The sequence below is a fragment of the Mycolicibacter arupensis genome, assembly GCF_002086515.1.
GTDB lineage: Bacteria > Actinomycetota > Actinomycetes > Mycobacteriales > Mycobacteriaceae > Mycobacterium > Mycobacterium arupense.
Window position 1 is genome coordinate 1 of record NZ_MVHH01000036.1, and the last position, 40,709, is coordinate 40,709.

Here is a 40,709-nt window from a genome sequence, read left to right on the forward strand (position 1 = left end):
CCATCGGAGGCCAACCACCGGTCACCCGACTGACCAACCTCCCTGGACATCACAGCTAGCGACGGCTTCGGGAACGTTCTCCCGCCAGTTTTCGTTATGTAAACTAATTACTTGATAGGCTAAGCAAATCGCCTTGTCCATCCTCCCCAAGGAGCACCCATGGCACGCACCGACAACGACACCTGGGACCTGGCCACCAGCGTGGGAGCCACGGCCACCATGGTCGCCGCCGCCCGAGCGATCGCCACCAGGGCCGACAATCCACTGATCGACGACAGCTTCGCCGAACCGCTGGTGCGGGCCGTCGGCGTCGACTTCCTGACCAAGTGGGCCACGGGCGAACTGGCCAGCACCGACCTCGATGACCCTGAATCCCACTGGAAGCTCGGGCAGATGCCCGACGCCATGGCCGCACGCACCCGATTCTTTGACGCGTTCTTCGCCGAGGCCACCGCCGCCGGAATCCGACAGGCCGTGATCCTGGCCTCGGGTCTGGATGCGCGCGCCTACCGGCTGAGCTGGCCCGCCGGCATGACGGTCTTCGAAATCGACCAGCCGGCGGTACTGGCCTTCAAGACCGCGACGCTGGCCGAGTTGGGGGCAGAGCCGACCGCCGATCGCCGCGAGGTGGCCGTCGACCTGCGCGACGACTGGCCGGCGGCGTTGACCCAGGCGGGTTTCGACAGCACCGCGCCCACCGCATGGATCGCCGAAGGTCTGCTCGGTTACCTTCCACCGGAAGCGCAGGACCGGCTGCTGGACAACATCACCGCGCTCAGCGCCGACGGCAGCCGACTGGCCACCGAGGCGATCCCCAACATCTCGGCGGCGCAGCACGAGCAGGCGCGAGAGATGATGCGCGGGGCCACCGAGAAGTGGCGCGAGCACGGCTTCGACCTGGAGTTCTCCGACCTGGGCTACGAGGGCGCCCGCAACGAGGTCGCGGCCTACCTCGACTCGTTGGACTGGGTCTCCACCAGCAGGACCATGACCGAACTCCTGACGGAGTACGGCCGTCCGACTCCCCCGGCCAGCGCCGACGCGGTGTCGATGGCTGATACCACCTACCACGCATCGATCAAACGGAGCTAGCCGCCGCCGATCAGGCGGAGACGCGCTCGCGCGCCTTGGCCTTCTCTTCGTAGTAGGTGGCCCGCTCGTCGACCATCTTCATGAAGCCGATGACCTGCTCCCGGGCTTCCTCGCCTGCCGCGCCGAAGTCGTTGCGCTCGCTGATCTTCCAGAACCGCAACACCGGCTGGACGACGTCGTCGTGGTGGATGCGCAGGTCGTAGATCCCGGCCTTGGCGATCAGCAGGGCGTTCTCCTGGAAGCCGGGCATACCCATGCCGGGCATCGCGAAGCCGAGCACCTCGTCACGGATCGCACACATGGCCTCGTCCGGGGCGATGTCCAGGGCCGCCTGCATCAGGTTGCGGTAGAACACCATGTGCAGGTTCTCGTCGAGCGCGACGCGCGCCAGCAATTGGTCGGCGATCGGGCAGCCCGACGCCTTACCGGTGTTGCGGTGCGACACCCGGGTGGCCAGCTCCTGGAACGACACGTAGGCCAGCACCTGCAGTGCCGACTTGCCGCCGGCGTCGTAGCCGGCGACGGTGTGCTGCATCCGCATGTTCTCGAGGTTCACCGGGTCGATACCGCGGGTCACGATGAGGTAGTCACGCAGTGCGATGCTGTGGCGGCCCTCCTCGGCGGTCCACTGACCCACCCAGGTACCCCACGCGCCGTCCCGGCTGAAGGTGGTGGCGATCTCGCGGTGATACGACGGCAGGTTGTCCTCGGTCAGCAGGTTGACCAGCAGGGCGGCCTTGGCGACCGGGTCCAGCGGCGAGTCTTCCGGAACCCAGTCCTCGCCGCCGAGGAACGCGAAGTCACGCCCCCTGCTCCACGGCACGTAGTCGTGCGGCAACCACGGCTTGGCGGCCTTGAGATGGCGATTGAGGTTCTGCTCGACTATCGGCTCCAGCTCGTGAAGCAGCGCCGTCTGCACGTTCACCATAGTTTTTCTCCCCCTCCCGGAATCGACAAGCGGGCTGTCGATTGGCCCCCCAGCCGAACCTACGGTGCCGTAGGTTTGCTCCACGGTAAGCACGCACCCCACCGCGTGTCAACCGTTAACTTAGCTGTGAAGGACCATGGAGAAGGCTGCATCCAGGGTCGTGAGGACGGCGGAATTACCGCCGTAGACGCAATCTCAGCTGCGTTCGGCGGCCACCCGCGCCCGTTCTCGCATGGATGCGACCACTCCCCCATCGGCCAGCAGGTCGGTTCCGGTGAGGTAGCCACACTTGTCGCCGGCGCAGAAGGCGAACAGCTCCGCCATCTCCTCGGCGGTGCCCCACCGCGGGATCCGCGCATCGGGCATCATCATGCCGACCCCGGACTTTTCCTCGCGCCGGCCCATCTCGGTGTCGATGTTGCCCGGCGACACCGAGACGATCCGCAGCCCCCGACCGCCGAACCGTTCGGCCTGCGACGCGCAGTACCACTTCACGAAGGCCTTGCTGACGGTGTAGGAGAAGCCCGAACGCGCCTGCTCGGGCGCGTTGTTGCAGTAGGCCGTCATCGCCGACACGAAGGCATCGCCGTCGCGCAGTGCCAGCGGGAACTGGCCCGTCGGGTAGAGCTTGTCGGGCAGCAACTGGGCGGCCATGGAGGCCACGTTGACGATCACCGCCCCTTCCGGCGGGGCGAGGTCATAGAACGCCTCGTTGACCACGACGGTGCCCCACGCGTTGACCCGCATGACGAACTCGGCGTCGCCCATGCTCGGGCTCACCCCGGCGGTGTGGATCACCGACGCCAGCGGTCCCACGCTCGCGGCGGTGTCGAACAGCTCACCGACGGCGTCGCGATCGGTGACGTCGCAGTGGACGATGGTCGCGGTGACGCCGAGTTCGGTGAGCGCCGCGTGCGCCTCATCGAGCCGGTCCTGGCGAACATCGGCCAGCACCACCGCGTGATCGCGGCCGAGAATCTTGGCCGTCGCCAGACCCATACCGCCCGCACCGCCGGTGATCACTGATACTGAAGCCATAACTGGACGGTAGACGGCTGCGCCCCAGTGCCGGTCGATTGGGTGATGCGGAGAGTCGAAATGACCGATCTGTCAGGCAAAGTGGCCTTGGTGACCGGCGCCTCGTCGGGGCTGGGCGCGGCGACAGCACAGCTGTTCGCCCGGCGCGGGGCATCGGTGTTCGGCCTGGCACGCGACGCCGAGCGGCTGGCCACGGTGTTCGCCGACGTACCCGGCGGGCAGTACGCACCCACCGACATCAGCACTGCGGCGGCCTGCGCAGCGGCGGTCGACCAGTGCGTTGCCCAGTTCGGCCGACTCGATGTTCTGGTCAATGTCGCCGGAGCACACCAGATGCGCCACACGTCCGCGGTCACCGACGACGAGTGGGCGCATGACCTCGCGGTCAACCTCAACGGGCCGTTCTTCCTGTGCCGCGCGGCGCTGCCGCATCTGCTGGAGACCGGCGGCAACATCGTCAACGTCGCCTCGATCGCCGGGGTCGAGGGTCAGGCGTACTCGGCGGGCTACTGCGCGGCCAAGCACGGCTTGGTCGGGCTCACCCGCGCGTTGGCCGTGGAGTTCACCGCCGAGAAGCTGCGGGTGAACGCCGTGTGCCCGGGCGGGATGCTGACCCCGCAGGTGACCAACTTCCAGCTTCCCGAGGGCGCTGACGTGAACCTGATCATGCGGGTGGCCTCGCCGCGGGGCTTGAGCGCCCCGAGTGACGTCGCCGAGGTGATCGCCTTTTTGGCCAGCGATGCCGCCGCCGCCGTACACGGGGCGGTGTACATGACCGATAACGGCAAGACGGCCGGGTAGACGGCCACTAGCCTGCCCACCATGGAACCGACTCCCGGCCCCGCGGCGCAACGTCCCGTCCTGCCGGCGGGTTACGGGTTGCCGGATTCGGCAGTGGGCCTATTGAGCTGGTCCGACGTCGAACAGCGACTGACCGCCTCACAGCACTACTGGTTGAGCACGGTGCGCCCGGACGGCACGCCGCACTCCGTGCCGCGGTGGGGGGTGTGGCTGGAAGGCCGGTTCTACTACGACGGCGCACCCACCACGCGTCACGCGCGCAACGCGCAGCACAACCCGGCCTGCACCCTGACACTCGAAAGCGGCACGCAGGTAGTCATTGTCGAGGGAATCTCGGTGGCCACCTCCGCCGACCCCGACGGCCTCGGAGCCCGGTTGGCGATCGCCTTTACGAAGTATCACCCGCAGTACGCTCCCGGCGCCGACTCCTGGGCGGGACCCGATGGCGGTGGGCTGCGCATGATCATTCCCCGCCGGGCGCTGGCCTGGTTCGCGTTCCCCACCGACTGCACCCGCTTCGTGTTCTCCGATGGGGCGCCGCTGGAATCTGACCCGAACTGATCAGCGCAGCGCCAGCCCGGTCAGCGCCCGGGCGATGACCAGCCGCTGAATCTCACTGGTGCCTTCGAAGATGGTGAAGATCTTGGCGTCGCGGTGCATCCGCTCGACCGGGTAGTCACGGGTGTAGCCGTTACCGCCCAGAATCTGGATGGCCTCGTCGGTGACGTAGACCGCGGTCTCGCTGGCGAACAGCTTGGCCATCGAGCCCTCGGCGTTGTCGAAGGCCTTGTTGTTGCGGGCCATCCAGCCGGCCCGCCAGACCATCAGCCGAGCAGCATCGATGCGGCTCTTCATGTCGGCCAGCTTGAAGGAGACCGCCTGAAACTCACCGATCTTGCGGCCGAACTGCTCGCGCTGGCAGGCGTATTCGAGGGCGTACTCGTAGGCGGCGCGGGCCACTCCGACGGCCATAGCGCCGACTGACGGCCGGGTGCGCTCGAAGGTCTTCATGGCGGCCTGGCCGCCGGCCGACGCGCCGGACTTGACCCGGGCGACGCGAGCCTCGAACTTCTCCCGCCCCCCGAGGATCATGTCCTCGGGCAGCCGGACGTTGTCGAGCACGATCTCGGCGGTGTGCGACGCCCGGATGCCGTGCTTCTTGAACTTCTGGCCCTGAGCCAGCCCGGTGGTGCCGGGCGGGATGATGAACGTGGCCTGCCCACGTGAGCCCAATTCGGGATAGACCGAGGCGACCACGATGTGCACGTTGGCGATGCCGCCGTTGGTGGCCCAGGTCTTGGTGCCGTTGAGCACCCATTCGCGGGCCGCTTCGTCATAGCGGGCGCGCGTCCGGATCGCGCCGACATCGGAACCGGCGTCGGGTTCTGAGGAGCAGAAGGCCGCGACTTTGGGGTCATCGGCGGTGCCGAACATCTCGGGCAGCCACAGACCCAGCTGCTCGGGGGTTCCGTTGCCCGCCAACGCCGCTGCGGCAAGTCCGGTTCCCAGGATCGACAGGGCGATCCCGGCGTCGCCCCAGAAGAGTTCCTCGAAGACCGCCAGCATGCCGATTCCGCTGGGTTCGGCCGCCTGGGTGGCGAACAACTCCGGCGAGTACAGGCCGATCTTGGCCGCCTCCTGGATGACCGGCCACGGCGTCTCTTCGCGCTCATCCCATTCGGCGGCGGCGGGGCGCACGACCTCGGCGGCGAACTGGTGCACCCAGTCACGCACCTCGATCACGTCATCGCTGAGCTCTACCGAGAACGACATGGCAACTCCTGAAAAGGATTGGGCGGTCACCCGGGACACTGTCGGGCTCGATTGTGACACCCGGAGCTGGGCGCGGTTGCGCTGCGTCGGCTTACCCCAGGATCGATCAGGCCCACACCGCCTGTGCCACGACATGGCCGGCGTAGAACGCCCCCAGCCCGCAGGTCAGGGTGAGGACCAGATTGGCCAGCGCGTACAGCCGCGCACCGACACTGGCCAACTGCAGCGTTTCGTAGGAGAAAGTCGAGTAAGTGGTCAGCGCCCCGCACAGGCCGGTGCCGATCAACAGGTGCAGCCGCTGATCGCCGACGCTCGCCGCCCCGGCGAGCACCCCCAGCAGCAGGCTGCCCACCACGTTGGCAGTCAGGGTGCCCCACGGGAATGCGGTGTCGTGGCGGGCTTGGACGAAGCGATCGGTCAGATAGCGCAGCGGGGCTCCCACCGCTGCGCCGGCGATGACCAGCAGCCAGGTCACTGGTCGGCGGGGGTGCGTCCGATGTGCCGGACCACCTCGACTTCGTCCACCAGGATCAGCCCCTCGGTGACCAGCTCGTCGAGCTCGGGCAGAAATGCCCGGACGCGCTCAGGGGCATCGACGATGACCACCGAGACCGGCAGGTCCTCCGACATCGACAGCAGGCGGGTGGTGTGGATGGCCGAGGACGCTCCGAAGCCCTCGATACCGCGGAACACCGACGCGCCGGCCAGGCCGGCCCGCCGCGCTCGGTGCACGATCTCGCTGAACACCGGCTTGTGGTGCCAGGTGTCGCTCTCGCCGAGAAATACCGTCAGGCGCAGGGCGCGTCCGGTGAGCTGGTTCATGCGATCCTCCTGATGATCAGACGACGGGCGAGGGACGCGGCGGTCCAGGTCGCGATCAGCGCCGCGACCGGTGTGCTGAGCAGATAGAGCAGCGCCCGGGCGAGCTGGCCGGCGGCGATCAGGGTGTCGACGTCGCCGGCGAAGGTGGAGAACGTGGTGTAGCCGCCGAGCACACCGGTGCCCAACAGGGGGCGCAACAGCCGATGCCCGACCCACACTTCGGTGATCGCCACCATGAGCACCCCCATCAGTGCACAGCCGGTGACGTTGGTGATCAAAGTGGCCCAAGGGAATCCGTCGGCCGGGGTGGGCAGGGCCAACGCGACGGCGTAGCGCGCGCAGGCGCCGATGGCGCCGCCGACCGCGACGGCCGCGACTACTGGCGCCTGATCACGCACCGCCGAGCCCCGCTCAACCGCCGTGCGCGGCGGCCTCACGGGTGATCTGGTCGAACTGCGCCGCCATGGCCTCGGCCAGCGCGGTGGCCGCCGACAGCGGCCGCACCATCACCACGAAGTCGTCGATCTTGCCGTCGTCGTCGGTATGCAGGAAGTCGCATCCAGTGATCCGCTTGCCGTCGACCGACGCCTCGAAGATCAGGGCGTGGTCGCGTCCCGACGCGTCGGTGATCTCGCGGACGTAGTGGAAGTCGGAGAAAACGCGCATCACCGCGCGCAGGATCGCCGCGGTGATCGGCTTGCCCGGGTAGGGCTTGAACGCCACCGGGGAGGTGAACACGACATCGTCGGACAGCAGCTCCTCGATGGCCGCGGCATCGCGGGCCTCCACAGCTTGCCGGAATGGGTGCACCGGAACACCTCCACTGGTCAACATGTTGCAAAGTCCTACGGTAGACCCAGGGACTGTCCGATGCTGCGGGTTCCTTGCCGCGGCGGGATCCACCGAGGCCTATCACCGGAATCGTCGGTCGATGACCTCACGCGGAAGCTGGTGCGGAGTCGGGTAGGTGACCAGGACCCGAATACCATCTGGATCGCCACCGTCGACGAAACTGATATCACCCAAGGTGTTCGAGTACACACTCGGATCGTGGACGCGCATGCGTTGTTCAATCTGCTTCAGCTCCGCCTCGCTGCCGACAGACCAGATGATCTGCTCGACACCGACGCCGGTGATGCCACCAGCCCTGGACGCCTCGTGCGTGCGCAGATAGATCTCGAAGCCGTCCGGCGTCAGGAGAAGTGCCGCATCCCTCTCACGAATGGCGACATCGCACTGGAACACCTCACAGTAGAACTTCACCGAGCGGTCCAGATGCGATACCCGCATCAAACACGAGGCAACCCTCGCCGTACTCATCGGTGTCCTCTCCGGGATCAGTTCATCCCGCTAAGAAATCGGCGGGATTGATCGGTTGCCGGGGGTCGGACGACGCCAGGGTCGTCATGTTCCCCCTTCCGATTCCCAGCGATCAAGAGCGGTGGCCGCCAGATTGCGTCGTTCCCGTTCGCGTGGGCTGGCCGTCAGCAGATCACTCACCGAGACAGCGCCTTTCGACTGCGCCGCGGACATCATGGCGTCATGTGCATCGCTCGGGCCGGTGCGCGTGGGAACCACCATCAAAGTGAGACGGTCACCATCGAGCCCGAGAATTTCAATCGTGTCGATCGGCTGGATCCGGTATCCATCCAACCGTACCGGCCGCCCGTCGATGACGAGTTTCTTTGGCGCACTATCCCATTCGCTCAGGTTGTACAAGACCCGGCTTATGCGACCCAATCGAACGGACAGCACAGCCAGCAGGTCGGGAAGCTCCACGACCAGATCCTCGGTATGTGGCCACCATGCCCCGTCGACGTATCCGCTCGGGGACGCTTTGCGCTTCAACCGTAACCGGGGCGTGTGCAGCGGTGACGCGGAGTTGTCAGGGCTTCTACGTGTTGTCTGCTGTCGCGTCATGACGACGCTCCCATCTCAGCCCTAGCGGCCAAATTTCCCGGCGATGACAGGACTTGAAAACACCGCCTGTACGAAGGACCGCCGCTGCCAACAACCCTACGCCGGTTCGGCCCCAGCGCCCGAAAGCACTGCGCAGCACCTTGGCCAATGGGGGCCGCGGGCGTCCACCGGCCGGCCCGAAAAGGAGTAGTGTTGCGGGTGTTGAGCCCCTCAGCCGGTGCAGAAGCGAGTTCGGCTGTACGCCGCCGAATTCGATGAACTTTCATTCGGGCCGCACACTCCGACGTCTAAGCCGCACATTCCGACGTCTGTGCGACGCTCACAACCCCTAACCAGAAATCGGGAAGCACCATGATCACCCTCGGGATCATTCTCATTGTCCTTGGGCTCCTTTTGCCGGCTTTGGTCCCCACCTTTGCCTACGCCCATCTCTGCGTAGTCATTGGCGTCATCCTTCTGGTCGTCGGGCTGCTCTTGGCCCTGATGGGACGGCTGGGCCACGCGGTCGGCGGGCGCAGTCACTACTACTGATCCGCCCTATACCCACGAGGTATTCAGCGACTGTCCGCTCGACCGGCCGCAGGCCAACGAAAGGGAAACATGTGGCGATCGATGAGATTTCGGCCTTCGCTCACCTGACAGACGCCGACATCGACTCGTTGGCCGATGACCTGGACGCCATCCGGCTGCACATCGAAGGTTGCCTTGGCGAGCGCGATGCGCGCTACATCCGCCGTGCCATCGCCGCCCAACGCACCCTCGAAATGGTCGGCCGGCTTATGTTGGCCGCTGATTCGAGGCGGCTGGCCTGGTGGGCGGGAACGCTGACCGTCGCTGCTGCCAAGATCATCGAGAACATGGAAATCGGGCACAACGTCATGCACGGCCAGTGGAATTGGATGAATGACCCCGAGATCCACTCCTCGACGTGGGAGTGGGACATGGCCGGAGTGTCGAAGCACTGGCAGTTCGACCACAACCTTCGCCACCACAAGTACACGAACATCGTCGGTATGGACGACGACGTCGGCTACAGCACTTTGCGGGTCACTCGCGACCAGCCTTGGCATCCGAGCAACATCGGGAACCCGCTGTACAACGTCATCCTGGCGCTCGGGTTCGAGTGGGGAATCGGCTTGCAACCCATCGAATTCGGAAACATCGCCAAGGGCGGCGCAGAGCGCAGGAACGCTCTCGGCAAGGCGGGCCGGTTCGCGGTGAAGGCCGGCAAGCAGGTGTTCAAAGACTACGCGGCGTTCCCCGCACTCACCGCACTGTCACCGAGGGCTACCTACCTATCGACTGTGAAGGCCAATCTGTTGGCCAACGTGATCCGGAATGTCTGGGCAAACGCAGTGATCTTCTGCGGGCATTTTCCCGATGGCGCTGAGAAATTCAGCAAGTCCGACATGCTGGGCGAATCCCGGGGTCAGTGGTATCTGCGTCAGCTGCTGGGCAGCGCCAACTTCGACGCCGGTCCGGCGATGCGGTTTATGAGCGGCCACCTATGCCACCAAATCGAACATCACCTCTACCCCGACCTGCCGAGCAATCGGTTACACCAGATCTCGGCGCGGGTGCGCCAGATCTGCGAACACTACGACCTGCCCTACACCACGGGTTCGTTCCTGACTCAGTACGGCAAGACGTGGCGCACCATCGCCAAGCTGTCGCTGCCGGATCGCTACCTGCGCGATCTCGCCGACGACGCCCCCGAGACGCGCAGCGAGCGAATGTTCGCCGTACTGGCCACCGACTTCGTCGACATCGACCCGGCGACCGGGCGCCACCGCGGGCTCAAGACAGCGATCGCGGCGGTGCACCGCCGTCGACGTGCCTCCGCGAGTAAGACGAGACATGGATTACTCCGACACGCGGCACTAGCATGTCAACGTGCGTTCCCCGCGATTCGGCAGATGACGGGGTAGTCGTGACCGACAAGCCCGCCCCTGGTAACGAGCTGGATTCGACTGCAGAAGGCGTCGACACGGACGTCGATGACCTGCGATCCGGTCTGGCCGATCTCGCTAATCTGGTAGCCGATTCGCTCGGACTTGAGGAGCTCCTGGCCCGAGTGGCCACCTACGCGGTGCAGGCCATTCCCGCCGCGGACGGCGCAGGGCTGACGTTGCTGCGTAGTGACAACCGGGTCGAGGTTCTGGCCGCCAGCGCCCCCTTCGTGCAGCAGATCGATGAGATCCAATACGTCGAGGTCAACGAGGGGCCCTGCATCACCGCGGCGTTGGAGCGACGCACCGTGCGGTCCGGGTCCTTGGGCGGCGAGAAGCTCTGGCCGCGCTTTGGCCCGCGGGTGGGACGTCTCGGCGTGCACAGCGTGTTGTCGCTACCGCTGCTGCTGCCCGGCCAGGTGGTCGGGGCCATCAACGTCTATGCGCACCGCAAGGATGCCTTCACCGAACGCGCCGCCGAACTCGGCGAACTGTTCGCCGTTCCCGCCGCCGTCGCGGTGCACAACGCGCACGTGCTGACCCAAGCCCGGGCGCTGACCACGCAGCTGCAGACAGCACTGTCCACCCGTCCGGTCATCGACCAGGCCATCGGTATTCTGCGTGCCCGTTCCGGAGGAACCGCCGAAGATGCGTTCGACCGGCTGCGCCGGATCAGCCAGGCCGAGAACGTCAAACTTGCGGTGGTCGCACGAAGCATCGTCGACGAAGCGGTGCGCCGCGCGCACGCCCGCCGCACCGCGCCATAACCCCGCGTAGCGTTAGGTATAGGCACTGTTAGACCCCGATCCCTGATCCGTGGTCAGATATTGCGCCCGGGCAGTCGCGACCTGCGGCACTCGGCTTAGGACGAAAAGAGCGGCGTTCGGGGCGTCAATGGGGAGCTCTACCCCTTGTGGACATCACCGCGGCGCTGGCTGCCGATCTCGCGGCCCTGACCGAAATCCTGGACGACCCCGACTTCGACCTCACCGACACGCTGCGCCAGTTGGCGGGCAACACCAAACTCGCGGTGGGGTCGTATCTGGGTCTGACGGTGATGATCACTGCCTCCGGTCGTCAATCCAGCTTCACCGTGCTCGAATCGGGGACCGAGCTCGGCGACATCGTCACCTCGATGCGCTTACCGATGACTCGGGCGGTTTCCGACGCCATCGCAGGGCCGTTTGCGGTGCTGATCCTCTACGCCGGCAACCCAGGCGCTTTCGTCGACCTGGCCGCCGACCTTGCCTGGCTGACCGGCCTCGCCTTGACTGAGTTCGTGCTGGATCAGCACCGCGTACCGCCCCAGCCTTCACCCGGCGGGCTCGCAGCAGCCTCGCTGATCGATCAGGCGATCGGAGTGTTGATCGCCGGCGGCTACACCCTCGAACATGCCCACCGCGAGCTGGATGCCCGGGCCCGGCGACTGGGCGTGGGCCGCAACGGCAGCGCGAACGACATCCTTGGCGAGTTGAACCAGCCGGTCTCCGAAGACGATTGAACCACCGTAGGGGGCCGTCAGCCGGCCGAAGACCCCTCCAGCTGTGCCGAATGGCGTTTGAAGCCCGCGCCGGCCGCGGTGCGGCGCTGCCGGCCGTCGGCAATCCCGCTCAGCGCTTGCACGGTGGCCAACGGCCCGGACCCGGTATCGGTACGGCTCGGCGTCGACTCCCGCCGGCCGGCCGGCAGCACGTGCGGGGCCGCGGCGATCGCCAGGACTGCGGCGCCGGTGGCGCCCAGGGCCTGCGACCAGCCCAGCGGTCCCACCGGTACGCATCCCAGGAGCTGGCTGATCCCGGGCAGGCTGATCATGGCCGCGAACGCCGCGAATGAGCCTGCGGCGGTGAGCAACACCAACGGCGCGTGCGAGTCGACCAGGGTCTGGGCGAGCTCGGTGGTGACCAGCGTGATCAACGCGACCGTGGCGGCGCGCTGACGCCGTCCAGTCAGTGCCGCCATCCCCCATGCGGCACTGGCCGCGGCACCGGTGATCGCACCGCGGACGGCGACGGCGCGCATCAACCTGCGCTCGTCGATGCCGTGCACCACCCGATGCGAGGCGCCGGCGGGCGTACTGACGGCGACCGCGGTAGCCGGCAGCGCGTCGGTCAGCATGTTCATCAGCAGCAGCTGGCGGTTGTTCAGCGGCGAGGTACCCGACAGCGCGGTACCGACGACGCCGAAGATCACCTCGCCGACGTTTCCGCCGAGCAGACCTGTCACCGCCAATTGGACTCCGCGCCACAATCGCTGGCCCTCGTCGATGGCATCGGTCAGGGCGCCGATGCGCCCGTCGGTCAACACGATGTCGGCGGTGAGGTGCGCCGAGTCGCTGCCCCGCGCGACCACGCCGAGGCCGACGCTGGCAGCCCGGATCGCGGCGGCATCGTTGGCGCCGTCGCCGACCATCGCGCAGACCCGACCGCTGCGTTCGAGGGTCTGCACCACCTGCACCTTGTTCTCCGGGGACATCCGGGCGAAGATCACCCGCTGCGCCGCCGCCCGTTCCTGCTCCTTGCGCGACAGCGCATTCCACTGGGCTCCGGTGATGACCTGATCGGCGGTGACGGGCACGCCCAGTTCCGCGGCGATCGCGGTGGCGGTGACGGGGTGATCGCCGGTGATCAGCCGGATCCCGATCCCGCGCTCCGCCAGGTCAGCAAGCAATTGGGGCGCCTCGGCGCGGGGGGTGTCGGAGATGCCGAGGAATCCGACCAGTGTCAGACCGGCCTGGCACAGCCCGGCGAGGGCGTCCGGGTCGCCTGTCAGCGATTTCACCTGGGTGGCAGTGAGCCGGCGCCGCGCCACCGCGATCACCCGCAGGCCGCCGGCCGCCAGCTCGCTCACCGGCGCGTCACTGTCGGGGCCCAGTCCGGTGCAGGCGGCCAGCACCACTTCGGGCGCACCCTTGATCATCAGGTCGGCGCCCACCACCGACGCGGAGAACGCTCGGCCGGAGCGGAACGGCAGGTGGGCGTCCGGGGTGATCCACAGCGGTTCCCCACCATCGGAAATTCCGGCGGCCGCTTCGGTGACGGCCTGGTCGGTGGCGTGCGTATGGGGGTCACCCTCGGGAGCCGGCGCGGCGTTGGCGGCGCACCGCAGCACGTCGTCATGGGCGTGGCCGGCCACCGGATGGACGCGGGTGACCCGCAGCCGGTTCTCGCTCAGCGTTCCGGTCTTGTCGAAGCAGACCACCTCGACCCGGCCCAGCGCCTCCACGGAGCGGGGAATGCGCACCAGCGCACCGGAATCGGTCAGCCGTTGGGCGGAGGCGTGTTGGGCCAGGGTGGCCATCAGCGGCATGCCCTCGGGCACCGCGGCCACTGCAACGGCAATCGCGTTGCCCAGGGCCAGGCGCAGTCCGCCGCCGCGCAGCATCCCCAGCAGTCCCACCATCAGGCCGCCGCCGGCGCTGGCCGGGAAGGCCCGGCTCATCAGCTGACTGAGCTGGTGCTGCAGGCCGACCACCGGAAGATCACCGGCGGCCAGCTCGGCGGCGCGGCGGGCCTGGGTGTCGGCGCCGACGGCGGTGACGACGGCCAGCGCGGTGCCGGCGACGACCGTCGTTCCGGCGTAGAGCATGCAGCGCCGGTCGGCGAGTTCGGCGCCGGGTGTCGCAGCGGTGTGCTTGTCCACCGATAGGGACTCGCCGGTCAGTGAGGATTCGTCGACCTCGAGATCGGTGGCCTCGATCAGCCGCGCATCGGCGGGCACCACCTCGTTGCTGCGCACTTCGATCACGGTCCCGGGGATCAGCCGGTCAGCAACGATCTCGGCATAGGTGTGGGTGCCCGGCTCGACGATGCGCGCCGGTGGTGTCTGTTGAGCCAGCAGCCGGTTCAGCCGGTTCTCGGCCTGCAACTGTTGGGCCGCGGCCAGCATGCAGTTGCCGATCAACACCGTGCTGACCATCAGCGCGTCCACCGGCGACCCCAGCATCGCGGTTGCCGCCGAGCTCAGCGCCAGAACCGGCATCAGCGGATCCGAGAGTTCGGCGCGCACCGCTTTCACGAACTGCCAGGCCATGTGCGGCGGCGCGACGTCGAGTTCGGCGGCCGCACCGGCCAGGTCGGGTTCCGGCAGGATCGCACGGACCTCGTCGAGCGACATCGCATGCCATTGATAGGCCGGTGCCGGTCGCGGCGCCGGAGTGCGCGCCACCCCGCGTGCCAGCAGGTAGCCCGAGAGCAATCCGGTGGCCGCCCCGGCGGTGACCGGGCCGGGGCCAAGCCCGCCCCGCACGCCGGGAACCATCAGCAGGGCGCCAAGCGTCGAGGCCCCGGTGGACAACGCGATACCGCGCTGGGCAGCCGCGCGCGCCGCCGGTAGCGCGTGCAGCACCCGCCACGCCCCGGTCAGGTCGGCCAGCAGCAGGTCCGCTTCCCACGGCGGGGCGATCGCCGCGTCTGCAGGCACGATTCCCAGGGCCACGTCCGCGCAGGCCAGTGCCCGCGCCCCCCGTGATGTCAGCACCGCCACGGTGCGGCCGGCGGCCTGACGCGCCGTCAGCGCGGCGGCCAGCGCCGCATCGAGGTGGTCGTCGTCGGCGCTGTGGCCGACCGGCTCCAGTTCGTCGAATGCCGGGCGCAGTTCACCCAGGGCTTCGACATCCAGGGTGACCAACTCCGCGCCGGAGGCCCGCGCCTCGGCCAGCACCGCCGAGGCCAGCGGATCGCGGGTGTCTGCGGTGCACAGCAGCCGCGGGTCGATGAGGACGGCGTCGACGCGATCGAGTCGGCGCAGGCCTTCCGGGCGCAACGGCAACGCCGCGTGCTGCTCGACCAAGGACCGGCTCAGGGTGGCCGCGAACGCTTCCGTCGTGGTGCGCATGGCCTTGGGACCGGCGACCACGGCGGCGGTGGCCGCCGTGGTGACGTTGCGGGTGAGCGCTCCCACCAGGCCGGCTCCGAACAACTGCACGTAGCCGGCCCGCCTGCCGTGTCGGTCGACCGCGCCCTCCGGCAGGGGCACCGGCCGCGTCGGCACGTGGACCTGTTCGTGGTCGGCGTGCCGGGCCAGGTGGGGTTCGTGGCGCGTCCAGGCCCGGGCCGCGGCCTGGGCTTCGGCGGCTTTGACGCCCTGCAGCGCCAGGTCTACCGCCAGGGTCGCCGGCGACAAGGTGGCGATCCTGGCTCCGGTCGAGATCAGCGACAGCACCGTGTCGGCGGGGCCCCGGCCGATCCGCCCGGCAAGCTGACTGCGCAGCCAGGGCTGGTAGTTCGCCAGCGCGGCGACGGCGTCGACGGTGATCGGTGCCTGCGGCAGTCGCAGCGCGCGGCCGGCCACCGCGATGGCCAGCCCCGCGGCGTTGACGCCCACCATGACGCCGCGGGCCATCAGCAACAGCCCGTCGCCGGGCAGCACGGTGGCGGGCTCGGAACCGGTAGGCGCCGCGGCTTCGGCACACCGGCGGTGGTCGCGCTCGACCCGAGCGATCAGGCGGCACAGGTCATTCAGTGAGGCCGGCTCGCCCTCGTCGGCGAGTTCCACCACGACCCGCGACAACGGAAGATTCAGCCGCACCGACGCCACGCCGGGATCGGCCAGGAGCGCGTCGAGTACCTGCTGCCCGAGCGCGGGAGTTTCGGTCAAGCCACGCACCTCGATCCAGGCGCGGTCCTCGCCACGCCAGCACCTGCGGGTCAGCGTCGCCGACGTGGATTCACCCGACAACACCCGGCCGGCTTCGCGCAGCGGCAGCGCGGCGACCTGCAGTCCGGCCGCGGCGATAGCTCCCATCGCCGCGGTGGTGGCCGACGCTCCGCGCGCCGTCGCCCCCGCCAGGGCGGAGGCCGCTCGGATTCCCAACGTGGCAGGGCGCAGTAGCGAGGTCGGCATCAATTCGGCAGAACCAATCATGTGTCTGGCGGGGCGGTGGTGGCGCGCGGGCGGCGTCGCGCCGCACGAACTGCCCAATTCTGGGCGACACTTTGGCGTTTGCGCAACTATGCGAATGTGTTGTTCGACGAATCTCCCAATGGGAGGTGAGACAAAATGGATGCCGCCATGGCAAAAGATGAAGAACGGCCGCCCGAAGAATTCGATTCAGCGGCCCGGCCCGATGAGCCGACCCAGCCCCAGCTGGCCTCCGCCGCAAGCACGTTCGCGCTGCTCAGCAGCCCGGCTCGCTTGCATGTGATGTGGCTGGCCGCCCAGGACGCCTATGACGTGACCACCCTGGCGGGGCGGGCCGGGATCAACGTCGCGACCATGAGCCAGCACCTGACCAAGCTGCGGCTGGCCGGGTTGATCAACGCCCGGCGGGACGGGCGCCACCACATCTACACGGTCGATGACCCCCACATCCTGACCCTGCTGCAGCAGATTTTCGCCCACATCGCCCCCGACGGCGGTCTCGCACCCGACCCGCCGAGAGGGCCGTAACCGCCAGGGCGCCCCGCCCGGCTTATTGAAAATCATTGTCGACAAGCGGCGAACCGGCCGCTAGCCTAGACATGGCCTTATTGACAATGATTTTCATTAGGAGGGCGATGCGGACCCCCGTGATCCTGGTGGCCGGGCAATTCGGCACCGACGCAGCCACCCGTGCCCTGCAGTCCCAGGCGGGGACGGCGAATGTCGCCTACCGGCTGGATGGCCACGTGGTGGTTCGCGAAACCACCCGCCCGACGACGGCGGCCACGACCTCAGCACTGGAGTTGGCGCACGGCTGCGTGTCGTGCACGCTGCGCAATGACCTGCTGGTGCTGTTACGCCGGTTGCACCGGTGCGCCGGCGTGGCGCGCATAGTCGTCCAGCTGCCGGATTGGCTTGAGCCACAGCCCATCTGTTGGGCGATCCGCAATGTGCGGGTGTGCGTCGGACCGGGCTACATCGACGGACCGGCCGGTCGCGATGTGACCGTGGAAGCTGTCGTCACCTGCCTGGATGCCTCCCTATGGCTGACGCAGGCTCTTGGCGACGAGGAACTCGACGACGGCCGCACCGTCGCCCAGGTGGTGGTGGGCCAAGCCGAATCCGCCGACGCCCTGGTGATCTTCGAGCCGGAGCCGACTGCTTTGGCGGCGCTGCGCCGCCTGGCTCCGTTGGCACGCATCACCGCGGGCACCGATCGTCTGGAGCAAGCGCTGACGCATCTGGACGCCAACGCCCGGCGCGGTCGCGATGACGATCCGCATGCCCCCCTGCTGGCCGGTCAGCCGCCACTGCGCCCGGAGGGCCCGGTCGAACTGGTCGAATTCCACGCTCGCCGCCCCTTTCACCCGCAACGCCTGCACGGGGCCCTTGACGCCCTGCTCGACGGAGTGATCCGGGCGCGCGGGCGGTTGTGGCTGGCCAACCGCGGCGAGCGGGCGATCTGGCTGGAGTCGGCGGGCGGGGGTTTGCACACCGCTGCGGTGGGCAAGTGGCTGGCCGCGATGACGGCGGCAGAAGCCGGCCGCGTATCCCCCGAACGCCATGCGTTCGCCGACCTGATCTGGGACCACCGCCACGGCGATCGTCATACCTCGCTGGTGATCCTGGTCTGCGGCGCCCACCCCGAGCGGATCCGCGAGGCCCTGTCGGAGGCGCTGCTCACCGACCGCGAGTGGCGTCGGCCCAACCAGTGGGCGGGCTACCCCGATCCGTTCGGCGAACACCACCAGGAGCCCTGCGAGGACTCCCCCGCCACCGCCGACATATCCCTGTTCCGAAGCCGAGACGGAGACCAACGATGAAGCCCGGCATCCACCCCGACTACCGCCCCGTCGTCTTCCAGGACGCCACCACCGGGCAGGCGTTCCTGACCCGTTCCACCGTGACCAGCGATCGCACCATCGACTGGCCCACACCGGCGGGCACGCGGAGCTACCCGCTGATCATCGTGGAGATCAGTTCGGCGTCGCATCCGTTCTGGACCGGCACGAGCCGGATCGTCGACGCCGCCGGACAGGTCGAGAAGTTCCGCCGCCGCTACGGCCAACGCCGGGCCTGAGCGCGCTCGGCGTCATCGGGAGGCGGCCAGCACCTCGACCACCTCGCGCGCCACGCGGGTGCCCGATTCTATGGCGCCTTCGAGGTAGCCGGGGTGGTCGCGCGCCGTCTCGGTGCCCGCCCAATGAATGTCGCCGACCGGAGCGCTCTCGACGGGCGGGATCCCGGAACTGGTCCCCGGAAGGGCAAGGGCGACGTAGCCACCGCCGACGAATTCATCTAGGTGCCAAGATTTTTCGTGCCAGCTCGCCGGTTCCAGGACCTCAGGACCCAGATAGTCGGCCAACACCCCGAGCACCGCGGTACGCCGGCCCGCCGCATCGAGGCGGTCGAGCTCGCGCGCCTCGGGCCCGCCCACAAGCACGCACAGGTGGCCCGGACCACCCGGTGCGCCCGTGTCGTACACCACCCGGCCGGGTTCATCGAGGATCAGGAACTCGCCACTGATTCGTTCTCTCCAGAAGGGGCGCGGATACACCGCCACACCCTTATAGACCGAGCCCATATAGGTCTCGGAGGCCAACGCCGCTCGGCCGGGTGGGAGCGGTGGATCGAAGGTGATTCGTCCGATAAGCGGCGGCGGAACGGTCACGATGACTTTCGCGGCGCGGATTTCACCCGCGGCTGTCTGGACGGTGACGCCATCGCTGCCAAGCAAGATCGAGGCGACCCGGCGGCCCGGCAACACCCGCGAACCGAGTTCGGCGGCAAGGCCCTCGATCAGCGAGCCCATCCCTTCGGCGAGCAGGGACTCCTGGGCGCCACCGGCCGTGGCCAGCATGGTCCGCAAGCCGCCCTGCTGGCGGATGCTCCGCGCCATGGCGTGAATGGAACACCGATCCAAGTCGGCCGTCCACGAGATGTACGCCATGACTCCGAGCAGCCGTCGAGCCCGCCCGGGGACTCGGCGTAGCCAGTCTTCGACCGTGGTGGCATTCCACCGTTGCGTCTTGGCGATACGCGAGAGAGCTTCAACGCCGACGAGCACGAGAAGGGTCATCAGCATCGAGGGCGCCCAGGTCCGCACTCGCCGTGATCGGTCGACCACGATGGGCATCGGCGCGGTGTGCATCCGAAACTGCGTGGCGCCCAGCTCGGAAGCCAGCGCCTTGAGCCGGTGGTGGTCGTGGCCGATCCACTGCCCGCCGAGGTCCACTCGAGAGCCCAAGGAGCTGGTCTCGGTCATCGCCCGTCCGCCGAGCCGGTCCGCGGCCTCAAGAACAAGCACCTCGACGCCGGCTCGGTGCAGCTCACGAGCGGCGGTCAACCCGGACAGTCCCGCGCCCACCACCACCACGGTTGTGGCCGCCGGTGCATCTTGGTGCGTCACAACCGCCAATCTACGTCGGTCAATCGCCGAAGAGCACCGCCGCCATCAGGGCATGGATCCGGGCCCGCTGCTCTTCCCGGTTGTCGAAGTTAACCAGGCGTCCTATATCGACCACGAGAGCGAGGGCGGCGTGGACGCGGAAGACCGCTTCGGTCTCGCCCGCACCGACCTGGTGCACCAGGTGCGCCCACTCGTCGACGTTCTGCCGCTGCAATGCGCGCAGCGCGACGCGGTCGGCTTCGGGCAGATTGGCGAACTCGGCGTAGTAGATGTTGATCAGGTCGGGCGCGGCGAACGCCAGTGCGCTATAGCGTCGCGCGATACCCAAGGCCGCCTGGCGCGGGGTGCTCGATTCGGCCAGGGAATCGGTGATGGCCATCAGGACACGGTCGCTGGCGCGGTGGAAGGCGACGGCCAGCAACGCCGCCTTGCTCGGAAAGTAGCGATAGGCGCTGGAGCCGTTCACTCCGGCGGCGGCGCCGATCTCCTCGATGCTGACCTCGTAGAAGCCGCGCTGGCCGAACATGCGGATGGCCTCGGCCAGCAGCCGCTCGCGTTTGGAGGTGCTCGGCAGCCCGCGTTCCAGGCGTCGCGCGGCAGGACCCGGCGGCGCCGGGGGCAACTCGGCGTTCAGCACCGACCAGCACAGATCGCCGAGGAGCTGCTGAAGTGCGGCGGACGACAATCGGGTGCGGTGCGCGGAGATGCTGCCGATGACACTGAGCGCCGCGGCGGCCAGGATCGCAAGGTCGGCCTCGGGCAGACCCGGGCGCATCACCGCCAGCGGCTCGGCGAGGGCGGCGTTGAGCGCGTCGTAGCTGGCCCGGATGTCTTTGCGGTCCGCCGGTTGCAGGTAGCGCCGCTCCCACCGATAGAACGCGCCCTCACGCCGCGTCGCGATGGTGGTCTCGATCAGCGCGGCGGTGACTGCGCGCAGCCTCTCGGGCGCGGGCCGGCTCGGATCGTCGACGGAGCGCGCGGCGGCCACCAGCGCACTCGCCGTGTAGTGGGCGGTGGCGACCAGCAGGGCGTATTTGTTGGCGAAGTGCCGATACAGCGCGGGGCCGGAGATGCCGACCTCGGCGGCGATCTCGTCGACCCCCACGGCGTGATAGCCCCGCTCGCTGAAGGCGCGGGCGGCGGCGCGGACGATCTGGGCCTTGCGGTCCTTGGGGCGGCGCTGCACCGCGGTCGCCGATCCGCCAGGGAGGGAAGCAGCCATTTTCACCCCCGTGTTGACTGTTGGACCCGGCGCCCATACGTTAACCACAATTTACATTTTCATCCACGGAGGAAGTGACGTGCTGCAATCCCGGTTCATCGAAGGGTGGGTCTGACCGTGTCCGAGAACGCCAGCTCCGCCAAACTCACCGCGACCCGCGACGGCCGGGTGCTGCGGGTGACGATCACCAATCCCGCCCGGCTCAACGCGATCGACTACGCCACCATGGCCGGCCTGGGTGACGTCTTCGCCGGCGCGGCCGACGACCCGAGTGTGCGGGCCATCGTCATCACCGGCGAAGGCAAGGCCTTCTGCACCGGCGCCGACCTGTCGGCCACGGCCGGCGGTGTCAGCCCCGAAGAGGTGATGGACTGTGCCTCCCGACTGGTGACCTCGGTGGCCGAGAGCCCGATCCCGGTGATCGCACGAATCAACGGTCCGGCCGCCGGTGTCGGGGTGGGGCTGGCGCTGGCCGCGGATCTGATCTACGCCGCCGAGAGTGCGTACTTCCTGCTGTCGTTCACCAACATCGGTTTGATGCCCGACGGCGGCACCACGGCCCTGGTCGCCGCTGCCGCCGGCCGGGCCGTGGCCAACGAGATGGCGCTGCTGGGTGAGCGCCTGCCTGCGACCGCTGCTCGCGACGCCGGCCTGATCAACGCCGTGCTCACCGAGGCGGAGCTGGATGCCCGGGTCGAGGCGGCCGCCCAGAAGTTGGCCCACGGACCGCGCCGCGCCATCGAATTGACCAAACGCGCCCTCAACGCCACCAACCTCGCCTCGCTCGATGCCGCCCTGGCCCGGGAGAAGACCGGTCAGGTCGAGTTGCTCGGTTCCGCCGACTTCTTCGAGGGCGCAGCGGCGATGCTGCAGAAGCGTCAGGCGGTGTTCGGCGAATGACCGCGCAGCCGCTGAGCTCTCGCCGCAATCACTGGATGAACCAGGTGGCGATCCACGCCGAGATGCGTCCCGACGACGTCGCCTTCCGCTGTCGCGGCAACGACACCACCTGGCAGCAACTGCACGATCGTTCGCAACGCCTGGCCGGGGCGCTGTTCCGGCGGGGCATCTCCTTCGGTGACCGCGTCCTGATCGTGATGCTCAACCACACCGAGTACGTCGAGGCGACCTTGGCGATCAACGCCCTGGGAGCCATCGCGGTTCCGGTCAACTTTCGCCTGACCGACCCCGAGATCAGCTACATCGTCTCCGACAGCGGGGCCAAGGGCGTCATCACCGATGAACTGCTCGCGCCGCTCATCCAGGCGGTCCGCAAGAACACCAGCGGCCTGGACGTGGCCGTCGTGCTCGGCGACGACTACGAGTCCCTGATCGCCGAGACCGGCGACCCGCATCCCGGTGCCGACGTTCCCGAAGACACCCCGGCGCTGATCATGTACACCTCGGGAACCACGGGAAGTCCCAAGGGCGCCATCCTGTCTCACTCGAATCTGCTGGCCCAGTCACTGACCTGCATCCAGGCACTGCAGATCAGCCCGGACAGCGTGTACTTCTGCGCGGCGCCGATGTTCCACATCGCCGGCCTGGGCAGCATCGCACCCAATCTGATGGTGGGCACCAAGACGGTGATCCACCCGTTGGGTGCATTCAACGCCACGGACACCCTGGACGCCTGGGAGCGCGAGCGGGCCACCTCGGTGTTCCTGGTACCTGCGCAGTGGCAGGTCATCTGCGCGGATCCGACTGTGGCGCAGCGAGATCTGGCACTGGAGGTGATCAGCTGGGGCGCGGCGCCGGCCTCGGACACGGTGCTGCGTGCCATGGCCGAGACCTTCCCGAACGCGCTCAACGTCGCGGTGTTCGGCCAGACCGAGATGTCGCCGATCACCTGCGTGCTCAACGGCACGGACGCGATCCGCAAGCTGGGCTCGGTGGGCAAGGTGATCCCGACGATCGCCGCCCGCGTCGTCGACGAGCAGATGAACGACGTGGCGCCCGGCGAGATCGGGGAGATCGTCTACCGCGGGCCCACCATGATGCAGGGCTACTGGAACAAGCCGGAGGCCACTGCCGAGGCGTTCGCCGGTGGCTGGTTCCACTCCGGCGACCTGGTTCGCGTCGACGACGAGGGCTTCGTCTACGTCGTCGACCGCAAGAAGGACATGATCATCTCCGGCGGAGAGAACATCTACTGCGCCGAGGTGGAGAACGTGCTGTTTGAGCACCCGTTGATTCGGGAGGCAGCCGTGATCGGGCGCGCCCACGACAAGTGGGGCGAGGTCCCGGTGGCGATCGTCGCCGCGGTAGACGCGGCGACGATCACGCTGGAGTCCCTCGAGCCCTTCCTCAATGAGCGCCTGGCCCGCTACAAGCACCCGAAGGAACTGGTGGTGGTGGACGACCTGCCGCGCAACGCCAGCGGCAAGGTGGTCAAACCGCAGCTGCGCAAACAGTACGGCGGATAGGCGCGGCGCTCCGGCCCGCTCAGCTGTCGTGCAGGCCGATCGCCTGCTTGCAGTACGCCCAGATGCGTGCCCGGTCCGCGCCGCTGTCGTGGGTGAACGGCAGATAGTGCTCGGGGCGCTGTCGCCGGTCGTGCCAGAACCGGCCGGTTGGCGGCGCGGGCTGCGTTGCGGCCAGCCAGATCGCGGTGTCGGCTCCCTGTTCTGCTGTGCGCAGCAGCGGTTTGGTGAGTTTGCGGAACGTCGGCAGCGAGGTGACCACACCCGGCGTGTCCGACCAGCCCGGGTGCATGCAGTAGACCGAGATCCCCTCCGGTTTCCAGCGTTCGGCCAGCACCGGGGTCAGCGCCACCTGCATCCGCTTCGTGCGGGCATAGGCCGTCGCGCCGCGGTAGGGACCGATCCGGTATTCGGGGTCATCGACGGGCAGTGCCTGGGTGTACATGCCGCCCGAGGACATCAGGATGACCCGCGGGTCGGCGGAGCCGGCCAGGGTGGGGACCAGCAGTTCGGTCATCAGCACCGGGCCGAGCACATGCGTGGCCAGGGTGATCTCGTGCCCGTCGGCGGTTTCGGTCCGCTCGGCCGGCAGCAACCCGGCGTTATGGATCACCACGTCGAGGCTGGGCAGGCGAGTACCGAGATCGGCGACGAATCGTCGCACCGCGGAGAGGTCGGCCACATCGCAGACCTCCGCACGCAGCTCGGCATCCGGGTGCTCGGCAGCCAGCTCGGTGCGGGCGTCTTCGATGCGCTCGCGGTTTCGGCTCACCATCACGACCGTGGCACCCAGCTCCGCCAGGCCCCCGGCGATCGCCTTACCGATGCCACTGTTGGCTCCGGTCACCATCGCGGTCTTGCCGCGCAAGGCCTGCGGCGCCGGGTCACCGGTCCAGGAGTGTGCTCGGATCCGGTATCCGAGGCGGCTGTAGCCGGGAACCACGGCACGGTCCAGCACTGAATCGACTACCGCCCCCAGATCCATCGGCTCCCCCTCGTCTCAGCGCAGTGGTATCTCGACGATCATCTGCCCGGTGGGCTCACGCGAGCCCGGATCGGGCTCCACGGTGAACCCGAGCGCGGTGGAGTCCCCCAGTGAGGGGATCTCCGCGGTGGTCGACGGTGCCACGGCGGCGGCGTCCATCGTGCCGGCCAGCGTCGCACCGCGGGGGCTGAGCAGCCACATCTGGTACACCGTGCCGGGTTCGGGCGGGGGCACATTGTTCATCACCAGGACGCCGGCACTGCGTTCCCGGGAGAACAGCACCGTGGCAGTACCGGTGGCCAGCGGAGTCGACACGCTCTCGACGTCGGGCGCCGCGAGCACGCGGTCCGAGACCGACTGTGGGGCAGTCGGTCTGAGTTGGTTTCCGACACCGAACGCCGCTAGGCCCACCACCAGCGCGGCTGCCGCGGCAATGCCCGCGGTACGCCAGCGAGAACGCGTGGCGGACAGCTTCGCGGCTCGGCCCAGAACCGATTCACGCAACGCCGGCGAAGGTTGCGCCGCGGTGGTCGCCGCAACGGCGGCCATCGTCTCCTGCACCGCCGACACCTCAGCGCCGAAGGCCCGCGCAACAGCCGCCGGGGCGTCGGCGACCCCCCGCTCGATCTCGCGCCGTTCGGCGTCGGAGACGGCGTCGAGCGCATACGGCGTCGCCAGTGCAAGCAGGTCGAAGCTGTTCGGCTCGGTCATGGCATGCCCAAACATTCACGCAGGCGGCGTAACGCGTCTTGCATCCGCGTCTTGATCGTGGACGTGGCGACCGAAAGCCGTTCCGAAACCTCGCGATAGGTCAGCCCGGTGTAGTACGTCAGCTCGACGCATTCCCGGTGCTTCTCGGGCAGCCCGCCCAGGCACTCGACGACGCGCTGCTGTTCGTCGCCGACGATCACAGCGTCGACGACGACGTCGGCGGCCGGTTCGGCGCTGGCGGCACCGTAACGCGATTCCCGCAGTCCGGCAGCCTGTTCGGAGCGAACCCGGTCCACCGCGCGGCGATGCGCCATGGCCAGCAGCCAGGCGAGGGCCGAGCCCTTGGCCGGGTCATATTTGCCGGCGTTGCGCCACACCTCCAGGTAGACCTCTTGCGTGGTCTCTTCGCTGTAGCCGGTGTCACGCAGGACCCGCAGCACCAACCCGTACACGCGCGAGGCCGTGCGGTCATAGAGGGTCGCGAAGTCGGCAAGACTTCCCCCCGCCACCCGGTGGAGCACCGCATCCAGCTCAGAGGCATCCGCGATCTGATTCATCGGACGACAGCCTAGCCGCCCCGTCGCCCCAGGTGGGACGGTTGGGAACCATTCCTGCAGGGACTCGGAGGCGGCGGGAATCCGCATCTGTTCACCGCTGCCGTGGGTCCGACGTGGCGAACGTCCACTGGTAGACATCCAGATATCCCGAGCGGAAGCCCGCTTCGGAGTACGCCAGATAGAAGTTCCACATCCGGGAGAACACCTCATCGAAGCCCAGGGCCGCGACGGCGGCACCGTTGTCCTGGAAGCGTTCCCGCCACAGCTGCAGGGTGTCGGCATAGTGCGGGCGCAAAGAGCGCATGTCGACGGTACGCAGGCCCGTGTGATAGCCCGTGATGTCCATGATCGCCTGGGTGGAAGGCAGCAGACCGCCGGGAAAGATGTACTTCTGGATCCAGGTCAGCGTGTTTCGGCTGGCCAGCATCCGGTCATGCGGCATCGTGATCGCCTGAATCGCGACCCGGCCGCCCGGGGCGGTCAGGCGTTCCAGCGCCCGGAAGTACCCTGGCCAACCCCGATAGCCGACCGCCTCGATCATCTCCACCGAGAGCACGGCGTCGTAGCTGCCGGTGACCTCGCGGTAGTCCCGCAGCTCGATCTCGACCCGGTCGGCGAAGCCCGCGGCGGCCACCCGCTGCCGGGCGAGCAGCTGTTGCTGCCGTGACAGGGTCAGCGAACGCACGGATGCGCCGCGGGCCGCCGCGCGCAGGCAGAGCTCGCCCCACCCCGTGCCGATTTCCAGCACCCGGCTGCCCGGACCGACGGCCGCCGTGTCGAGCAGACGATCGATCTTGCGGCGCTGGGCGTCCGCGACGTCGTGCCAGGTTCCGGGGAGCTGATCGAACAGCGCGCTGGAGTACGTCATGGTCTCATCGAGGAACAACGCGAACAGCTCGTTGGACAGGTCGTAATGTGCCGACACGTTGCGGCGGGCGCGAGTGAGGGTGTTGCGTGACCGCGGTTGCCGGGCCAGCACCAGCGGCCGTAACCGCTGCAGAAACGCCGGGACCAGCTCGCCCATCGAGCCGGCCAAGACACTGAGCAGCGCCACCAAGTCGGGCGAGTCCCACTCGCCGGCCATGTACGCCTCGCCGAAACCGATCAGTCCGGAGCCTCCGATGCGTCTGGCCATGCGATCTGGATCACGGATCACCAGCTCCGGGGCCGCAGCGTCGAGCGCCCCGTAGCTTTCGCCACCGGGATAGACCAGTCGGACCGGCAGGCGCCCCGCGGTACGTCGCAGCAACGCATGCACCACCGCGGCGGATACGGCTGCCCGCGGCCCCGAGGGCACGCGCGCCAACTGCGGCCACCGGTTCGGATCGACCCCGATCACCGGATGCAGGTCTGATGCGGTAGTCATCGCTTCACCACCGGAAGCCCGCGCATCCACAACGTGATGCCTTGCAGGCGAATCCGCGCCGCAACCACGAGCGGCGCCAACGGCGCGACCAGTTGCATGCGGGCGACGCGACGGGGTGTGGCCGGGTATCCCGTACCGCGCATGCTCGCGTCGAACACCGGCTCCTCGGCGCGGTATAACGCGATGCTGATGTCCACGTCGGCACCGGGGCGCGGAGCCCGGACCCGATAGTGGCCGTCCACCGGATTGAACGGCGAGACATAGAACTGCTTGGCCACCTGGACCGGCGTCTCGGCCGGCGGCAAGAGGTAGGCGTGGCGTTCACCGTAGGTGTTGTGCACTTCGGCGATCACGTGCTGCAGCTGCTCGTCACGGTCGTGGCACCAGAACAGGCTGATCGGATTGAACACGTAGCCCGCGACTCGCGCCTGCAGCAGGGCGTAGATGCGGCCCGCGGGCGCGGGGGCGCCGCGTTGGGCGAGAAATCGCTCCACGCGCTGGCGCAGCGTGTCACCGCTGCTGCCCGCCAGGTGATCACTCGCGTCGAACACCGCGAACGGCCGCAACCACCGGGGCAACCGGGGTGGCTCATCGATGTCGACGTACCAGCTGTAGCTGGGGTAGGTGAACTGATGGAACACCGGAGTCCTTCTCCGGTGCGTGACCGTGGTGCGGTAGATCGCGGGGGTCAGCATGCGCGCGCCTGGTCGCACGCGGTCGCCGGTGTCCAGTCCGCGCCCAGCCGCCACGCGGCCCGCACCCCGGAGGCGGCGCCGTCTTCGTGAAAGCCCCAGCCGTGGTAGGCGCCGGCAAACGCGATCCGGTCATCTCCGAGTTCGGGAAGCCGCCGTTGGGCAGCGACCGACTCCGCAGTGAACAGCGGGTGGTGGTACGTCATCTCGGACAGCACCGAGCGCGGGTCGATCAGGTCTGATCCGCCCAGGGTGACCAGGAAGCGCCGACGGGACTCGATCCGCATCAGCCGGCTCACGTCGTAGGTCACCAGCACCCCCGGGCGGTCCGGGGCGACTCGGTAGTTCCACGACGCCCGGGCCCGCCGGTGGCGGGGCAGCATCGATTCGTCCGTATGCAGTTGGGCGTGGTTCGTCGAATAGGGCATGGCCCCGAGCACGGCACGTTCGCGGGCGGTGGGCCGATCGAGTAGGCGCAGGGCCTGGTCGGGGTGGACGGCCACCACCGCGGCGTCGAAATGCCGCTGCTGCGATCCCCGCGCGTCCACCAGCACCCCGTCGGAGACGCGGCGCAGGGAGTGCACGGCAGCGTTGGTCAGAACCTCGTCAAGCCTCGCCGCGATGCGCTGCACGTAGTTGATCGAGCCACCGGTCACAGTGCGCCATTTCGGTGATCCGAACACCGACAGCATCCCGTGGTGCTCCAGAAACGTGAACAGGTAACGGGCGGGGTAGCTCAGCGCCTCGCCGGCGTGGCAGGACCACACGGCCGCCACCAGCGGTGCCATGAAGTTGGTCCTGAAGTGGGCGGAGAAGTTGTGCCGCCGCAGGAAGGCTTCGAGGGTCTCCAGGTCGTCGTTGTCCGGCTGCTGCAGCACCGCGTTGGCCGCGGAGTGGAAACGCCGGATCTCGCCCAGCATCAGCAGGTTGCGGGGATGCAGCGTCCGCGGCGAGGCGAACAGGCCGCCCAGCCCTCGTGCACCGGCGTATTCCAGGCCGGTGGCGTCGTTGCGCACCGACAGGGACATCTCGGTTTCGGTGCCGTGCACTCCGAGTTCTCCGAACAGCCGACACAGCGTCGGGTAGGTCCGATCGTTGTAGACCAGGAAAGCCGAGTCGACGGCGAGCCGCTGACCGTCGTCGCCCTCGACCAGGTGGGTGTGGGCATGACCGCCCAAACGAGAGTCGGCCTCAAAGAGCGTGACCCGGTTGCGGCGAGACAAGACGTAGGCCGCCGTCAGCCCGGCTATGCCGCTGCCGACTACGGCGATCGACCGCTGTTCCTGCGGTGCACTGTGCATGGAAGTTATTCGGAGCCGCGCGGGTTGTGGTCGGGATGAGGCGACGGGCCGGTCGAAACCGGTTGCGCCGCCTGGTTCTGCCGGTAGCGTCGAGAGCTCACCCGGTGTTGGCCCGGCGCGCCCGGCCGGCACCCTGTTCGAGATGAAGGCAGATGCATCCGCTGACACAGACAGACCGAAGCCGCGTGACCACATGGTGAGGCCGGCGATGGGTAAGGCGGCGTCCCTGTCGCTGATCGGCGCGGCCTACGTGGTCGCGATCGGCGTCGCCGCCGCGTGGCTGGTATGGGGTCCCGGCACCGGGCGGCTCTGGCTCGATACGTTGATCGCCGACGTGTTGGCCACCGTGGTGGTCTTCGTCTTCAGCAGGTGCTTCGGCAACTCCAGCTTCTACGACGCCTATTGGAGCGTCATTCCGCCGCTGTTGGTGGCCTATTGGTGGTTGCAGTCCCGCCCTGATGTCGACACCGCGCGTTGCGTGTTGATCGCTGTGGTGGTGCTGCTGTGGGCGGTGCGGCTCACCGGAAACTGGGTGTGGAGCTTTCCCGGTATGCACCATGAGGATTGGCGATATCCGCTGTTGCGCCAACGTGCGGGACGCTGGGAGTTCGCCGCGGACCTGTTCGCCATCCACCTGGTGCCCACTTTTCAGGTGTTCATCGGCCTGGTGCCGGTGTATGTCGCCGTGACACGGCCGGAACGGGGCCTGGTCTGGCTTTCGGTGCTGGCCTTCGCCATCGGCATCGCCGCCGTGCTGCTGGAACTGGTGGCGGACGTGCAATTGCACCGGTTCGTGCGCGATCGGGAGCCGGGCACTGCGATGGATCGCGGGATATGGGGGTGGTCGCGCCACCCCAATTACTTCGGTGAGATCAGTTTCTGGTTTGCGTGCGCGCTGTTCGGCGTTGCTGCCGCTCCGGCTGCGGCCTGGTTGATGTTCTTCGGTGTGCTGGCGATGGTGGCGATGTTCTTGGGTGCCAGCATTCCGATGATGGAGGAGCGCAGCCTGCAGCGCCGGCCCGAATACCAGGATGTGATCGACCGCGTGCCGAGGCTGGTCCCCCGCCCACCACGTCGGGGCAGCGAACTTTAGGTCATCGCGCTGAAGGCCTGGAACAACTCTCCAAAGTCCTCAACGAGTGCGGCCACCGATCGCCGGCGCCCTCAGGTCTCCTGGTCGCCGAGGCGCCGCAGCTCCTTCCGAAGTCCGCGGACGCCGTCGTCGAGCAGCCGGGTCACGGCTAGGCGCAGCGAGGGCTCGATCCATTTCAGCCACCCCTGAAAGGCGAACCGCACCCGATAGGTGATCAGGCAGCCGGTCTGCCGCGCGGTGACGGTGATGGTGTCGCAGACGACGACGGAGGAGTTCTCGCCGCGTAGGTCGATCGAATGGCCGGGCCGCAGCGCGGTGACGACATAGTCGATGGTGCTCACCCGCCCGGCGAAGCGGGACGTGTTCTGGTAGCGGGTTCCCACCCCGCCATCTCCCGAGACGCGCACCGTCGTGATGGTCCCTGGATCCCACTGCTCGGTGGTGGTGAAATCGGCGAGGTAGGCAAAAGCCACATCCTGCGCGACGTCACTGCTCACCTCACGCTGCATGGTGATCATGACTGCTCCTCCGGCCTGACGTCGTGGCTGTGACAGTGATTCGTAGCCGCGGGCGCGGTGGTCGGTTTTCGCGGGAAGCTCGCCGACGCCTCTTGCGCAACCGAATTCGCCAAGTAGCGTCGAGGCATGAGTGTGGACTTCTCCAGCACCGTTGCCGCTCCGCGCGCGGAGGTCTTCGCATGGCATGAGAGTCCGGGCGCGTTCACGCGGCTGAGTCCGCCGTGGCAGCCGATGCACCTGGTGAGCGAGGCCGATTCGCTGCGCGATGGGACAGCAGTACTGGCTCTTCCCGGTGGACTCCGGTGGGTCGCCGAACACCAGCCCGACGGCTACGACCCGCCCGCGCGATTCGTCGACGCGCTCGGCGGGCACGGGCTGGCATCACTTCCCACCCGCGCCACCCTCAGTTGGACGCACACCCACGAGTTCGAGGATCTGGGCGACGGTCGCACCCGGGTGATCGACCACGTGGACACCCCCATCCCTGGCGCCCTGCTGCGGCCGATGTTCGTCTACCGGCATCGCCAGCTCGCCGACGACTTGGCCGCGCATCAGCGTGCCGCCCAGGCAGGCCTGCAATCGCAGACCGTGGCGATCAGCGGCGCGACCGGGCTGGTCGGTTCGGCATTGGTGGCGTTCTTGAGCACCGGCGGTCACCGGGTGATCCGCCTGGTCCGCCATGCTGCACGCAATCCTGATGAGCGGCAGTGGAATCCCGATGACCCCGCCGACGACCTGTTGACCGGAGTCGACGCGGTGATTCATCTGGCCGGGGCCTCGATCGCTGGGCGGTTCACCGCCGAGCACCGCCGCCAGATCCGCGACAGCAGAATCGGGCCCACCCGCAAGCTCGCCGAGTTGGTCGCCGGCAACCCCGCGGGACCGCGCGTGCTGATCTGCGCGTCGGCGGTCGGCTATTACGGCTATGACCGCGGTGACGACGTGCTGACCGAAGACGCCGAGCGCGGCGACGGTTTTCTGGCCGACGTCGTTGCGGACTGGGAGGACGCCCTGGCGCCGGCGGAACAGTCCGGGGCCCGGGTGGTGCGGGTGCGCACCGGCATCGTGCAGTCCCCGCGCGGTGGGACGTTGCGCCTGATGCGGCCCCTGTTCGCGGCGGGGCTCGGCGGCCGGCTCGGCAGCGGCCGGCAGTGGCTTCCGTGGATCGGCATCGACGACCTGATCGACATCTACCACCGAGCACTGTGGGACACCGCCCTTTCCGGACCGGTGAACGCGGTCGCCCCGAACCCCGCACGCAACGCCGACTACACCAAGGCGCTCGGTCGCGTGCTGCACCGACCGACCGCACTGCCGGTACCGGGTCTGGGACCGCGACTTTTGCTCGGTGCGCAAGGGGCTCGTGAACTGGCCTGTGCCAGCCAGCGCGCACTGCCAGGCCGTCTCAACGACGCCGGTCACCCATTCCGGATGCCCGAGCTCGAGCCCCTGCTGCGCCACCTGCTGGGGCGGTCGGCCCCGCAGTGAGTCTCTAGCGGCGGCGATTCAGTACCGCGATGTGTCCGCACAGCACGGTGGCGAAGCTGACCCACAGCGGGTACAGCACCAGGGGCAGCGCCCGTGCGCCCCGAACGGCAACGGCCCGGCGCGCCAGATCGGCACTGCTGGTCGCCAGCGCAACGCTGACGGCAGTGGCGGGCCCCAGGCGGCGGCGATTGAAGAACAGCCACGACCAGCCCGCGTTCAGAACGAGGTTGAGCAGTAGCGCCGCGATGTAGGACCGTCGCTGCGCAACGTCTCCGCGTTCGGCGAGCTCATCGATGGTGTCTGCCGAGACCGCCGCGATGTCGGCGTAAAGCGCTGGCCACACGATCGGAAAGGCTTGTCGCGGTGGCTGATATGCGGGCTTGGCAAGGTCTTCGTACCAGTCGGATTGGACCGCTGGGGTAGTGGCGATGCTTCCCGTGACAGCCGCCGCGGTGACGGCGGCGCCGGTGCCGAGCAGGGTTGAGATGCGCACGTGACTCCTTGTTGATCAGTCGTTCTGCGTGACAGTTACCGCAATCTCGTTGCGGCGAAACATCGGGAGAGTCCAGGGCGGATCGTAGAACCACGCCTGCGGTATGCCGACGGGTTCGCAGTGCAGGTCTTTGAGGGCATTCAGCAGCGTCGCGGTGTGCCGCTCAACCGCACGACGACCACGGTCACCGGAGAAGGTGTGCACCGCGACGGTCTCCGCCGGTACCCGCACCAATTTCACTAGGGCGTTGTCGGGCTCGGGCAAAGACTCCAGGTCGACGCCGGTCGGCATGAAGAAGCGAATCACCCATTGGCCCGGGGCGCCGGATTGCTGGGCGACGGGCGCGGTCATCGAGATCTTCTCTCCCGTCGGAGCCGCGGGGTCCTGGGCGACGGGGGCCGTCATCGCGATCTTGGTCCGCGAGTGATTGCCGCCGAAGATGTAGCCGGCCAGGCGCCGAAAGCCCGTGCTGCGCGCCCTCTCCTCGTCGCCGTCGACCACGGTTTCCGCCGCGACGCGCTCGGCATAGCGGCGGATCTGCACATCGGGTGTGCGTCGTTGCACGGTGAAGGGAGGTTCTTCGGTTCCGTTGCGGACGCCGACCACCGATCCGACTCCCGCAAGGGCGGCACCTGCCGCCGAGAGGATTCCGCTCATGCTTGCCCTCCGCTTCTGCCATGGCGCACAGCGGCCAGCCGCGTGCGGTCGGTAGAACATCGACTGTAGTCCGACCGGGCAACTCTATTCAATTACTGAATCATTCAATTTATGAATTACTAAGGTTTTGGTACCGGCGCAGCGCCTCGGCACGCTCGTGCCCGTGGTCCACCATGGGTGGGGGGTATCCCTCCGGCGGTGCGGATCGTCGCAGGTGCGCGTCGGGAAGGTCGGCAAGTTCGGGAACCCAGCGGCGCACGTAGGCGCCGTCGGGGTCGAATTTGCTGCCCTGCAACGTCGGGTTGAAGACCCGGAAATAGGGCGCCGCATCGGTGCCGCAGCCCGCGCACCACTGCCAGCCGTGTTGGTTGTTGGCCACGTCGCCGTCGATCAGTTGATCCATGAACCAGCGGGCGCCCCACTGCCAGGGCAGATGCAGGTCTTTGACCAGGAACGATGCCACGATCATGCGAACCCGGTTGTGCATGAAGCCCGTTTCGCGCAGTTCCCGCATGCTCGCGTCCACGATCGGAAAACCTGTCTGCCCGGCCTTCCAGCGCTCGAAGCGACGGCGCGCCTGCGCATCGGTGTCGGTCTCGATGGCGTCGAAGTCCCGGTTCCAGTTGTGCCAGGCACTGCGGGGCCAGAAGTGCAGCACGGAGGCGTAGAAATCCCGAAAGGCCAGCTGCCGCAGATACGCCGCGGCACCCGGCTTCTTCAGGTCCAGGTCGGCAGCCATGGTGCGCGGATGGATGTTGCCGAATTTCAGGTAGATCGACATGCCGCTGCCACCCACGCGGTCGGGCCGGTCGCGATCCTGCTCGTAGTGCTGCAGCCCGCTGCTGACGAACGCCTGCCAGTGCTCGAGCGCCGCCGCTTCCCCGGCGGGAAAGTCCAGCCGGCCGCCGAAATCGGGGATCTCCACCGGTTGAGCGGACTCGCCGGGCAGGTCGAGCGGGTCGATCAGGTGGGCTGAGTCAGGTCGTGAGGTCGCCGGTCGGCGCCAGCCGTGCTCACGCCACCGGCGAAAGAACGGGGTGAAGACCCGGTAGGGAGTCCCGTCGTCTTTGACGACTCGTCCGGGGGAGGCCAGGTAGGGCGAGCCGGTGGTCACCAGTGGTATGCCGCCGAGTGCGGCGCGCACCCGCGCGTCGCGCCGGCGTCCGTAGGGTGCGAATTCCTCGGACACATGCACCGCCGACGCACCGATCTCGGCCGCGATCTGCGGGATCCGTTCCTGCGGGCGCCCGCGGGTGATCAGCAGCCGACCGTCGAGGTCATCGCGCAGGTGCCGCAAAGACTGGCCGAGGTACTGCAGTCGACGGTGCCCCGCCGAGTTCTCCAGCTGCGGATCCAGCACGAAGCAGGCCAACACCTCAGGGTCGTCGGCGAGCGCGGCCGACAGTGAGGGCAAGTCGTCGACGCGCAGATCTCGGCGGTACCACAGCAGGACCGGCACTACTTCCCCAGCTCGGAGTCGAACTGTCGCATGGCGGAGATGACGGCAGCCAAGACTCGGTGCGTGGTCTGCAGATCGGCGTCGGAGAACTCCATCAGCGCGCGCTGCGTGTGACCTTGCAGCGGGGTGAAAAACGCTCTCGCGGTGTTCAAGCCGAGTTCGGAGTAGCGCAATGCGACCTTGCGTCGATCCGAGGCGTGCGCTTCGCGCCGCACGTGGCCGGACTGGATGAGACGGTCGACCAGGTACGTGATGGCCGCACCCGACAGTCCCATGCGTTGGCGCAGCTCGCTGGGACCGATTGGGGTTCCGGCAGTCTCAGCGACCATGATGTGCAGCAGGGCGCGGAAGTCGGCCTGTCGAACGTGATGGGAACCGGCGAACCGCTGACCGATCTGTTCGGATTCGGCGGCGAGCTCCCGCATGTCAGCTGCGAGCAGCGACTCCAGCGCTTCTCGCGCAGCAGCGTCCTCATCCGGTTTCATGACGGTTGAAACGATATCGCTGCGATCAGCCCGGCGACAGCGGAAGCCGCAGCGCGCCCGGGGCGCTCTCGGGCACGGCCGGGTGCAGCGGCCGGACCGGTGCGATGCGCCGGTAGGGCTCCCCCAACGGCGGGCGGGAGTCCGGCTCTCCGTTGTTGGGCCACAACGCCATCGCCCGTTCCGCCTGGGCGGTGATGGTGAACGAGGGGTTCACGCCCAGATTGGCGGTGATCGCCGATCCGTCGACGACGTGCAGGCCGGGGTGCCCGTAGGCCCGCTGATAGGGATCGATGACGCCGGACTGCGCCGAGTCACCGATCGGGCAGCCGCCGATGAAGTGCGCCGTCAGGGGGATGTTGAGCGCATCGAGATAAGTACCTCCGGCGATGCCGCCAACCTTGTCGGCCATCCGGCGGGCAACATCGTGAGCGGTCGGGATCCAATCCGGATTGGGTTCGCCCACACCCTGCTTGGCGGTCATTCGGGTGCCGAACAGACCCCTTTTGCGGTAGGTGGTCAGCGAATTGTCCAGGGACTGCATCACCAGCACGATGATCGAGTGCGCCGAGGCGTTGCGCGGGAACATGCTGCGCAGCATCATCGCCGGGTGACGTGCGATGGTCAGCATGAGCCGCGCGAATCGCCACGGTCCGCCGTCGATCAGATGGGTGCCCATCATCGACAGCAGGTTCGAGCCCTTGCCGTAGCGGCATACCTCAATATGGGTGTTGGCCTCGGGATGGATCGAGGAGGTGATTGCCACGCCCTGGGCGAAGTCATCGCGATCGGGCGCGAACACCACGGGCACCTCCTCGGAGTTCGTGCGAGTGAGCTCGCCCAGCCGGTCCGAGAGGTGCGGCAGTGAGCCAGTGTCGCGCAGCTTGTGCAGTAGCCGCTGGGTGCCCAGCGACGCGGCGGCGAACACCACCTGTCCGGCGGTGAAGTCCTGCCTGCGCTTGCGCACCCAGCGGCCGGTGCGCACCGTGCTGACGACATAGCCGTCGCCGTTCGGGCGCACGTCGGTGACCATGGTCATCGGATGGATCTGCGCACCGGCGCGTTCGGCCAGGTACAGGTAGTTGGTCTCGGTGGTGTTCTTGGCCCCATGCGGGCAGCCGGTAAAACACTGCGCGCAACCGATGCACCCGGTGCGGCGCGGCCCTGCCCCACCGAAGAACGGATCGGCGACGGTCTTTCCAGGCTCGTCGCCGAAGAAGACCCCCACGTTGGTGGGGTGGTAGGTGTCCTCGACCCCGAGATCGCGGGCCACCGCACGCAAGACCTCGTCGGCCGGGGTGGTGTGCGGAGTGGGGGTCACCCCGAGCATCCTTCGGGCCTGGTCGTAGTACGGCGCGAGCTCATCTCTCCAGTCGGTGATGTGTGCCCACTGCGGGTCATCGAAGAACCGGTCCAGCGGCTCGTAGAGGGTGTTGCCGTAGATCAGCGAGCCGCCGCCGACTCCGACGGCGCTGGCGATGAACGTCTTGCCCAAGACAGTCAGCCGCTGCGGGCCGAAGCACCCGAGTTTGGGGGCCCACATGGCCTTACGGACGTGCCAGTTGTTGGGCGGGAAATCGGTGGGTTGCCACCGGCGCCCCATGTCCATGACGCCGACCCGGTATCCCTTCTCGGTCAGGCGCAGGGCGGACACGCTGCCCCCGAAACCGGAGCCGATCACCACGACGTCGTAGTCCTGTGTCATGTGAGTCCTCGGTGCCGTCGCCCGGAGCGGGGTGCGGTGGTGCACCACGTCACCGGAAATCTAACCTCCTGCGGGCCCGCGCGCTGGCACAAGCAGCACAAGCGATACCAGCAGCAGCAGGCTCAGCCCCACCGCGTTGAGGGCTGCGTCGCGCGGTCCGTACATGTGCAGCATGCCGAGGTGGTAGATCAGGTGCGACAGGTTGAAGATCGACCAGCTGACCCCGGTGATGACGACGACGGCACGGTTGCGCAGGTGGTACACGGCCAGCGCGCTGAGTACGCCCAGCGCCGAGAACATGCCGCCCACGTCCTTGACGAGGTGCTCGTTGTAGGGACCCAGTACCGGCAGCCAGGTCATGCCCATGCCGGGGAATGTGGTGTACCAGTGCAGCGGGGCGAAATACGCCCACAGCCCAAGGCTGAGCCCGAAGAGGGTCAACACGATCAGGCAGAGGCGGTGGACTGACGACATGCCGCTCACCGAACGGCCGGAACGTGTGCGTCCAGCCACTCGGCGAATGTCTGCTGGCCGCGCGGCCCCGGGTGCGTGGGCAGCAGCGCACCGCCGGCCATGCCCTTGCCCACCGCACCGGGCAGCCGTAGCGGGATCACCGGCCGGCGCTGCTTGAGGCGGCGCAGCAACCGCCGAGCCATGTCGACCATCGACTCCACCTGGGGGCCCGCGAGTTCTGGCGCCATCTGCTGGGGCTCGCCCACGGCAAGGGTGCACAGATGGGCGGCGACCTCACTGACGGCGATCGGTTGTGAGCGCATGGTCGGGATCACCGCGATCGGGCCGGGCACCTGCCCCAGGATCTGGTCGGCGAACTCGTGAAACTGGGTGGCACGCAGGATCGTCCACGGTACGGTGCCGGCCCGGATCAACTCCTCCTGGTGCTGCTTTCCCTGGTAGTAGCCGGAGGGCACGCGGTCGCTCCCGACGACCGACAAGGCGACGTGGTGGCGGACGCCGTTGCGCTGCGCGGCGGCCAGCAGATTCGCCGTCGCAGTACCGAAGGACGCCCGGGCCTTCTTGGCGTTCATGGTGGCGAAATCGGCGACATCGATGATGGTCTCGACACCCTCAAGCGCGGCGTCCAGACCGACGTTCTCCAACAGGTCCACTCCGTGTGCGCGGGCCAAAATCACTGGATCGTGCCCGTGACCGCGGAGACACTCGACAACGTTGCGTCCAGTTTTGCCCGTTCCACCGGCGACCGCGATTCTCATGAGTGCACCCTCGCATTTTCCGAGACCTCAGTCGACCAGGACCACCATTTTTCCCTCGGCTTCGCCCGATTCCATGACCCGATGCGCCTCGCGGATCTGATCGAAGGCGAAGACGCGAGCCGGCGTCGCCTCGAGCCGGCCCTGGCGAACCTTGTCGGCGATCTCCTGCAGCGGGACATCGGCCAGCGCAAAGCCGGGAGTGCCGAACACGAAGCTGCCGAAGAAGCTGAGGTTGACTCCGCTGGCCATCTGCAGCAGGGGGTTGAAATCGGTGAGGGGATCGAGCCCGCCGAGCCAGCCGGCCAAGCACGCCGTTCCGCCCCGGCGCAGCATGTTCAGGGAGTCGAGGATGGTGCTGTTGCCGACGAGATCGAGCACGGCGTCGATGCGCTTGGCCTCGGCGATGCGGCTGCCCAGGTCGGGCACTTCACGCTCGGCGCGCGCGGCCCCGAGCGACTCCAGCAGCCCGAACCGTTCCCGGCTGCGGGTGGTCGCGATCACCCGGGCGCCGGCTTCCACGGCCAGCTTCACCGCGGCTTGGCCGAAAGATGAGGTGGCGCCTCGGATCACGATCGTCTGCCCGGCAGTCAGGTTCAGGTTGCGAAACAAGCAGGTCCATGCGGTGGCGTAGGTCTCGGGCAGCGCGGCCAGGCGATCCCACGACAGGTCGCTCTCGATCAGGGCGACGTTGCCGACGCGCACCCGAGTGAACTGCGCGTAGCTGCCGTTGATGGTGCGGCCGAGCCCACCCATCAACGCGGCGACCTTGGCGCCCACCGGGAATTCACCACCGGGGCAGGAGTCGACGATCCCGATGCATTCGATACCGCTGATCTCGGCGGCCTCGGCCCACTCGCCGCGTCGCATGTGCATCTCGGCGTGGTTAATGCCGAATCCTTTGACCCGGATCACCACCTCCCCGTGCCGGGGCAGTGGTTTGGGGACGTCGGCGTAGGTCAGGGCGTCCAGTCCGCCGAAGCCGTCCAGAATGATCGCCTGCATGGTGGGACCACCCGGGGCTTCGCGCACCACCGCCGGTCCTGCGGGTTGCTCTGGCGTAGCCATGTTGCTCTTCTCCTCACATGTCGTTGATGTTCAGGCTGATTCGTCATCGGAAACGTCAGTGAATGACGCGCCCCAGGAAGGCGTTGATCAAGGCGGCTACCTCCTCGACGGCGGTCTCCAAAAGGAAGTGGCCCCCGTCAAGCAGGTGGATCTCGGCGTCGCGTGCGTCCCGGCCGAAGGCCACGGCGCCCTCCGGCCCGAAGATCGGGTCCCCACTCCCCCAGACGGCGAGCACCGGGACACCGCTGGTGCGCAGGTAGTCGTGCAGCGCGGGATACATCGGCGCGTTGGTGGCGTAGTCCCGGAACAACGCGAGCTGGATCTGGTCGTTGCCCGGCCGGGCCAGCAGCGCACCGTCGAGCGTCCAGGTGTCGGGGCTGACCAGCGACTCGTCCGGCGCGCCGGTCAGGTACTGCCATCTGATCGACTCGATGCCCAGCGCCGTGCGGATCGCCGCCTCCGTGCCCGCGGACTGCTCGCGCTGGTAGTCCCAGATAGTGTTCCAGAAGTCCTCGACGAAGCCCTCGTCGTAGCCGTTGCCGCTTTGGGTCACGATCGCGCTGATGGACTCGGGCCGGCCCAGCGCAAGCCGCCAGCCGATGGGCGCGCCGTAGTCCTGCACGTAGATCGCGTAGCGGGTCAGGCCGAGTTGATCGAGCAGTCCCTGCGTCAGCTGCGCCAGATTGTCGAAGGTGTAGTCGAACTCGGCGACCGTCGGCATCTCGGAGTATCCGAAGCCGAGGTGGTCGGGGGCGATCACGCGATAGTCGCCGGCCAGCCGGGTGATCAGATCGCGAAACATGTACGAGCTGGTGGGGAAGCCGTGCAGCAGCACGATCGCGGGCGCGTCGCTGCGCCCGGCCTCCCGGTAGAACAGCCGTCGCCCGTCGACGGTGGCGTAGCGGTATCGCACAACAGGAACCATGACTAACCCCTTAATCTATTTTTGATAGTTAGGAGTCAAACACTCGTGGTGTAACCTGTCAATGGCATTTTGGAGGTTATATGGAGATCGTTGCGGCCGGGCCCGCCGATGAGGCCCTGCTCTTGGACCTGCTCAACAGCACCCCGGTGATCGAGGGGGTTCCCCATGACGAGCTCGACGAACCGGCCACGGCGCGGGCGTGGCTGGCGGCGCACGACGTGGCGCTGACCGAAGAGGCGCTCCACGAACTCATCGAGGTCCGCGACGCTCTGCAGTCCGTGGTGCGCGGCGATCTGGCCCCGCAGGAGTTGCAGCCGTTCCTCAAGGGCGTGGGACTGTCCCCCGCGATCTCCGATGACGGGATCGCCTGGACGCTGTCCGCACATCAGGGCTGTGCAGCCGTGGCGCGCGTGATTCTGGCCTGGGATGCGTTACGGATCACCAGCCCCGGGCGGCTTCGGCCCTGCGCCAACACCGACTGCAGGCTCTTCCTGATCGACCGCAGCAAGCCCAACACCGCGCGCTGGTGCTCGATGGCCATCTGCGGCAACCGCATGAAAGCGCGCCGGCACTACCAGCGCAGCAAAACCCCCAACGGCCAGTAAGACCCCTCCGGCCACCAGCCCAGCTGCCATAGCCGGCGCATCGCCGACTAACATGAGACGGCCCCGCGGGTTCTCCCGCCCCCGGGGACCTGACGAAAATTGGTTGAGGCCTGGTCTCTTATGGTGACGTCCGATGGCC

General features: G+C 67.9%; 43 protein-coding genes. 15 read left to right on the top strand and 28 right to left on the bottom strand.

Translation table 11 applies throughout. The features are described from left to right. Positions 1–159: 159 nt before the first annotated feature. Positions 160–1,092 carry a class I SAM-dependent methyltransferase gene (locus BST15_RS15265; RefSeq protein WP_046191297.1) on the top strand — a complete coding sequence of 311 codons (933 nt, stop codon included), beginning with the start codon at positions 160–162 and terminating at the stop codon, positions 1,090–1,092. A 10-nt stretch (positions 1,093–1,102) separates the two neighbouring features. Here BST15_RS15265 and BST15_RS15270 read toward each other — a convergent pair whose 3' ends face one another. Together BST15_RS15270 and BST15_RS15275 are read right to left on the bottom strand one after the other, a co-directional pair. Further along, positions 1,103–2,020 (bottom strand): acyl-ACP desaturase, encoded by a 918-nt coding sequence (locus BST15_RS15270; RefSeq protein ID WP_046191298.1) that lies wholly within the window; start codon positions 2,018–2,020, stop codon positions 1,103–1,105. Positions 2,021–2,215: 195 nt separating this feature from the next. Beyond that, positions 2,216–3,058, bottom strand: a complete 843-nt coding sequence (locus BST15_RS15275) for an SDR family oxidoreductase (protein ID WP_046191299.1) — start codon at positions 3,056–3,058, stop codon at positions 2,216–2,218. 60 nt (positions 3,059–3,118) lie between these two features. On the opposite strand from BST15_RS15275, the gene BST15_RS15280 reads away from it, so the two are divergent. Next, complete coding sequence (locus BST15_RS15280) at positions 3,119–3,859, top strand: SDR family NAD(P)-dependent oxidoreductase (RefSeq protein WP_046191300.1); 741 nt, start codon at positions 3,119–3,121, stop codon at positions 3,857–3,859. A gap of 21 nt (positions 3,860–3,880) precedes the next feature. Beyond that, a complete protein-coding gene (locus tag BST15_RS15285; RefSeq protein ID WP_046191301.1) occupies positions 3,881–4,420 on the top strand; it encodes a pyridoxamine 5'-phosphate oxidase family protein in 540 nt (179 codons plus the stop codon). Here BST15_RS15285 and BST15_RS15290 read toward each other — a convergent pair whose 3' ends face one another. The 7 genes from BST15_RS15290 to BST15_RS15320 form a co-directional block, all read right to left on the bottom strand. Next, positions 4,421–5,632, bottom strand: coding sequence for an acyl-CoA dehydrogenase family protein (locus BST15_RS15290; RefSeq protein WP_046191302.1), 1,212 nt, complete (start codon positions 5,630–5,632; stop codon positions 4,421–4,423). 106 nt (positions 5,633–5,738) lie between these two features. Beyond that, positions 5,739–6,107, bottom strand: a complete 369-nt coding sequence (gene crcB, locus BST15_RS15295) for a fluoride efflux transporter CrcB (protein WP_046191303.1) — start codon at positions 6,105–6,107, stop codon at positions 5,739–5,741. Next, positions 6,104–6,454, bottom strand: a complete 351-nt coding sequence (locus BST15_RS15300) for a DUF190 domain-containing protein (RefSeq protein ID WP_046191304.1) — start codon at positions 6,452–6,454, stop codon at positions 6,104–6,106. The genes crcB (BST15_RS15295) and BST15_RS15300 overlap by 4 nt, the downstream gene beginning before the upstream one ends. Beyond that, on the bottom strand, positions 6,451–6,852 hold the full coding sequence (gene crcB / locus BST15_RS15305) for a fluoride efflux transporter CrcB (protein ID WP_198528330.1): 402 nt from the start codon (positions 6,850–6,852) through the stop codon (positions 6,451–6,453). Before crcB (BST15_RS15305) ends, BST15_RS15300 begins: the two co-directional genes overlap by 4 nt. A 13-nt stretch (positions 6,853–6,865) precedes the next feature. Continuing rightward, a complete protein-coding gene (locus BST15_RS15310; RefSeq protein WP_046191386.1) occupies positions 6,866–7,264 on the bottom strand; it encodes a nuclear transport factor 2 family protein in 399 nt (132 codons plus the stop codon). Positions 7,265–7,366: 102 nt separating this feature from the next. Next, positions 7,367–7,744, bottom strand: a complete 378-nt coding sequence (locus BST15_RS15315) for a VOC family protein (RefSeq protein WP_231384084.1) — start codon at positions 7,742–7,744, stop codon at positions 7,367–7,369. A gap of 114 nt (positions 7,745–7,858) precedes the next feature. After that, positions 7,859–8,374: a DUF5994 family protein gene (locus BST15_RS15320; RefSeq protein WP_046191384.1), complete on the bottom strand. Its 516-nt coding sequence runs from the start codon at positions 8,372–8,374 to the stop codon at positions 7,859–7,861. Positions 8,375–8,725: 351 nt separating this feature from the next. On the opposite strand from BST15_RS15320, the gene BST15_RS15325 reads away from it, so the two are divergent. The 4 genes from BST15_RS15325 to BST15_RS15340 all read left to right on the top strand — a co-directional run bounded on the left by BST15_RS15325 (position 8,726) and on the right by BST15_RS15340 (position 11,824). Continuing rightward, positions 8,726–8,905 (top strand): DUF6131 family protein, encoded by a 180-nt coding sequence (locus BST15_RS15325; RefSeq protein ID WP_024441789.1) that lies wholly within the window; start codon positions 8,726–8,728, stop codon positions 8,903–8,905. A 71-nt stretch (positions 8,906–8,976) separates the two neighbouring features. Beyond that, positions 8,977–10,302 carry a fatty acid desaturase family protein gene (locus BST15_RS15330; protein WP_046191383.1) on the top strand — a complete coding sequence of 442 codons (1,326 nt, stop codon included), beginning with the start codon at positions 8,977–8,979 and terminating at the stop codon, positions 10,300–10,302. Between the two features lie 2 nt (positions 10,303–10,304). Continuing rightward, positions 10,305–11,090 carry a GAF and ANTAR domain-containing protein gene (locus BST15_RS15335; protein ID WP_052751528.1) on the top strand — a complete coding sequence of 262 codons (786 nt, stop codon included), beginning with the start codon at positions 10,305–10,307 and terminating at the stop codon, positions 11,088–11,090. Positions 11,091–11,236: 146 nt separating this feature from the next. Then, on the top strand, positions 11,237–11,824 hold the full coding sequence (locus BST15_RS15340) for a hypothetical protein (RefSeq protein WP_046191382.1): 588 nt from the start codon (positions 11,237–11,239) through the stop codon (positions 11,822–11,824). A 17-nt stretch (positions 11,825–11,841) separates the two neighbouring features. Here the strand turns inward: BST15_RS15340 and BST15_RS15345 are convergent, their stop codons facing one another. Continuing rightward, on the bottom strand, positions 11,842–16,164 hold the full coding sequence (locus tag BST15_RS15345) for an HAD-IC family P-type ATPase (RefSeq protein ID WP_083071043.1): 4,323 nt from the start codon (positions 16,162–16,164) through the stop codon (positions 11,842–11,844). A 168-nt stretch (positions 16,165–16,332) separates the two neighbouring features. Between BST15_RS15345 and BST15_RS15350 the strand changes: the two genes are divergently transcribed. From BST15_RS15350 to BST15_RS15360, 3 genes are all read left to right on the top strand, one after another. Beyond that, positions 16,333–16,710, top strand: coding sequence for an ArsR/SmtB family transcription factor (locus BST15_RS15350; protein WP_046189744.1), 378 nt, complete (start codon positions 16,333–16,335; stop codon positions 16,708–16,710). 107 nt (positions 16,711–16,817) lie between these two features. After that, positions 16,818–18,005 (top strand): ribosome hibernation factor-recruiting GTPase MRF, encoded by a 1,188-nt coding sequence (gene mrf, locus BST15_RS15355; protein ID WP_046189723.1) that lies wholly within the window; start codon positions 16,818–16,820, stop codon positions 18,003–18,005. Further along, the gene (locus BST15_RS15360) at positions 18,002–18,262 is read left to right on the top strand and encodes a type B 50S ribosomal protein L31 (protein WP_046189724.1); all 261 of its coding nucleotides are present in this window, start codon (positions 18,002–18,004) and stop codon (positions 18,260–18,262) included. Before mrf ends, BST15_RS15360 begins: the two co-directional genes overlap by 4 nt. A gap of 12 nt (positions 18,263–18,274) precedes the next feature. Here the strand turns inward: BST15_RS15360 and BST15_RS15365 are convergent, their stop codons facing one another. Both BST15_RS15365 and BST15_RS15370 read right to left on the bottom strand, forming a co-directional pair. Next, positions 18,275–19,591: a flavin monoamine oxidase family protein gene (locus tag BST15_RS15365; RefSeq protein ID WP_046189725.1), complete on the bottom strand. Its 1,317-nt coding sequence runs from the start codon at positions 19,589–19,591 to the stop codon at positions 18,275–18,277. Positions 19,592–19,610: 19 nt separating this feature from the next. Next, the gene (locus tag BST15_RS15370) at positions 19,611–20,813 is read right to left on the bottom strand and encodes a TetR/AcrR family transcriptional regulator (protein WP_046189726.1); all 1,203 of its coding nucleotides are present in this window, start codon (positions 20,811–20,813) and stop codon (positions 19,611–19,613) included. Positions 20,814–20,930: 117 nt separating this feature from the next. On the opposite strand from BST15_RS15370, the gene BST15_RS15375 reads away from it, so the two are divergent. Together BST15_RS15375 and fadD5 are read left to right on the top strand one after the other, a co-directional pair. Continuing rightward, on the top strand, positions 20,931–21,713 hold the full coding sequence (locus tag BST15_RS15375; protein ID WP_046189745.1) for an enoyl-CoA hydratase: 783 nt from the start codon (positions 20,931–20,933) through the stop codon (positions 21,711–21,713). Further along, complete coding sequence (gene fadD5, locus BST15_RS15380; protein ID WP_046189727.1) at positions 21,710–23,239, top strand: fatty-acid--CoA ligase FadD5; 1,530 nt, start codon at positions 21,710–21,712, stop codon at positions 23,237–23,239. Before BST15_RS15375 ends, fadD5 begins: the two co-directional genes overlap by 4 nt. A 19-nt stretch (positions 23,240–23,258) precedes the next feature. Here the strand turns inward: fadD5 and BST15_RS15385 are convergent, their stop codons facing one another. The 6 genes from BST15_RS15385 to BST15_RS15410 form a co-directional block, all read right to left on the bottom strand. Next, a complete protein-coding gene (locus BST15_RS15385) occupies positions 23,259–24,221 on the bottom strand; it encodes an SDR family NAD(P)-dependent oxidoreductase (protein ID WP_046189728.1) in 963 nt (320 codons plus the stop codon). 15 nt (positions 24,222–24,236) lie between these two features. Beyond that, the gene (locus BST15_RS15390; protein WP_046189729.1) at positions 24,237–24,932 is read right to left on the bottom strand and encodes an anti-sigma factor; all 696 of its coding nucleotides are present in this window, start codon (positions 24,930–24,932) and stop codon (positions 24,237–24,239) included. Next, the gene (gene sigK / locus BST15_RS15395) at positions 24,929–25,489 is read right to left on the bottom strand and encodes an ECF RNA polymerase sigma factor SigK (RefSeq protein ID WP_046189730.1); all 561 of its coding nucleotides are present in this window, start codon (positions 25,487–25,489) and stop codon (positions 24,929–24,931) included. The genes BST15_RS15390 and sigK overlap by 4 nt, the downstream gene beginning before the upstream one ends. A 91-nt stretch (positions 25,490–25,580) precedes the next feature. Beyond that, the gene (locus BST15_RS15400; RefSeq protein ID WP_046189746.1) at positions 25,581–26,855 is read right to left on the bottom strand and encodes a class I SAM-dependent methyltransferase; all 1,275 of its coding nucleotides are present in this window, start codon (positions 26,853–26,855) and stop codon (positions 25,581–25,583) included. Further along, a complete protein-coding gene (locus BST15_RS15405) occupies positions 26,852–27,550 on the bottom strand; it encodes a DUF1365 domain-containing protein (RefSeq protein ID WP_046189747.1) in 699 nt (232 codons plus the stop codon). Before BST15_RS15405 ends, BST15_RS15400 begins: the two co-directional genes overlap by 4 nt. Further along, the gene (locus BST15_RS15410; RefSeq protein ID WP_046189731.1) at positions 27,544–28,848 is read right to left on the bottom strand and encodes an NAD(P)/FAD-dependent oxidoreductase; all 1,305 of its coding nucleotides are present in this window, start codon (positions 28,846–28,848) and stop codon (positions 27,544–27,546) included. The genes BST15_RS15405 and BST15_RS15410 overlap by 7 nt, the downstream gene beginning before the upstream one ends. A 193-nt stretch (positions 28,849–29,041) precedes the next feature. Here BST15_RS15410 and BST15_RS15415 point away from each other — a divergent pair, with 193 nt between their 5' ends. Continuing rightward, complete coding sequence (locus tag BST15_RS15415; RefSeq protein ID WP_234808424.1) at positions 29,042–29,941, top strand: DUF1295 domain-containing protein; 900 nt, start codon at positions 29,042–29,044, stop codon at positions 29,939–29,941. Positions 29,942–30,012: 71 nt separating this feature from the next. Here the strand turns inward: BST15_RS15415 and BST15_RS15420 are convergent, their stop codons facing one another. After that, a complete protein-coding gene (locus BST15_RS15420; RefSeq protein WP_046189733.1) occupies positions 30,013–30,459 on the bottom strand; it encodes an SRPBCC family protein in 447 nt (148 codons plus the stop codon). A gap of 126 nt (positions 30,460–30,585) precedes the next feature. Here BST15_RS15420 and BST15_RS15425 point away from each other — a divergent pair, with 126 nt between their 5' ends. Then, complete coding sequence (locus BST15_RS15425; protein WP_046189734.1) at positions 30,586–31,947, top strand: TIGR01777 family oxidoreductase; 1,362 nt, start codon at positions 30,586–30,588, stop codon at positions 31,945–31,947. A 4-nt stretch (positions 31,948–31,951) separates the two neighbouring features. Here the strand turns inward: BST15_RS15425 and BST15_RS15430 are convergent, their stop codons facing one another. The 9 genes from BST15_RS15430 to BST15_RS15470 all read right to left on the bottom strand — a co-directional run bounded on the left by BST15_RS15430 (position 31,952) and on the right by BST15_RS15470 (position 39,965). Then, positions 31,952–32,440: a TspO/MBR family protein gene (locus BST15_RS15430; RefSeq protein ID WP_046189735.1), complete on the bottom strand. Its 489-nt coding sequence runs from the start codon at positions 32,438–32,440 to the stop codon at positions 31,952–31,954. A gap of 15 nt (positions 32,441–32,455) precedes the next feature. Beyond that, positions 32,456–33,097, bottom strand: coding sequence for an SOUL family heme-binding protein (locus tag BST15_RS15435; RefSeq protein ID WP_046189736.1), 642 nt, complete (start codon positions 33,095–33,097; stop codon positions 32,456–32,458). Between the two features lie 109 nt (positions 33,098–33,206). Next, positions 33,207–34,556 carry a cryptochrome/photolyase family protein gene (locus BST15_RS15440; protein ID WP_046189737.1) on the bottom strand — a complete coding sequence of 450 codons (1,350 nt, stop codon included), beginning with the start codon at positions 34,554–34,556 and terminating at the stop codon, positions 33,207–33,209. Then, the gene (locus BST15_RS15445) at positions 34,556–35,041 is read right to left on the bottom strand and encodes a MarR family winged helix-turn-helix transcriptional regulator (RefSeq protein WP_046189738.1); all 486 of its coding nucleotides are present in this window, start codon (positions 35,039–35,041) and stop codon (positions 34,556–34,558) included. Before BST15_RS15445 ends, BST15_RS15440 begins: the two co-directional genes overlap by 1 nt. 25 nt (positions 35,042–35,066) lie before the next feature. Then, the gene (locus BST15_RS15450; RefSeq protein ID WP_046189739.1) at positions 35,067–36,743 is read right to left on the bottom strand and encodes a GMC oxidoreductase; all 1,677 of its coding nucleotides are present in this window, start codon (positions 36,741–36,743) and stop codon (positions 35,067–35,069) included. Positions 36,744–36,803: 60 nt separating this feature from the next. Then, positions 36,804–37,217, bottom strand: a complete 414-nt coding sequence (locus BST15_RS15455) for a hypothetical protein (protein ID WP_046189748.1) — start codon at positions 37,215–37,217, stop codon at positions 36,804–36,806. Between the two features lie 5 nt (positions 37,218–37,222). Further along, positions 37,223–37,975, bottom strand: coding sequence for an SDR family oxidoreductase (locus BST15_RS15460; RefSeq protein WP_046189740.1), 753 nt, complete (start codon positions 37,973–37,975; stop codon positions 37,223–37,225). A 27-nt stretch (positions 37,976–38,002) separates the two neighbouring features. Next, positions 38,003–39,040, bottom strand: coding sequence for a zinc-binding dehydrogenase (locus BST15_RS15465; RefSeq protein WP_198528315.1), 1,038 nt, complete (start codon positions 39,038–39,040; stop codon positions 38,003–38,005). 55 nt (positions 39,041–39,095) lie between these two features. Next, a complete protein-coding gene (locus BST15_RS15470) occupies positions 39,096–39,965 on the bottom strand; it encodes an alpha/beta fold hydrolase (protein ID WP_046189741.1) in 870 nt (289 codons plus the stop codon). A gap of 80 nt (positions 39,966–40,045) precedes the next feature. Here BST15_RS15470 and BST15_RS15475 point away from each other — a divergent pair, with 80 nt between their 5' ends. Next, complete coding sequence (locus tag BST15_RS15475; RefSeq protein WP_046189742.1) at positions 40,046–40,570, top strand: CGNR zinc finger domain-containing protein; 525 nt, start codon at positions 40,046–40,048, stop codon at positions 40,568–40,570. Positions 40,571–40,709 lie beyond the last annotated feature (139 nt).

Bases quoted from the DNA above. Each gene is read 5' to 3' on its own strand.
- BST15_RS15265 (WP_046191297.1), top strand. From the start codon at position 160: ATGGCACGCACCGACAACGACACCTGGGACCTGGCCACCAGCGTGGGA.
- BST15_RS15270 (WP_046191298.1), bottom strand. From the start codon at position 2,020: ATGGTGAACGTGCAGACGGCGCTGCTTCACGAGCTGGAGCCGATAGTC.
- BST15_RS15275 (WP_046191299.1), bottom strand. From the start codon at position 3,058: ATGGCTTCAGTATCAGTGATCACCGGCGGTGCGGGCGGTATGGGTCTG.
- BST15_RS15280 (WP_046191300.1), top strand. From the start codon at position 3,119: ATGACCGATCTGTCAGGCAAAGTGGCCTTGGTGACCGGCGCCTCGTCG.
- BST15_RS15285 (WP_046191301.1), top strand. From the start codon at position 3,881: ATGGAACCGACTCCCGGCCCCGCGGCGCAACGTCCCGTCCTGCCGGCG.
- BST15_RS15290 (WP_046191302.1), bottom strand. From the start codon at position 5,632: ATGTCGTTCTCGGTAGAGCTCAGCGATGACGTGATCGAGGTGCGTGAC.
- BST15_RS15300 (WP_046191304.1), bottom strand. From the start codon at position 6,454: ATGAACCAGCTCACCGGACGCGCCCTGCGCCTGACGGTATTTCTCGGC.
- BST15_RS15315 (WP_231384084.1), bottom strand. From the start codon at position 7,744: ATGCGGGTATCGCATCTGGACCGCTCGGTGAAGTTCTACTGTGAGGTG.
- BST15_RS15320 (WP_046191384.1), bottom strand. From the start codon at position 8,374: ATGACGCGACAGCAGACAACACGTAGAAGCCCTGACAACTCCGCGTCA.
- BST15_RS15325 (WP_024441789.1), top strand. From the start codon at position 8,726: ATGATCACCCTCGGGATCATTCTCATTGTCCTTGGGCTCCTTTTGCCG.
- BST15_RS15345 (WP_083071043.1), bottom strand. From the start codon at position 16,164: ATGCCGACCTCGCTACTGCGCCCTGCCACGTTGGGAATCCGAGCGGCC.
- BST15_RS15350 (WP_046189744.1), top strand. From the start codon at position 16,333: ATGGCAAAAGATGAAGAACGGCCGCCCGAAGAATTCGATTCAGCGGCC.
- mrf (WP_046189723.1), top strand. From the start codon at position 16,818: ATGCGGACCCCCGTGATCCTGGTGGCCGGGCAATTCGGCACCGACGCA.
- BST15_RS15360 (WP_046189724.1), top strand. From the start codon at position 18,002: ATGAAGCCCGGCATCCACCCCGACTACCGCCCCGTCGTCTTCCAGGAC.
- BST15_RS15370 (WP_046189726.1), bottom strand. From the start codon at position 20,813: ATGGCTGCTTCCCTCCCTGGCGGATCGGCGACCGCGGTGCAGCGCCGC.
- fadD5 (WP_046189727.1), top strand. From the start codon at position 21,710: ATGACCGCGCAGCCGCTGAGCTCTCGCCGCAATCACTGGATGAACCAG.
- BST15_RS15385 (WP_046189728.1), bottom strand. From the start codon at position 24,221: ATGGATCTGGGGGCGGTAGTCGATTCAGTGCTGGACCGTGCCGTGGTT.
- BST15_RS15390 (WP_046189729.1), bottom strand. From the start codon at position 24,932: ATGACCGAGCCGAACAGCTTCGACCTGCTTGCACTGGCGACGCCGTAT.
- sigK (WP_046189730.1), bottom strand. From the start codon at position 25,489: ATGAATCAGATCGCGGATGCCTCTGAGCTGGATGCGGTGCTCCACCGG.
- BST15_RS15400 (WP_046189746.1), bottom strand. From the start codon at position 26,855: ATGACTACCGCATCAGACCTGCATCCGGTGATCGGGGTCGATCCGAAC.
- BST15_RS15405 (WP_046189747.1), bottom strand. From the start codon at position 27,550: ATGCTGACCCCCGCGATCTACCGCACCACGGTCACGCACCGGAGAAGG.
- BST15_RS15410 (WP_046189731.1), bottom strand. From the start codon at position 28,848: ATGCACAGTGCACCGCAGGAACAGCGGTCGATCGCCGTAGTCGGCAGC.
- BST15_RS15415 (WP_234808424.1), top strand. From the start codon at position 29,042: ATGGTGAGGCCGGCGATGGGTAAGGCGGCGTCCCTGTCGCTGATCGGC.
- BST15_RS15420 (WP_046189733.1), bottom strand. From the start codon at position 30,459: ATGATCACCATGCAGCGTGAGGTGAGCAGTGACGTCGCGCAGGATGTG.
- BST15_RS15425 (WP_046189734.1), top strand. From the start codon at position 30,586: ATGAGTGTGGACTTCTCCAGCACCGTTGCCGCTCCGCGCGCGGAGGTC.
- BST15_RS15435 (WP_046189736.1), bottom strand. From the start codon at position 33,097: ATGAGCGGAATCCTCTCGGCGGCAGGTGCCGCCCTTGCGGGAGTCGGA.
- BST15_RS15445 (WP_046189738.1), bottom strand. From the start codon at position 35,041: ATGAAACCGGATGAGGACGCTGCTGCGCGAGAAGCGCTGGAGTCGCTG.
- BST15_RS15450 (WP_046189739.1), bottom strand. From the start codon at position 36,743: ATGACACAGGACTACGACGTCGTGGTGATCGGCTCCGGTTTCGGGGGC.
- BST15_RS15455 (WP_046189748.1), bottom strand. From the start codon at position 37,217: ATGTCGTCAGTCCACCGCCTCTGCCTGATCGTGTTGACCCTCTTCGGG.
- BST15_RS15460 (WP_046189740.1), bottom strand. From the start codon at position 37,975: ATGAGAATCGCGGTCGCCGGTGGAACGGGCAAAACTGGACGCAACGTT.
- BST15_RS15465 (WP_198528315.1), bottom strand. From the start codon at position 39,040: ATGGCTACGCCAGAGCAACCCGCAGGACCGGCGGTGGTGCGCGAAGCC.
- BST15_RS15470 (WP_046189741.1), bottom strand. From the start codon at position 39,965: ATGGTTCCTGTTGTGCGATACCGCTACGCCACCGTCGACGGGCGACGG.
- BST15_RS15475 (WP_046189742.1), top strand. From the start codon at position 40,046: ATGGAGATCGTTGCGGCCGGGCCCGCCGATGAGGCCCTGCTCTTGGAC.